This window comes from Pseudomonas cichorii, from assembly GCF_003700275.1.
Classification (GTDB): domain Bacteria; phylum Pseudomonadota; class Gammaproteobacteria; order Pseudomonadales; family Pseudomonadaceae; genus Aquipseudomonas; species Aquipseudomonas cichorii_B.
In genome coordinates this window covers 56,270-109,277 of record NZ_RBRE01000093.1, presented here as the reverse complement: position 1 = coordinate 109,277, position 53,008 = coordinate 56,270, and the positions used below count along the sequence as shown (strand labels likewise).

The following is a 53,008-nucleotide window of genomic DNA, read 5'->3' as shown; positions in this document are numbered from 1 at the left end:
AAAAAGTTGACCACTACAGAGAATGCCGAACGCAGGCTGAATGTGATTGAGTTTATGGATGTGTGTCGGGGAATTGGGGTGGATCCGTATGAGGTACTTCGGGGGGTGAAAGCCATGCCTGCATCGGATTAGCCTGCCAGTGTCAGGCGGTCGAGAATGGATCAGTTCCCAAGCGTACCGGGCCACTGGCCCGGTATCACTCGTCGGTTTTGCACAGAGGATCGTTTCAGAGTCTCACAGCGTCTGTGAAACCTTCTTGAACACGTCTTCAGGCACCCAGCCCTTCCAGTCAGCTGTATGGTTGCGCAAGTAATAGCGAGCGGCCTGTTCGGGGGTTTCCTTGTTAGCGACCATGCGGGTTGCCAGGGCCCTGATGGTATCGGTGCCAACGAACATCGACTTCAAGAAAGGAATGATCGTCGGGTGCTCTTTGGCAAACCGGGCCGACGTATATTTATTGAGCGAAATATCGGTGTACGCGCATGCCTGCCGACTGCCAGTACCTTCCTTGAACCGGGCAAGACTTTCCTTGATCGCTTCCCAGCAGGCTTCGCTGTAAGCGGGCTCTTCAAGGCGTGTGAGAGCCAGTTCACCCATCAGAGGGCTGGGATCCCAGTAGTAGGTCATGAAGGGCTGTCCCTTCTTGTAGGCTGACGTAATGGCGGCATTGAGTTCGGACTCAGACTTGAGCTCCACTGGCGTAAAGGTGTCGTCGACTCCGTACGTGGCCATTTTAATCAGGTTGATTTCCCGGCACGCCCAACTGCTGATGCAGTTCAACCAGGTAGCCTTGCCCGACTCCGACGCACGCTTGAACACTTCCGCATACCTGGGAAGGTCTTCGACACTTTTCAGGTCAGGGGCAACAGGTTTTATTCCGCGCTTGGCATCGCCCTTGATCATATAGGTAGGCACATAAAATGCCTGAGTGAGACGTTCATAAGTGGGGCCAAAATCGAGTATGGCTTTCTTCGCCTTCTGATCCTCTACCCACTGAGGCATGAGCGAGGTAAACATTTCCATATTGATATCGATGTTGCCCGTTTCCATTGCCTTTTGCATTTGCGGGATATCAAGGCTAACCGACTCTACGTTCATGCCATACCCATGTTTGAGGATATACATGGCTATCTGATTATCGATTTGGATATTTTCCCAGCCACCATCATAGAACCGGATCGTTCGCGTATCGGGTGCCGCGAAAGCCAGGTGCGATGTCAGGCTTAGAATCAGACACAGTGCAGTACGTGCAAACATTGAAGGCATTGGAACACTCCTATTGGTAGACGGTTTCTGCTGAATGGGTAATCTCTGAGTGAGCAAGGTCGGCAAGCGTTTCCACTACGATATTGACTATCAGGTCACGCTGCCCCTCGACAAAATAATGATCTCCAGCGCAGAACACTGATTTGAATGCATCGGTCGTATGCTCACGCCAGCCAGTGATATGTACACCTGTGGCATAAGGGTCGATCCGACCACCAATAGAAGTAATAGGCACGGCAAGGCGGGGGCTTGTCTCGTACAGGTAGGTATTATTTATCTCATAGTCGGCCTTGATGATGGGAAGCATCAAGTCGCGCATTTCAGCGTCATCGAACAAAGCCTGATTATTGGCGAAGTTCATTTCCTTGAGCATGGCGATAAGGTCTTCGTCATCATCTTTTGCCGCAGGTTCGCTATCCGACTCATAATTGAACTGCTGCACATCGGAAGCAAATTGATGCTCATTGTAGAAATGGGGTGCCCGGCTCCCTGCAAAAATCAAATGGCTCGGGTGCAGGTTATGGGCACTGGCCAGACGTTGAGCGACCTCGAACGCTTGCACACCGCCCAGGCACAACCCAAAGAACGCGAATGGCCGGTCCAGATAGGGAAGCAGATCGGGTGTCAGATTGCTCACCAGCTCTTCCATACTGGTGTATGACTTTTCCCTGAGCCGGGCATTACGACCAGGTAATTGCAGCAAGCAAAGCTCGATATGATCGGGCAGCCGGTCCGCCCAGCCTTTGAATACTGCCGGCCCACCGCCTGCGTAAGGGAAGCAGAACAAGCGAAGCGTTGCCTCTGCTCTAGGCACAGGAATAACCACGCAGTCAGATGTCTGCACATCTTCTGTCGTAGGAGGACTACTTATCGTGGAGTCAGTCGAGTTGCCCTGGCGAGTCGTCTCAATATGATCAAGTACAAAGTCGCCAATATCGTTGAGCGTCGCCCCAACGATAAGCCTGTCCAGGGGAAAGTTGATACCCAGTACTTTCAGACTGTTGCGAAACTCAACGGTCATCAATGAATCAAACCCCATCATCGTGAGCGACTTGTCCACTGGAGTTGCGCTGGCGTCGAGAGTGCCCGACACACGCGCCGCAACGGACATCAGCCTGTCCCTGATGAATGCTGGCATCTGTTCGGCATCCACCGACATCACAGCTTCCAGAAAAGGGACGGAGTCGCGCTCGACCATCGTCTGGTCTGCTGAGTGCCGGGTATTAACAAGGGAGAGATATGGCCAGTCGCCCGGCTGTAAATGCGCCTTATAGGGCGCCCAGTCGATCGGTGCCAGCCCCAGGACACCTTGTGCATGAAGGTTATCCCACAACTTGCGCAAGCCGGCTTTCGCGGGAATGTAATTGACACCCAAGGTTGAAAGGCGCTTCTTGAAAACAGTATCGACCCGGCTGGCCATGCCCTCGGCCGACCAGGGGCCCCACGCAATACTCAAGCCTGGCAATCCCGAGCTGACGCGGTTTTCCATAATCGCGTCCATCGCACTGTTGGCGGCAACATAATTCGCCTGCCCCTTGAACCCCAGCGAGGCGCTGATGGACGAGAAGGCAACAAAGAAGTCGAGCGTCTGACCACGCGTAACATGATCCAGCACACGGGTGCCTTGCAGTTTTGGCAGCAAGACACTCTTGATAGACGAAGTACTCAATTTGGACAGAACAGCGTCTTCCACTGTTCCCGCCAGTTGGAGTACACCTCGTAATGGCCATTTCAGAGCGTCAATGTACGACGTAAGGGATTCAATCGCTTCACCGGATGAAATATCCACCGGCAGATAGTCGACATCCACTCCCTGATGTTTGAATGCATCCAGCACGGTCGAACCCGTGGCTTTCAGTGGCGTGCGCCCGACAACCGCCAAGTGACGGGCGCCCTTTTCCACCAGCCATGCAAGAACCTCACGCCCAAGCCCGCCCAGCCCCCCGACGACCAGATAGGTCGCATCCGGATTTATCGACACGGACCTCGATTGCGCGGGCGAAACCTCCATGAGCCTGGGCACATGGATGCCGGAATGACGGATCGCGAATTGATCTTCCTGTCCCTTCGCAAGAATCAATTGCGGTACCAGAAGCAAGTCGGCATCGGCATTGCTGGAGACCTGCGGCAGGTCTATGAATCCGCCCCAGACAGCCGGCTCTTCCTGCGCGATCACTTTGGCCAATCCCCAGAGCGTGGCCTGTGAAACCTGAATGGCCGAAGAGGCGGAACGCACGTTGACAGCACCGCGAGTCACGATCCAGAACCTGGCGGCATCGAGTCGGGAAGTGGCAGTCATCGCCTGCAGGGCAGCCACTACGCTATAGAGCCCGGTATTCAGGTTGCCTGAATCATTGTTGTCTATCGGGTGATCGTATGCCGGTGACTGCCCGCTCGCACCAAGGTGAACCACGCCCCGAAGTGGCTGCTTTCCAGACGCTGGCAGAGATTGAAATACCTCGTGGATATCCGAGGACGAATCGGGCCTGATGTGCCAGACATGCGAAGAAACCCGCCGACAATCGGTCGCGAACATGGCATGAACCAAATGCTCGTCACTGTCTGACAGTCCTTGGTGAATGCTCTTGACGAGCTCTCGCGTCCCGCCAATGAACAACCAGACGCCAGGCAGTTGTTGATCGTTATGGGCTTCCGGTGCCTTGAATGGGTATTCCACCCAATCCACGGCTGTCGTCCACTGTGGCTTTGCCAAAACGCGAGGACCGACCCAATGCTGTGCCCGCTGGAACGGGTAACCGGGGGTATTTACACGTGTCGACGTCGCGCCCTCGAGAAGAGTGTGCCAATCCAGTTCGATCCCTGCCTCGAACAAGAGCCCGGCACTGGCGAGTATTTGCTCGCGATCAGCCACCTTGCTGCTCAGACTCGTTATCCAGGAGGTCTGGTCGGCGTCATCAGAATTCAGACAGGCCGCTCCAATTGTCGAAAGCACAGCTTTTGGCCCGATTTCCAGAAAAGTCCTGCCGCCTTTCCTGAATGCGCTCTGGATACACGCCATGAAGCGTACAGGCTGACGGACATGATCAAGCCAGTACTCTGGCGTTACCAGACGCTCTGTCGCTATCTCCCCGCTGACATTGCTGACCAGTGGATAGCGAGGCGCCGACATGCTGATACCTTCCAGTACGGAGGCAAAGGCTGCCAGCATGGGCTCCATGAGTTCAGAATGAAACGCATGGGAAACATTCAGCCGCGTGTACTTGACTCCCATGCCATCGAGCACGGGATAGAGTTTGTCCAACTCACTCAGAGCACCGGAAACCACCAGATTGTTCGGAGCGTTTATGGCGGCAATGCTCAAATCAATCACATGCCGGGCCAACAATGTCTTTACCTCGTCATGCGTCAGTGTGATGGCAGACATTCCGCCATCCCGAGGAAGAGCCTGCATGAGACGCCCCCGCTCGGCGACCAGCCTCATACCATCTTCCAGGCTGAACACACCTGCTACGCAGGCCGCTGCAAATTCCCCAAGGCTGTGCCCGAGCAGAATATCGGGCACGACACCAAAGCTCTGCCATACCTGAGCAAGGGAATACTCCAATGCAAACAATGCAGGCTGCGCGTAACGTGTCTGATCGATGAGCCTGGCATCGTCACCCTCTGCAGGAAAAAGTATCGACAGCAGTGACCGCCCCATGCAGGTTTGTGCGATAGCGTCACAGCGATCAATGGATGCCCGGAATACTTCGTTGTGCTCGTACAGGTTTTTTCCCATGTCAGGAAATTGCGCACCCTGACCGGTGAATACGAATACCAGATCAGACTCCCTGGCTGGGTCGACCCAGTGAATATCCTTTTCTTCCTGACGGAGTCTGGCGAGAAGGTTTTCTGGCTGGCTGGCCGATGCGGCATATCGATAAGGGAATTCTGCCCGCCCGACACGAGCGCTGTAGCACATATCGCGCAACGACAACGCCGAGGGACGTTCGAGCATTTCCCGGTACTGATTGATGAGCTCTGTCAGAGCCTTTCGATCTTTTGCACAAAGAGCCAGAAGACCGGGACCGTCGGCCTTACCCGACGAATCAATCGGTGTCCGGGGAGCCTCTTCAAGAATTACATGAGCGTTCGTCCCACCCACCCCAAAGGAACTGACGCCTGCACGACGAGGCGAATCAGTGGATTGCCACGGGAGCGTTTGCGCGCTGATAAAGAACGGACTGTCATCCAGATGGATGTTTTTATTGGCGTTGGTGAAGTGCAGGGTCGCGGGAATAGTCCGGTGCTTGAGCGCCAGTACAGCCTTGATAAAGCCCGCGACGCCAGCCGCGGCGATAAGATGGCCGATATTGGTTTTTACCGAACCCAATGCACACTTGTTGGCACCGGCACCGTGCTGGGTAAACACATCCGTCAGAGCCTTGAACTCAATCGGGTCGCCCAAAGGCGTGCCTGTTCCATGGGCCTCGACGAAATCGACAGTCGCCGCGCTCACCTCAGCATTCGCCAGAGCCCACTCGATGACCTGAGCTTGTCCCTGGGAGCTGGGAGCAGCAAAGCTGACTTTCCTCGAACCATCGTTATTGATGGCCGAGCCCTTGATCACCGCCTGAATGGGATCGCCAGCTTCAAGCGCATCGCAAAGCCTTTTGAGAGTGACCAGACCTGCACCGCTGCCAAAGATCGTGCCCTGTGCGGATGAGTCGAAAGCCCGGCAATGCCCATCCGGCGACTGGATCATTCCTTCCTGATGGACATAACCCACGCCATGGGGAACCAGAACCGTCACGCCACCTGCCAGTGCAACGTCACACTCGCCCAGAAGCAGGCTTTGGCAAGCCATATGAATCGATACCAGCGAAGTCGAGCACGCCGTCTGGATGTTTAGACTGGGACCACGCAGCCCCAACTTGTAAGCAATTCGCGTCGACAGATAATCCTTGTCGTTACCCAGCAAGTTCATGAAACCGGCACTACTGTCCAGAAACCCGGTTTCGCTGGCATCCTCATCGCCCATCACGTTGTCATGAAGATACCCGTTGCTGCCTCCACCAGCGAAAACACCAATATTCAATGCCTCGCGATCCTTGCTTAACCCGGCAGCATCCAATGCTTCCCAGGCACACTCGAGCAGCAATCGATGCTGAGGGTCGGTAATCGCCGCCTCGCGCGCCGACATCTCGAAAAAATCGGCGTCGAACCGATCAACATTGTTCAAACGAGCCGCTGCGGCAACGTAGTCTTCTCGGTTGGCACGTTCAGCCGGAACGCCAGCTTCCAGCAAGGCTCCCAGCGAAACGGATTCGATGGATTCTTCCCCTGATGTCAGGTTTTCCCAGAATTGTTCAATGGAGTCGGCTCCCGGGAATCGGCAGGACATCGAAATGACCGCAATTTCATTTCCGTGGTATTTGACTTCGCTCATCCTGTTCTCTCCAAAACTGATAGTGACTTGGATACACGCCGCCTAAAGCTGCTTGAGGCGTTTACGAGCCGCTGATTGAATGGCTGCGTTCCTGCGGTTCACACTGGATGGAGGGAGCGAATTCGATGACGATGAGTCGTCCAATCCCCGTTTTTTGTTTATCAGACGTACCTGAGCATCGACGCTGCTTTCCTCGAACAAATCAGAAACCTGAAGACTCAGGTCAAAGACGTCGTTCAGTTTTCTGGTCAGATTGACGATCAGCAGAGAAGAGCCTCCCTGCGCAAAGAAGCTTTTCTCTGGGTGCACTGAAGTGGTCATCAGAATGTCGGACCATATCCGCGTTATCCGCTGTTTTACCGACAACTGCGGATCGTCGGCCTGCGATGCCGGGGATTGAGCCTGAGGCGCCAAGCGCTCAAGCGCTGCCACATCCAGCTTGCCGTTGAAGGTGAGCGGAAAACGCTCCAGGAAAACAAAATGAGCGGGAATCATGTAAGAAGGCACATGAACGCGCAGGGACTCCTTGAGTCTCTCGATGACCTCCTGCTGAACGGCAATATCCTCGACTTCCCGAATGGGTGATTGCTCTACAGGAACACTACTGCTGGCAGGTCGAGGCTCAAACGTGGGATCCAGGCTGTCGGGCGGCCCCACGAAGATGTCCATCATTCCGACACTATCGCTCCAGCGTATCCTGGCCTGTCGGTGATGCCTGGAAGCCCACTGACGGATGTATTCAGGATCACAAGCATCGTCTGATATGACGGAAGAAGAACTTTCAGAAAATTGCAGGTCCAGACTGATTCTGGCGTTTGGAACGCCTGAGAGCACAAACTCCGAAGGAGCCGATGCCAGCCATTGGCCCAAATCCGGCTCGCGGAGACGCTCATGCCGATACGAAAAACGTGGCGCGGGCTTCAACGTCACTCGCGTGTCCGTGTCCAGCCGTATGATCACGTCGTAACGATAGCGAGTCATTTCATCGCTACCTTGTCCTGCCCGCAACTCGGTTTCTACGTTGACGACTCGCTCAAGCGTGTATGCCACTTGCCGGACGTGCAAAGGGTCCAGCCACAACTCCCCTTCTCCAATCACAGGAAGTGCACGCTTCAACTTTTTCCGGGTCTGGATCGCAGCGGCGCTCAGGATATGTTTCAACGACGCACAAGGTACATCGCCGATAACAATAACGCCGCCCTCTCTACAGAGACCGGACGCTTTCTGAAGCACATCGACAAGGTAGTCGATGTCCGGGAAGTACTGAATGACCGAGTTCAGAAGCACTACATCGAAAGGCCCTTGCTCCAAAGCATCAAGTTCATGAGCCGCCATTTTCAGCACAGCAAATGATGAACGAGCGCCGCCGACCGGATCCAGACGTGAACGCGCAGACTCTATCGCCGCCTCGGAAGCATCGCAGCCCACATAATGACGAACACCTCTTTCCAGCAGCGCGGCTCCCGTCATCCCGATGCCACAACCTACATCCAGTATCGAGCGATCCGAAAATGCCATGACTCGAGACGCCGTCGCCTGCACCCACTCTCGCAAGTCGCTATCCGGGATCAATTCGCCAGTAAAGCTTGAGGTGTAACCACTTTCAGCACTGGCGACTTCATTTTTTCTTGCCGATAAATAAGCGGCTTCCCATACGTCGAGCCAGACCCCGCTATCGGCAATACCCTGTCTGGGCACTTTACTGTCCAGGACGATGTAAGCGGTTAATCTGCGATCATCGGGAGTATGCTCCACCAGGGTGACGACCGACTGGCTGACGAGGCCGGACTTATGCAGGGCAGACTCAACTTCTCCTGGCTCGATACGGTAACCGTTCAGTTTCAGCTGCCGGTCTTTTCTGCCGATGAAAACCAGAGAGCTATCGGACTGGCGTCGTACCCGATCACCGGTAGAGTAGGCGGCTAAAATGCCGCCGCTTGCTTCGGCTGCTTGAAATTTTTCCGCTGTCAGATCGTCCCGATTGAAATAGCCCGCACTGACCCCCGGCCCCTCGATAACAAGTTCGGGCGCTAAAGGGTCATCTGACGGATGCAATCGATAGTGAGTACCCGGCAATGGCTGGCCTATGGGTACACTTGTCGCAGTTCCTGCAAAGTCGCTGGCTTGCAACCTGTGAAAGAAGGACCAGATCGTTGTTTCTGTCGGCCCATATAGATTCCAGGCCGCATGTGACAACTGGAAGATTTTTTCGCCGAGCTCAGTGGGCAATGTTTCACCACCACACAAGGCTCCAACGGCGCAGGTACGCGGCCAACCGGCCTCGATCAAGAGCCGCCAGGTGGCCGGGGTGGCCTGAAACAAAGCGCTGTCACATTGATCGAGCAGGTTGGCGATAGCTTGTCCGTCTCTGGCTTGTTGCTCACTGGCCAGGTACAGGGTTCCACCCTGGGCAAGAGGCAGAAAAAACTCCAGGATAGAAATATCAAAGCCATAGGTCGTCGTGGATACAAGCGCGCCCCATGCGGAGAAACTGACCACCTCATTGATTGCAGACAAGAAATACGCGAGGTTTTGCCTGCGGACCATTACGCCCTTGGGGACTCCCGTCGAACCTGAAGTGAACAGAATGTAGGCAAGGGAAAGGTCGTCGATCACCGGCTCAAAGGGCAGCTTGGTATCACTCCAGTCGACACTCTCCATATCCAGGAAAGCGCCTACAGGCCATCGGGAAAGATCGGCAGATTGGGATTTAATCACGGCATCCAGGCTGGCCAGCCTGGAGATCAGCTCATTACGCTGTAATGGTGAGTCTGGAGGGAGAGGAACAAAAATGGCCCCTATCGACAGAACTGCCGTCAAGGCCACAATCAGGTCAGGCTCTCTGGGCAAGTAGATCCCCAGCTTGCTCCCAACACCAAACCCCTCCTGGATGAGCCGCCTGGCGAGGGCTTTTCTTCGGTTTGAAAGCTGCGCGTAAGTAACCGGCTGCCCTTGAGACATTATCGCTATCTTTTCAGGGCACTGAGCCGCCCATGCATCGATCCGGGCGACAAGATCCAGTGAAGCGGACGAACAATCAACATGGCGCTTTTTCGACTGCATCATTCCAAGAACTCCTTCTACCGTGATCGGTACATAGAATTAAAATGGTCATGCATGCAGTGCTGAATGACGAGTTGAAACATTCAGCACAAGAACAATTAGCCATCACTGAGTAAGTGACGTTGACTGGCTAGTTTTCGCTTATTTGTAACTGAGCAGGAAGACGCCAACAAGAACTGCGCCTATCCCGACCTTCTGGCCGACGGTTGTTATTTCTCGATAGATCGCGATGGCCAGCAGTACAGTGACACCGGAATATACAGAGCTGATAGGTGTAACCAGCGAAAGGTCGCCCACTTTGGAGGCAAAGATATAAAACACCCAACCGGCATTTACCAGCAGGGAATGAGCAAGAAAAATCAAGAAGCGGTGCTGTGTGAGATCCCCCTTTTGCAACTTCCCATTTCTGGCCAGCGCCAGTGAAGAGAAAAGAACAGCCTGTGTTAATGCTGAATAAAAGAACGCATTTGTCACATCGAGGGTTTTAGAGGAAAAACCAAGAATAAAAAAGGCTACCCCAAAACCAACCATTGCGAGGACAGCCTGAAGAAAGCCTTGCGAACCGCCGCGTAGCGATCGGAAAATATTGCCGGAGGTCATGACTATGCCGACAAAAATAATCGAGACGGCAAACCAGGCGGCGGGAACCAAATGTTCCTGCAGAAAAATGATGGAAAAAAGAATAGTGACCAGGCTGTAGGTCGAAGCAATGGGGGACACCAGGGTCAAATTCCCGATTTCACAACCACGCATGTAGCAATAGTAACCCAGTACGTAGGCAGCCGAGCTACAGGTAATGATGAAAACGGCACTGCTGTCGAACCTTAACTGCTGAGTGAAAATCAGGTAAGCCCCCAGAAAGGAGGCGACCGCAAAAGTGAATATATTGCGAACCAGCATTGTTTTTGCAGTGCCCAACTGGCGGATCATCAAACTTTGAATAAAGTCTGACACCCCCCAGCACAACATAACCATCAACCCGCCAAAAACACCGCCATCCATGCCGATTAAACTCCAATATCTTTTATACCTGCTCTATCAGCCAAGCCTTGTATTCATCGATTGCAGTTTCATCTCTTGAATAAAACGCCCACTTGCCAATTTTTTTCACACGCAGAAAACCTGCCTGCTTCAGTAAATCCAAGTGCCTGCTCACCGTCGGCTGACTCATGCCCAGCTTTTCAGTAATCAATGTTACGCACACGCCTATCAAGGCGGGATCACCCGTAATTTGATGACTGAAGTGCTCACGGGAATGCTTGAGCCATTGAAGAATCAGAATTCTAGGCTCTCCCGCCAGCGCCTTGGACTGATCTATAAATTTATCGTGTGGCCTCATCATATCCTCATATAGCTAAATGTCAATGTATGCAAATCAATGCAAGCGAACCCTTGGCTATAAGCTTATGCCTTTTACTCCAAATCTTGCGTACCCACGCCCGATACTTACCGAGTAAAAATCGTTCGTGATCTGCTGTAACGCAGCCAGCAATTACCCCATTCATGGAACCGATCAATGCAGCTCCGGGGGCTTGCACTCACTGAATCAAGTGATACCCAAGGATCGTAAAATCGGCATCCCGGGCCCGCCATGCAACAGGCTCAAGCTTACATCCGCGCAACCAAAAACCACATAGCCAAAAGCCACTTCATGAGCCGTTGATCAGGGCATACAGGTGTGAGGGAGTTCAAATGCGAGGGCGACCGTTTTACCGCTGACGTGAACGTCTAGAATTATTATTCAGACACTCCGGAACGCTGCTCGGCAAGGATATCCTCAACCGTGGGTTCATGACCGGCCTTCACCAGCGTTAAGTCATACCCGGCCGCTTCCAATAGCCGGACAAGGGCCGAGACGCTCATATCACCTTTAGCCATCGTTTCCATGCGTGCCACCGTCGAACGTGATACGCCGGCACGACTGGCCAGGGCATCCTGACTCAAGCGAGCATCATCTCGATGCCTGTTTCAGCATTTCGGCCACATCAAACAGGGTGCTCATTTGCAGCCCTCAAGCATCAATCCGTGCACAGCAAACGTCATTAGCCATCGGCAGCACTTACAACTTTTTCCCTAAAGCCGGTAGCAAAACCCCATCAATCATGGTGGTCAAAAACTGCAAATCGAAGGGCCGACGCTGAATCAAGGCCCGATATGCAGCCATTGACGGAAGCACTTGGCACGCGGCATCGATATCGGCGCTTGCCGAGATTTCTCCCCGCTCAAGTGACCGCACCATCAACAAGCGGTTTACAACAGCCCAAGGTTCGACAATCGCAGCATTACCCGCCTCTGCCAACTGGGGATTATGTAACAACACGGAGGCCAGCCCAGCCATGACACGCATTTTGCGTTCCGCTTCATCAGCCGAGTCAGGCTTGAACAGGGCGAGCAAGTCACCTCTTAACGTCCCGGTATCCGGCAGGCTTTGCAGATTAATCTGACCACGTTTCAGGTGGGACACAGCATCGAGAATCAGCTCCGCCTTGGAGCTCCAGCGGCGGTAAACCGTGGCCTTGCCCGCTTTGGCACGCGACGCAACCATATCCATGGTCATGCCGTCATAGCCGGACTCGGCCAGGACGTCTATCGCAGCATTGAGGATAGCCGCGTCACGCTCAGGATCGCGCTTGCGACCTCGAAGCACAGTCGTTTCCTCCTGGGCTCGTTGAGCGGTGTTTTCGTTTTTGCTAGTCAACCCATCCGTCCTTTTTACACGATGAAGTACTGTGCCAAATATTTTCGGAACTTGCCAGTCTCGTATTTATATGGCCTGATGATCGTATCTGCAAATCATGAAAGGCACCGCTAATGCGCTACAACAGGCTCGGAACTACAGGCTTATTCGTTTCCGAATTCTGCCTAGGCACAATGACCTTTGGTAACCCTGCTCCTCAGTACGCGACAGTTGGTGGCGTTCAGCAACATGAGGTTGACCGGATAGCCGGGCGTGCATTCGATGCAGGCATCAACTTCATCGACACAGCGAACGTCTACTCGGGCGGACAGGCACAGGTCGAGTTACCTCAAACCCTCCCAGGCGAGGAATAAGCAGATGTTTCACGCTATGTTCAGCATGCCTTGCCTGTACGTCATCGTCCGGTTTATTTGGCCAATGCCGTGGGCGCTATCGGCCAGAATTGCGGTTGCATTGTTGCTCATCATCGCCTCGCAATATCACCTGTACTGTCGCTTCTCTTCCGGCAGCGTCTTTTCGCCGGAGTTTCCGCGTAGCGTAGTCATACTCTTTAACTGGGCTTTCGGTGCAATTCTGCTCATTGCCGTGCTCCAGATTATCGTCGATCTGGTTACGTTGCTGGCCATGATCATTCAACAGCGATGGCTGACCATTCCAACAGGTCTTCGTTATGGCCTTGGCACTGCTGCGCTGTTGTTGGCAGCACTGGGGGTTCAACAGGCGGTGCGCGTCCCGCCCGTCAAGGATGTCGAATTTGCGATCAAGAATCTGCCTGCGCAATTTGACGGTTACAGAGTCCTGCAACTGACTGACTTGCACATCAGCCGCCTTTTCAACGAGCCGTGGACGCGAGCGGTGGTGAACGATTCCAACACTCTGGGCGTGGACCTGATCGTGGTAACAGGCGATTTGATAGACGGCTCCATTGCCGACAGGACTCAGGATATTGCGGCCCTGCGCGATCTGCATGCACCGGACGGCGTGTATGTGATTCCCGGCAATCACGAATATTTTTTCGACAACGAGGCCTGGATGCAGCACTTCAAGTCGCTCGGAATGATTCCCCTCGCCAACAGCCACACACTGATCGAACGCAATGGAGCGCAGATCGTGCTAGCTGGCGTTACAGATGTAACTGCACCTGAAACCGGCTTCCCGCCGCCAGACCTGAAACAAGCGTTGGCAGGAGCGCCGAAAGACACGCCGGTCATCCTGCTTGACCATCAGCCAAGAAATGCTCGGGACGCCGCCAGCCAAGGCGTGGCACTCCAGCTCTCCGGCCACACTCACGGCGGCATGATCGTCGGGCTCGACAGACTCCTGGCTTTGGCTAACGCGGGTTTTGTTTCCGGACTCTATGAAATCAGCGGCATGCAGCTGTACGTCAACAACGGCACTGCACTGTGGCCCGGATTTGCCATAAGGCTGGGCAGACCCTCAGAGCTTACACGCATCACGCTGCGACGAGCCTCAAGCGCCAACTAGCCGAGGCGGGATAGGCAGTGCGCCAATCTGCTCAAAAAATATCGAGTGAAAAATGAAAAAAGCAAGAATTTACCTTTTGCTGTTGTCTGGCTTTCTAATGAGTGCATGCTCCACAACTACAACGCTCTACAACAATGTGGACTGGCTTGTTTATATTTATATTGATGATTACGTTGACCTGGACAGTAACCAAAAAATGCTGCTGGATGCACGAATCAAAAAATGGCATGCATGGCACCGTTCTACAGAACTCAACAAATATAAAAGTGATCTTGTATCGTTGAAAGAAAAGCTGCAAGTCGCCCCACTCAGTCGAGAACAATGGAGCGACGAGTTCTCGAAAGCCCGGCAGCACGTGCACCGCTTGCGTGATGAAATCAGCCCTGACGCGATAGAGGTCGTTCAACAGCTATCTGATCAACAAATTGATGGACTGCTAAAATTGTGGTCTGAAAATGATCGCAAGGAGATTGATGCATTTACAGAGCAAGGTACCGCGTTAGAACTCCAAGCCCATCAGGAAAAGGTAGAGGACCTGATTGAAAAATATACTGGCCGGCTATCAGCTCACCAGAAAGGCATCGTGCAACGTCACTTGACTCAGATTGAATCAACTTTTATTGAGGACATGGCGTACAGTAAAAGACTAAGAACTGCGGTGGCACAGGCGTTTTCAGACAGCAATAATCCAGCACTGCCCATCGAGTTGAACGCTATAGTCAACAACCTGGATAACTTTAAGTCGCAAACGCTTCTGACTACCAAACAGCGCAATGAATACCGATACACCGAGCTGTTATCAGAATTAAACTCAAGCCTGGATAAAGAGCAAAGAAAGAGGCTTTCAGGAAAAATCGACGCTCATATCGAAACCCTTCAGACCTTAATAAATTAGCCGCCATTAGTACGTCAGCCGAACTGACATCGGCCACAAACCTGCTTTTAATGCCTCATTCCCCCCACATACTGACTCCGCTTCACCCTCACAGGACAAAGCTCAAGACCAAACGGCTTGAATACCGCGTTCATCGACTTGATGGTCTGATTACCTTCTTCATGCTCAATGTGCGCCAAAGTACGAATCGAGATTTTGCACATTTTTGCAAAGGTACGCTGATCCAGCCTGGCGACCATTGTTCGCAGCATCTCCACAGCCTTGCCCATCGAAATTTCGCCATGCCCCAGCATGTTCTCGATGGTGCGAATGAGCTCTTCCCTGGTCATTGCGCTGAAGTCCCGATCACTCATGGCGGCATTTGAATTCATAGAACACCCCAGGCTTGCATCCGGGCTTTAAGGTTGGCCAGCGGGATGCTGGGGTGGCTCCAGATTGCCTCCGGGAGATCTGGCTGAAGGATTTCAGGGAGATGAAGAAACAACGTCGCGTCTTCCCTCAAGCGTTCATACAAGCGAGCGGGATGCACATAGGTGCCCAGGCTCATACAGGCAGCCTCCCAATTGATGTGGTTGGCCAGCTCGATCTGTTTTGGCCATCGTGTCGTTCTGATAATCCCTTCACGGTCTACGGACATCGGAGCCAGGTCATAAATGGGTGCCAGCTTGAAACGGCCCTTCTCACGAATTATTGAGGTGTTCCGACCGTGATTGTCGGTGTTGCCCAATACCTGATTGAGCAAATCGCGGCGCAGGTATTCAGAAACCAGATCCGGGATCTCATCTTCCTGGCCCGCATATCTCCAGATGCTTACCAGCATATCGATGACCTGAAGATGATTCATTTGAACCCCAGGCTCTGAAACACCGGCCAATGAGTAAATGGACTCCACCGCAGAACGCTTAACGCCTTCAGGTGATATTTCACGATCAAAACGCTTCATCCACAGACTCGGCTTGCGGCCTTCGTGAATTGCCAGCCCATCTTGCGAAACCGTATTCAACCCGAGTTGGTAAATCGCCTTGTAGTACAGGTACTCCGCCCGAAGGATCGCGACGTCTTCCCTGAGTGCCTGCCCTCTTGGAAACTTGATAAACCAGTGCTCAGCCGCCTCTGAATCGGGGAGCGATGCATCCGGGTAAAGCAGACCGGTTTTGTCTGCGGTCATCAGAATCTTTGGTGCAGCCCCACCAGCGCCACTGGCACCGCCAATTGCGGCACCTTGATCGTATGCGTAGTCGATGAACTCAGTGCTCAGAGCAATCACCTCATCACGAGGAAATCCAAGACGAGCTGACTGGTCAATCAGGTCGGCTGACTCTTTGATTCGCATGTTGCCGATTGGCGCTGGCGTACAGCGACCGAGCAGAAAGAGATCAGTGGCCAAACCCTCGGGCTTTTCCCCGCCTATTCGCCGCATCAGAGAACTCTTTGCGGCACCCGCAGGCGAGATATCGTGAAGAAATGCTGGCGCGACCTTGAGTGTGTTGTCGTCAAAACCTACCGGGAAGTTGTAGCTGACTGCCGACTCATCCTGTGCCAGAACGTCGGTGATGTGGCGAACGATATAGTCACGGTCATATGTATAAGAACACGGCCCAAGAAAACCTTCCGCCGGCTCTCGAAAGGTGAGATGAAAAGCATCACGCCAGTGGCCTTCATCGTGGATCTGGATTGTGAGCTGCATAGTGCACACCTGCAATATAGTGCAGATGATGATAGGTCAGAGGCTAAAAATGTGCAATTTATTGCAGAAATACGAGTCTTCACGAGCGCTAAGCTGCACTATATTGCAGATGAAGCGATAGATACCCCTTAGCTAATCAGATCAGCCAAGGGACCTATTCATTTTGGGGAAAAGACCCAAGAGGCTGCGCTGGCTGCTTTTTTAGCCCGAGCCTCAGCAGCGGACGACAACTTTACCTGTGTCGAGCGCGCGGCCTTACCAGCTTTCATTTGGCGTACTGAAACCAGCAGGTCTTTCTGAAACTGTTCCATCTCATGATCCATGACTGATCTCCTCTTTCAATTGATTCAGGAAGGCGATCGGCAGCCAGCAGGTTCGTGGCCAACCATAACGATTGCGTATTGCATGCATCCATGAAGAGATGGCCCGAAGACTCTGGCAGACAAGTTTTCATTTGCTTATGAAAAATCCACTCGCTCCACATCATCAACCCCAAGCCTTCTGCGCCGCGCAACCAACGCCCGGCGAAACGAAATTTCCGCATACTCCATAAACAACCGCGCCAGATGATTCAGCCCCTCCTCCTCGCCTTCGCTGCCCACAACAAAATCAAACCCCAGCGCACGCTTGTTCTGCTCGGGCAGTTCTTCCCAACTGTTCATCAGATAGGCGTACATGGCGCTGACGATCTGCTGCTTGCTTAGCGATTGATTTGATCGGCGAGTGGCGCTGACACGCATCTGACGTCGCCTGAGGAAGCCACATCTTTTGCAGGTGGTTTGCGGGGATGAAGGGCGATGTTTCGGGTAGCGGATAGTTGCGTTTTTGCTGTTCATGAAAGCGTCCGTTCTTGATGATCGATACGAGAGATCCATCATTTTTGGGCGCAAACCTTTCAATGAACACACGCTATAGCGTGTGTTCAGCGGTTTTTTACTTCGTTTAAAAATCTGCCGCGCCAAAAGGCGCGGCAGACCACAACCTTACTGCCAGTTCGCAGCAATCACCGCATTCAACGAGGCCTGATAGTTTTCCGACAGTTTCACTTCTCCCGGCGCAGGAGGCGCGAAAGCCGCCATGGCTTCTACCAGTTGATCAACCTGGCCAGCCATCAGGGTCTTGCCATCGGCGGTGCGGAATTGTTCGATCTGTTGGGAATGCTCCCAAGAGCCTTCGCCCCAGAACGACCATTTGGATACCGTCACCTTGTCAGTCGTGCCGATAACGCCGACTTCCAGATCCCAGCCATTCTTGCTGAACCACAGTTGGTCGACAGAAATACCGTCACCGAATTGCAGCACGTCGGTGTTGGCATCCGGGTCGAAATCGTCGATGACGTCCTGGCCGCCGCCGCGCTCGAACTGGTAAAGGTCGTTGCCGCGATCGCCATACAGCCGGTCATTGCCAGCGCCACCGTTCAAGGTGTCCGCCCCGTATCCACCGTACACGACATCATTTCCGGCACCGGCCAACAGAATGTCGTTGCCTGCGTCACCGTTCAGTTCATCGTCGCCAGCACCACCCAACAGGGTGTCGTTGCCGCCCAGACCATACAGTTTGTCGTTGCCGCCAAAGCCGTTTATCACGTCATCAAGAACATCGTCGCCGTACACTGCATCGTTGCCTTGAGAGGCCGTGCCGTTGCTCATTGTCTTGATGGTGCTGGCATTCCAGGTAGTTCCGTCGGCGAACTGGATCTGTTCGATCAGGTTCGCGGTATTGGAGAACCATCCGGAAACCGTCAGCCTGTCATTGGTTCCGGCGATACCGATGTACAGATCGTTCAGACTACGGCTGAGCTGGATGTCGGCTGGCTTGAGGCCTTCGGCAAGTTTGATCACGTCCAGGTTGCCGGCCGAGTTGTCGTAGTCGCTTATCCAGTCCTGCCCGGCGCCGCGATAGAACAGGTAGGTGTCGTTGCCTGCATCGCCATACAGGCTGTCATCACCGGCACCGCCATCGAGAATGTCTGCTCCGGCTCCGCCATAGAGTTTGTCGTTGCCAGCGCCGCCATTGAGGGTGTCGTTGCCCGAAACCCCGTAGAGCGTGTCGTCACCGCCCAACCCGTCGAGGACGTCGGCGATGGACTCTTCACCTTGCAGGACATCGTTGCCCTCGCTCGCCACACCTTTGACCATGGCCTTGAGGGCGGTCACATCCCAGACTGTGCCGTCCGCGAATTGCACCTGCTCGATCTGCGAATCGGTGGAGTAGAACCAGTCGCGAACGGTGATTCTGTCCGATGTACCGATGATCGCCAGTTCGAGGTTGTCGCCCACGCGCGAAGCCTTGATGTCGCTCGGACTGATGCCTTGCGCCAGCCTGATCACATCGAGGTTGCCGGACGTCCAGTCGCGATCATTGATCTGGTCCTGGCCACCCCCACGCTGGAACAGATAGATATCGTTGCCCGAGCCACCATACAGGGTGTCGTTGCCCGCCCCACCATCCAGCGTATCAATGCCCATGCCGCCATCGAGCATGTCATTGCCAGCGCCACCGATGAGCACATCGTTGCCGGCCTGACCGTACAACTGGTCATTGCCGCCAAGCCCGTCGAGGCGTTCGCCCGTCTCGTCGCCGTAGATTGTGTCAGCGGCTTCGCTGGCCACGACCAGCGACAGGCGCTTGAGGTCAGCCACGGACCAGACGGTTCCATCGGCGAACTCGACGCGCTCCACCTGATAACTGGAACTGGTGTAGTCGTAGATCTTCATCCAGTCACTGGTGCCGTTGATGGAAAGGATGATATCGGTCCTGTCACGCTTGACGCTGACATCGCCGGGAGCGATGCCTGCTGCAACCTTGATGGTGTCGACATTACCTGTGGTCGAGTCGAACTCGTTGATCGTGTCCTGCCCCATGCCGCGGTAGAAGCGATACGTGTCATTGCCCGCATCACCCGACAATCTGTCATTGCCCGCGCCACCATCGAGAATGTCATTGCCATCACCGCCGTACAGCCAGTCGGCGCCATCGCCGCCGTTCAATACGTCGTTGCCAGCCCGGCCATAAAGGGTGTCGTCACCGCCCAGCCCATTGATGGTGTTGGCCAGCGCATCGCCATTGAGGTAATCGCCGCTTTGGGTGCCAGTGAACAATCCGGTTTGTGCGTCTACTACGATATCGAACACATCGTTGACCACTGCGCCAGCAAGATCCGTGGCCGAAACCTTGACCGAAACGGTTCCCAGGCTTGCGGGCGTACCGCTGAAAGTCCGGGTGGCCGCATCGAATTTCAGCCACGCCGGAAGCGCCTGACCATCGGCCAATTGAGCGGTAATGCTCAAGGTATCCGCAACGTCCACGTCGGTGAAAGTGCTTGCCGGTAGCGCGAAGCTCAGGAGAGTGCCTGCCGTTGCGGCCTGATCGACAACGGCCCTGGTCAGGGTCGGCGCGTCGTTGGTATTGCTGATCTTGACCTCAAAGCTGTCGCTGATGGACAGACCGGCCTTGTCGGTTGCCGTGACGCGAATCGACAGGTTACCCACCGCGCTGTTATCGGGCGTGCCACGGAAGGTACGGCTGCTGGCATCAAAACTCAGCCACGCGGGCAGAGGTTTGCCATCGGCCAGGGTTGCGTTCAGTTTCAGGGAGTCGCCGCTGTCCGCATCGACAAAGGCGTTGGCTGCCAGGGTCAGGACGAAGCCGCTGTCTTCTGCCACGTTCTGGTCGGCAATCTCCTGCGTCAGGGTCGGTGCGCGGTTGGCCTGGGTCGCCATTGTTGCGGTGTTCCAGACGGTGCCGTTGGCAAACTCGATGCGCTCGATGCTATGCCCGCGGTCAGCGGTCCAGCCTGAGATGATCTGCTGGCCATCGTTCAGGCGCAGCACCATGCCTTGCGCCGAGTGATCGACTGCAACGTCGCGTTCATTGATGCCCGCTTCAAACACGATGCTGTCCACGCCACCGCTGGCATCCAGGCTTTCATTGATCGAGTCCTGGCCATGGCCGACGCCGAACACGTAGCGGTCATTGCCTTTGCCGCCTTGCAGGAAGTCATCGCCAGCACTGCCGTACAGGCGGTTGTTGTGTTCGTTGCCGAACAGTTCGTTGGCCTGCGCGTTACCCGTGGCATTCAAGGCCGAACCGGACAGACTCAGGATCTCGACATTCGCCGCCAGGCTGTAGTCGATCGTGGAAATGACCTTGTCGCTGCCTGCATCGGCATCTTCGATGACGACATCGCCGAGGTTGTCGACGAAGTAGGTGTCATTGCCCAGCCCGCCGATCATCAGGTCGGCGCCTTGCGCTCCGTCGAGGCGGTTATCGGCGATATTGCCGCGCAGGATATTGTCGACGCTGTTGCCCGTGGCATTGATGTTGGCAGTGCCGGTCAGGTTCAGGTTTTCCAGGTTACTGGCTAACGTGAAGGAAACCGAGGCGTTGACCGTATCGGTGCCTTCGCCTTGCGATTCGACGATGCGGTCGGAGCCATCATCAACCACATAGGTATCGTTGCCCAGGCCGCCGATCAATACATCGGAGCCACCGGCACCGTCCAGCACGTTGTCGGCGCTGTTACCCACCAAGCGGTTGGCCAAACCATTGCCGGTGCCGTTGATCGCCGCATTGCCCAGCAGTTGCAGGGATTCGACTTCATTGGCCAGGGTATGGCTGACGCTGGACTTGACCAGATCATAGCCACCGCCCACCACTTCCTTGATCACATCACCGGCGTTGTCGACGATGTAGGTGTCATCACCTGTACGACCTTCCAGAGTATCCGCACCGGCACCGCCATCGAGGGTATTGCCACCCGCATCGCCGATCAGCAGATCGTTGGCAGCAGTACCGCTGAGCAGCACTTTGGGTTGCGCAGCGCCCTGACCAAAAATGAAATTGGCGGCGGACAATTGATTGGCAGTGACGCCTTTGAGGGTCAGGTACTGGCTGCCGCTGGCCATCGCACCCAGCCAGACTCGCAGGTATTGCTCGCCATCCACCGTCACGGAACTGAAGTTCAATTCGGCAAAGCTGCTCACCGCACGAATTTGGGAAAGGTCAATTTTCTCGGCCGGATTGGCCACCTCGAAATCGTCGATCAGGTTGGCCATGATGCCCTGCGAAGCGCTCGCCCGCAGGTCTTCGACCACGACAAAACGATCATTCCCGGCACCGCCTGCCACCGAGGCACCCGTGTGCGTAGCTGCACCGCCCAGGTTGATGTTCGGAGCCAGCAACGTGGTGCTCGCGTGGTCAGCAATGCCGTGATCGCCCTCAAGGTAGATCACATCGTTACCGGCATCGCCTCCGAGGTAATCCAGCCCGGCACCGCCGTACAGCACGTCATCGCCAGCACCACCGCGCACCACATCGTTGCCTTCGCCACCGTTCAAGGTGTCGTTGCCGCCGACAGTGGAAGCCGTAGAGCTTTCGCCAACCAGCACATCGTCACCCATACCGCCGGAGATCACGTCGGCTCCCGTTCCACCGAAGACGCGTTCGCCGCCATCGTTGGTCCAGTAGAGGAAGCCATTGCTGGTGTCCGGCAGGATTCGTTCGGTCACCGTGCCGTCGAGCCCGAAACCGAAGCCGGAATAACGCTCCAGCTGGCTCAGGCTCACGCCATCCGGCACGTGCACGAAACTGCTCAGCGTCAGGCCCTGAGACTGAACGTTTTTCAGCAACAGGGCTTGCCCGTCACCCAGCGTCAAGCGGGTGTCCGCGCCTTGCTGGATGATGCCCATCGTGGAATACACATCCGGACCGAAGCCGGACAGGACGATGCGGTCGGTGCCGATGACAAAGTCGGTCAGGGTATCAACGTCGCCCGCGTTCTTGTCGATCACAAAGTAGTCGGTATCGGCGCCGCCGCTCAGGGTGTCATTGCCCTGCCCGGCGATCAGCGTATCGACACCGGCACCGCCCGACAGCAGATCATCGCCGCGCCCACCCGAGAGATGGTTATCCGCCGCGTTGCCGGTCAGCGTGTCGCCAAACTCACCGCCGATCAGATTTTCGATCTGGCCTGGATTGCTAATGGTCAACCGGGCTCCGGCCAGGGTCGCCTGGCCTTTGGAAAGGTCGATAACGCTGGCGCTGGCAATCGCCGCGGCGTTGATCGTGTCTACGCCGCCATCGGTGTCATTGAGCACATTGCGTCCACCTGCAGCGGCCAACTGCGCGTATTCATTGGTGTAGATGTACTGGTCGTCGGACGTGCTGCCCTGACCGTACACGTTCATGCTCCAGCTATTGAGCGTGCCGGTGTCGCCGGTCACCGTATCGATGACTTGCAGCGTCCAGTTGCCCTGAGCCTTCTCGCCGCGCAGCAGTGCGGTGTCGAAAACGTAGTTCAGGGTTGATGCGCCAGCAAAGTCGGCATTGCCACGATCACTCGCCGCGCTGCCAGGCGCCTTGCCCGGGCGGTTCATCAGGATGGATTCAGTACCGGACGGCGAGATCAGTTTGAGGATCAGATCACCCGGCCTGGAATGCGTCAGGCTGACTTTGACTTCAACATGCTCGATAGCGATATCGACATTACCCAGGGCCAGCGAATGGCTGATCCCTGCACCTTGTCCATCGGTGATGGCGCGGTTCAGCGTGCCCGAGTCCAAAGGCTGGGTCAGGCTGAATTCATTGCCGAAGGTTTGCTGGGTATTCCAGGTTTCGGCCAGACGCACCGCCGCGCGGGCATCGACTTCGCCATAACCATAGTCGTGGCTGACGTGCATGCCGCCGCCGTTCCAGTTCTGGCTGCCGTTGTCCTGCCAGGACGTTGCAGGGTCGGCTACCTTGCGTGCTGAAAGCGCCAGGATCTGCTGGACGTCGCGATAGCCCAGCTCAGGGTTGGCTTCGAGCATCAGCGCGACGATGCCGGAGACAATCGGCGCAGCAAAGCTGGTGCCCTGCGAAACACTGGTATCGGCACCAAACGTGGAGCCATTGTCGTTCTGCACCAGACGCGAAGTGGAGGTCACGTTCGAGCCAGGCGCACTGACCAGAATGCTCGCACCCGGGCTGGAGAACGGCTGCCCACCGAACTGCAATGCGCCCAGGTCAGTGCTGGCATTGATTGCGCCAACCACGATGCTGCTGCGGCTGTTGGAAACGTTCGAGTAGTTGGCATTGCCGCCTTGCTGCCGGTCGTTGCCGCCAGCCGTGACAATCACGGTCCCCAGGCCATCGCGGCCCTCTTGCAAGGCCTTGAAATGCGGCGTCGGCATCAATCCCAGTTGAGCCGGGGAAAACTTCAGGTCGAAAGGAATGCTACTTCCCCAACTGTTGTTCACCACGTCATATTCATGCATGCGGGACATGGTGCTGAAGTCGTCTTTATTGACCCAGTAACCGGCAATCGTGGCGTCATAAGCCACACCCACACTGCCTTCGCCATTGCGGGAGGCGACCATCACCCCGGCCACCAGCGTGGCGTGATCGCTGAACACCCCGCCGCTGCCTTCGCCCGCCATCTGCCCCGGCGTGGCATTGGCCAGCCAGTTCTTGTCGATGTTGTCTTTCAGGTCGGCATGACGGTAATCGAGAATTTCCTTGGTCGTACCGAAAGGGCTGGTGGTTTCGATCTGGGCAATCCTGACGCCTTTACCGGTGTAATCCTTCCAGACCGGAAGAATATTGGCCTGGGACAGATACCACTGATCGGTCACCAGCGGGTCGTCAGGCAGATCGGTAGTCTTGAGATAAACCGCGGCGCGCATCGTCGCGCTTTCGCCGGTGCCCATGTTGACGACCGTACCGGCTTCATTGCCCTTGGCATCGGCGACGGTGTATTTGAAGCCCATGATGCCGGTAAAGGTTGCATCCGGCGTAAACAGCACATCGCCCGCCTGAGTCACACTTGCCGTGCCGCCCACGACATCGAACAGGCCGGTGATGTGCAGCGCATCATGTTGCCAGTCGATGTCGTTCTGCAGCAGTTGCTCCTTGCCGATCAGATGCGCACTGCTGCGCTCAAAAGCGGCACCGGCCTTGTCGTTGCTCAGGACATCCTTGACCAGCAGCGGGTTCTCGATGCCTTCGCTGGTAGCGCTCGGAATCTCTACCAGCTTGAGGTTTCTGAAGTTGACCTTTTCGACGTTCTGCAGGAAATCGGTACCATCGCGACCGGCCACGGTGTCGCTGATCCAGACGCCTTCTGCCGTTCGTGTCAGACGGTAGTCGGCAAAGTCGCCAGACAGCTCGACGACGTCCAGGCCGTCTCCGCCATCGATCACGTCATCACCCGCACCGCCGATCAGCACATCGTCACCGGCGCCGCCTTTGAGGTTGTCGTCATCCTGACCGCCGTCGATGAGGTCGTTGCCCTGGCCGCCTTGAATTCGGTCGTTGCCACGATGCCCGCGCAATACATCGTTGCCGGCTCCACCCAGAATGACGTCGTTACCATCCTCACCCGACAACGCATCATTGGCGTACCCACCGATGAGTACATCATCGCCGTCGCCGCCGCGCATATAAACCGTGCTGGACCCGCCGCCGATGAAGGTGTCATTGCCACGACCGCCCTGGGCAATCTCCACACCGGCATCTGCCAGATTCAGATAAACACCTTTATCGCCCAGAACCTGAACGATATCGGTGCCATCTCCTCCATGGATATTCTCGGACAGGTCGTCGCCATCGATCAGTAGAACATCGTCTCCGGCCCCACCATAGAACGTATCGCTACCTTGGCCACCGGCCAGCCAGTTGGTCTGGGCATCGCCTTGCAACACATCATTGCCCGAGCCGCCAGTCGCATTGGTTACGCCCTTCGATGCCACATCGATGTGTTCACCCGTTGTGGAAGAAGAGGCATAACCACTCACAGGAGAGACGTTACCTCCACCCTGCGTAGAGATCACAGTGCCTGTGCCGTTTGCGGTAAAGACATGACCATTGGGGTTGGCCAGAAAGTTGGCGGCAATGGCTTCCTTGCTCACGCCGTTCTGAACAAAGGTTCCTCGTGCGAGAACTTCGTTACCGTCACGCACTTCGCCGCTTTGAGCCACACTGTTCAAGTTGATCCGGGTAATACCCAGCTCTGCAAATGACTTCAGTTCGCTCTTTTCATTGGCGTCCACTGAGCCATTACCATTGGCATCATCCCAGCTCTTTCCATCGTGGTTGGCGTCGACCCAGACTTTGACACTCGACCAGGCATCATCACGGTTATCGAAAACACCGTCAGCGTTACTGTCCAGGCTCGCCAAGGCAGTAAATCCGTTCGAGAAACGTTTTTCTCCGGCATTGCCGTCTTTGCCCGCTACCCCACCGAAATACTCGGAAAGTGTTTCGCTGATATTGTCGATCTTGCCATTGGCGTTGGCGTCTACAACAACGATGCCGTCTTCAGGGCTTACCCAACCCGTTTCTTCCAGGCTGCCGCCATCGTTGTCGGCATCAAACAGTACCGGTGCACCGAGGTAATCCGTCAACCTTACGCCATCACCATTCAGGTCCAACACCAGCGGATCCGTCGGTAACGTCACGCGGGCACTTGCATCGCCCGAGTTCAAAAGTGCGGCCAAAGTACTGCCATAGGTCATACCTTGGGTTGAGTTACGCAGACTGAAATCAAATACGTCCTTGACGGTGTTGACATTACCCGGGCGATAACCGTCCGCCAGAATCTGCGTTGCTGCGTTGGTAAACGTATTGTTGATCCAGTTGCCTTGATACTGATTCAGATTGAGCTTGTTGGCGTCGTAACTCAGGTTCCAGCCGCCACCACTGTTGATCAGGCCCTGAGCAACTTCAGCGGCTGCGGCATCGTGATCAACGGATTCCTTGTATTTGATCCCAGATGCAAGATCGGTATTCAATGAGAAATCATTGTTTGCCATACCGCCGCTTAGGTCACTGGAATTCAGCCACAAGCTGCTCTGACTGCCGTCATATACAACTCCGCCTCGCGCCATGTCTCCACGGATTATTTCTGCGCCAAAACCATTTAAAAGCGCTTCGATATTGTCCAGATTGTTACCTGGAAAAAGGTCACCCTGTTCATCGTTCGGGTTGTAGCCAAGGACTTTCAACGAGGCGTATACGAAATCAACACAGCTGTTAGTCAACAGATTGTATGTCGCTGAATCGAAACCACCTGCTGGCGGATTACTGGAAAAATTCATCAGGGCCGTGTACTGCGACTCTGTCAGCTTGACGGTAACCTCATAAAGAGTTTCCTGGTACGCGCTGTCATCATCCATGACGACTTGACCAGGCCCGAACATTTCATCAAGCCTCGAGGCGAACCCGAAGCTCTTGCTGGCTACGCCATCGCTTACGCTGTACCACATGTGCCCACCGGGCGAATCATGAAGATCGCCCGCTTTATGGTCGCTTTTATCCTGTTGGTAAACATAGTCGGCACCAACACCAGCAACCTTGTAAGTAACACTGTAGCTCTTTTCCACCGTCTTAGAGTCCTTTCGCTATTTTAAAAATCTAAATCTTGGGGCTGTAGTAAGAAAACTCTACGTACCCTTCCGTACCACGGAATGCGTCAACTTTATCCACCGTCGAAACTTCGACCGTGTAATCCCCAGGGAGAAGAGCAAAATGCTTTATATCTCTGACCTGCGTAGACTTGTATTTACCCTCGTACTCAAATGCCTGCCCCGAGTCAATGCCCGTGGTGACTAAAACCTCATCAAAAAACAACTGACCATCTTTCAGAACACGCAAATGGACAGGAATGGGAACACCGCCCTCGTTATAAAGCCCGCCGCCCCATACTGCTTTCTGATGATCGATATCGGAGGCTTTTTCACTCCACACAAATAACAGAGCAACTCTATAGCCACCACGCTCAGCCACGCGAAACTGCGCAGAGACTTTCTGATTGGCCAAAGAAAGATTGACAGGCTTGACTATCAACACCGGACTTGAGCAACCCACAAGGAAACCCGACAAAAAGAGAGCGAAAAAATTTTTAATGAAAGACACACTTGACTCCTTCTTCCCATTGGTGAGCAAACCCGGTCCATAACAACGATAAATTGCTCATGAAAAATCGCGCTCAAAAACAAAAATCACCATCAAAAACAAACCATGCGAAACAACCGACACTCTGGCTATCCACAGCCCGATTTTTTTCAAATAACGTGCGCTGACCAGCCACCCGAAAAAAGCCAAAGCGCCTCCAAGCCACCCGGCCTGTGAAAACGCAAAGTTTTCTATAAGGAACGTCACGAAGTTCCAGCTACCACCGATGCCATAAACCCAGACCAGATAGCAAAAAGCAGAAAGCGGAACACTGCAGCCCCAGATAAACAGAGAGGCCGCATGTTGTGGCTTATATTTGATAGCCATAAAAGTTGAAAGCAACAACCCTAGATAAATATAGATATCCAGGCCTGCGAGAAAAATTCTGAACTCATCCATTAGTAACCCGCTCCCTGCGCTTACAACCGCAGCCCTTCAGTTGGGCTCCAAAAAGCGACCGACGTACGTCTGCGCCATCGTCGATCAAGCGTCGCTACTTGGGTTTCCTGCACCGAAAAGGCACATAGCCAGCAAATGTAACGATGGCGATACAATCCTGCAAGTTAAGTTTTTTGTTCGTAAAACAGGCAAATAACCCATTTTTCAGGCATAAACCTTTCTGGCCACAAGAAACCGGACAGGTTCGTGTGCTTCAACCTGCGGTTCTAGATAACTCGCACGCCACACCCGACCAGGAAGTCTCCTTCAATGAAACTCCGCCACCTGTTCCTCGCGATCCTGATTACCGCTATCTGGGGCCTCAATTTTTCGGTCATCAAGCTTGGCCTGACCTCAGTTGATCCGTTCATCCTTGCAGGTCTGCGCTTTACGCTCTGTGCGCTGCCTGCGATCTTTTTCATTCCCAAACCTGATGTCGCGTGGCGTTACATCATCGGTTACGGGTTGATTTTCGGCATAGGTCTTTGGGGTGTCGTCAATCTGGGGATCAAGTCCGGGCTGTCGGCGGGGATTGCTTCGCTGGTGTTGCAGTTCAGTGCGTTTTTCACGATGTTGCTGGGGGCCTGGGTGTTCAAGGAAACCATCACGCGCTACCAGCTTGCAGGGATTGGCGTTGCGCTGTGCGGGCTGTTGAGCATCATCTTTATTGCGGATGGCTCGGTCACTGCGGCCGGGTTGATGCTGGTACTGCTGGGCGCGGCGGCCTGGAGTGTCACGAACATCATCACTAAAAAGGCCAATACCCCGCAGGTATTTGCCTTTGTGGTCTGGTCCAGCGCGTTTTCGCCGATCCCGCTTTTCCTGCTCGACTATATCGTCAACGGCACCAGCGGCTACTCTGCGCTGTTCAACCAGATCGACCACCGTGCCGTTCTATCGATCCTGTTTCAGGTTTACCCCAACACCTTGTTCGGCTATTGGGTCTGGAACTCGCTGCTCAAGCAATACCCGGTATCCACCGTTGCGCCGCTGTCACTGTTGGTGCCTATATTCGGGATTCTGGGCTCAGTGATGATTTTCGATGAAAGCCTGTCGCCGATGAAAATCGTTGCCGTGGGCCTTATCGTGTCGGGCCTGGCCGTCGGTCTTTACGGGCAACGCATCCGCAACGCCTTGTTCACTGGCCGCAGCCGTCCTCTGGCTTGACCGATGATTCATGAACAACGGGCAGCGTCACCGGTCGAAACGATCGTCCTCAAACATTCCGAGGTTCCCGCATGAGCAATACTTCTTATACGCCTCCAAAAGTCTGGCAGCCTGCGTCATCCGGCGGCACCTTCGCCAATATCAACCGCCCGGTTGCCGGTCCCACCCACGACAAGGAATTGCCGGTCGGCAAGCATCCGCTGCAGTTGTATTCGCTGGCCACGCCCAACGGGGTGAAGGTCACCATTCTGCTGGAAGAGTTGCTGGCACTTGGGCACAGCGGTGCCGAGTATGACGCCTGGCTGATCAAGATTTCGGAAGGCGATCAGTTCTCCAGCGGCTTTGTCGGGGTCAATCCCAACTCCAAGATCCCTGCGCTGCTGGATCGCAGCCAGGAGACGCCGGTGCGGGTGTTCGAGTCCGGGTCGATCCTGCTGTATCTGGCGGAGAAGTTTTCCAGCTTCCTGCCCAGCGATCACGCAGGCCGGACGGAAACCCTGAACTGGCTGTTCTGGCAGATGGGCGCAGCGCCGTATCTGGGCGGCGGGTTCGGGCATTTCTATGCCTATGCACCGGAAAAGATCGAGTACGCCATCAACCGTTTCGCGATGGAGGCCAAACGTCAGCTCGATGTGCTGGACCGTCGCCTTGGAGAAAGCCGCTATCTGGCCGGCGATACCTACACCATTGCCGATATCGCAGTCTGGCCATGGTACGGCGCGCTGGTGCAGAACCAGGTGTATTCGGCTGCGCAGTTCCTGTCCGTGCATGAATACCCGAACCTGCTGCGCTGGACCGAAGAGATCGCTGCACGCCCAGCCGTGATACGCGGCAAGAAGGTCAATCGCACATGGGGCGATGAAGCGGATCAGGTTCCAGAGCGGCATCAGGCGTCTGATTTGTAGGAGAGAATTTATTCGCGAGAGTCCCGTGAGAGCGATAGATTTTCTTTGGATCTACAGGCGTATCGCGGATAAATCCGCCCCTACATTTTTAATGCTGATCAGTTTTGTTTGTGCCTCAACTGATCGGCATTATCACTTCAGGGTGTCCAGCTCATCCGACAAGGCTGCTTCGATCTGGGCAATACTTGGCAGACTTTGTGTCAGTGTCTCCGGCAAGTCTCGCAGTAACTGATATTCCGCGACGCCCATGGGTTTACCGAAGCCGGATAAAGCGTAATCCGCGACCAGACGGTTGTGCTGTCGGCACAGCAACAGACCGATGGTGGGCTTGTCATCCTCAGCCTTGATCTGCGCATCGACCGCGGCCAGATAAAAGCTCAGTTGCCCTGCGTGCTCGGGCTTGAATGATTTGGCCTTGAGTTCTACCACCACATAGCACTTGAGCCGGGTGTGGTAGAACAGCAAGTCGATGAAGAACTCGTCACCCGCCACTTCCAGCCGAAACTGACGCCCTACAAATGCAAAACCTGCCCCCAACTCCATCAGGAAACGGGTGATGTGCTGAATCAGTCCATTCTCGATCTCTCGCTCCCGAGCGTCATTACCCAGGCCAAGAAAATCAAACAGATACGGATCTTTCAATACTTGCCGGGCAAGAGCCGAGTCATCGGAGGACAAGTGCATATCGAAGTTGGAGACGGCCCCGCCCTGACGCAGGTGCAAGCAGCTCTTGATATTGGCTTCCAGCGTGCTGCGCGACCAGCCATGCTCCACGGCCTGCACCGCATACCATTCTCGATCCGGGGTGTTATTCAGCTTGGTCAGCAGGGTTACGATGTGGAACCAGGGTAATTGGTCAGCAGGCTGCTGACCAAATTGACCATCAGGGCAATGCTGTGCAAAAAAACGCATGTATTTAAGGTTGCTGGCAGACCAGCCTTGCATATCAGGGAAGGCATCTTTCAAATCATCAGCCAATTGCTGGATAACTTTTGCTCCCCAACCCTGATTCTGTTGCCGTTTCTGGATATCCAGCCCAATCCGGTGATACAACATGACCAGCTCACTATTCACCGCCAGAGCCGCACGCTGCCGCGCCCTTTTGATATCGCCCTTGAGCGACATTAACCAATCGCTATACCCCTCGGGCTGAACAGACGTCGTACTATTGCTCACAAGCCACCTCTTATATCGTTCAAATACAAGAGGCAGCGCATGATAATCACCCGTGACGGCAGGCTGTATGCAGGATGCTTCTGAATCTTGTGCCTCCGCTGTCCGGCAAGCTGAAATCCCTTTTTCCAGGTAGTTCGGAGCCCCGCAATGCCCCAAGACAAAGACCCGCTCGCCCAGACTGCGCTGTCCCAATCTGGCCGGAGCGCCAGCAGCGGGCCGGGCATTGCGGTCAATCCGCCAGTAGTGCGTATGAGCACCGTGCTGTTCGACAGCCTGCAGAGCCTGCGCGAGGCTGAAGCACGGACCGCCGGGCCGGATCGTTCGCTGACCTATGCCGCCAATGGCAATCCGACAGCCTTTGCCTTGCAGGATCTGGTATCCGAACTTGAAGGCGCCCACGGCACTTGCCTGTACTCAACCGGTCTGGCGGCAGCGGCGCAGATGTTTCAGGCCTTTGTGCAGCCGGGCCAGCATGTGCTGATCACCGAGGCGGTATACGGTCCGGTCCGGCGACTGGTCAGGACCTGGATGACTGCATTCAATATCGAGTTCGATTTCTACGCCGCCGATGGCAGTAATGTCGAATCACTGATCAAACCCAATACGCGAATGATCTACGCCGAAGTCCCCGGTTCGCTGACCTTTGACATGTGCGACCTGCCCGCTCTGTCGCGGCTGTGCAAGGCACATGATCTGCTGCTGGCTGTGGATAACTCCTGGGGTTCGGGAGTGCTGTTCAAGCCGCTGGAACTGGGCGCGGACATTTCCTTGATGGCGCTGACCAAATACATCGCCGGGCACTCGGATGTAATGATGGGCAGCGTCAGCACCACCGAAGCGCACTGGAAAACCCTCAAGACCATGAACACCGCCGTGGGCAATACCGTCAGCCCCGACGATGCCTATCTGGTTCTGCGTGGCGCCCGCAGTCTCGCGGCGCGCATGCAGATGCACGAACGCCATGCCCTGCAAATCGCGCAATGGCTGCAGAGCCATGAGCAAGTGGCTCGCGTGCTGTATCTCGCTCTGCCGGAAGATCCCGGACATGCCATCTGGAAGCGGGACTTCCATGGCTGTAACGGCTTGCTGAGTTTTGAGTTCAAGACTGCCGATCGTCAGGTGCTGGACCGTTTTGTCGGAGCCTTGAAGCTGTTCGGGGTCGGTTACTCATGGGGCGGCTTTGAAAGCCTGGTGTCCGAGGTCGATCACTATGGCGCGCGGGAACAAGGCCTGCCGATGCTGCGCCTGCAGATCGGCCTGGAAAACCCGGATGACCTGATCGAAGACCTCAAGGCCGGATTTGCCGCCGCGCTGAACTGATGTTTTCAGCGAGTCACCTATAAACAGAAGCGCATGGCCAGCCACTCAGCTCGCTCAAGCGTTTGCCCCACGGCTGCGGCTCTGCTAGTGTCGCGCCGGTTTAACCTGCACCGGGAATGCCGCCATGGCCCGCAAGAAAGCTGCACTGGATTTCGAACAATCCCTTACCGATCTGCAAACGCTGGTTGAGCGTCTGGAGAACGGCGAGCTGTCGTTGGAAGACTCATTGACCGCTTTCGAGCAAGGCGTGCGCCTGACACGTGACTGTCAGAATGCCCTCGCTCAGGCCGAGCAGAAGGTCCAGGTGTTGCTGGAGCGCGACGGCGAACTGGCCGAAGAGCACTTCGATGCGGAACAACCCGAATGATCGCGAGCTATCAGGCCATAAGCCAGGTTCGCGTCAACGCGGCACTCGATGGCCTGTTCACTGCCCCGAGCCCGGAGCTGACCCGCCTTTATGAGGCCATGCGTTATAGCGTGATGAATGGTGGCAAACGTGTCCGTCCACTGCTGGCTTACGCAGCCTGCGAAGCGCTGGGCGGCGTTGCCGAGGATGCCAATGGCGCGGCCTGTGCGGTCGAGCTGATTCATGCCTATTCACTGGTGCATGACGATCTGCCAGCCATGGACGACGACGATCTGCGTCGCGGCCAGCCTACGACCCACAAAGCCTTCGATGAAGCCTGCGCGATTCTGGCCGGTGACGGCCTGCAAAGCCTGGCGTTCAGCGCCCTGCTCGATCCGCGCCTGAGTTCACGGGATGCCGAAACCCGCTTGCAGATGGTCAGCACTCTGGCGCAGGCCGCAGGCCCTGCCGGAATGGTCGGCGGACAAGCCATCGATCTGGGTTCGGTCGGCTTGAAGCTCGATCAGGCAGCGCTGGCGTTCATGCACCGGCACAAGACCGGCGCGCTGATCGAAGCCAGCGTCCGCCTCGGCGCACTGGCCAGCGGCCACGCCGATGCTTCGCGACTCGATGCCCTGCAGGTCTATGCCCGCGCCATTGGTCTGGCCTTTCAGGTGCAGGACGATATTCTCGACGTGGAAAGCGACACCGCAACCCTGGGCAAACGCCAGGGTGCTGATATTGCCCGCGACAAACCGACTTACCCCGCACTGCTGGGCCTGGAAGCGGCCAAGGCCTATGCGCTGGAGCTGCGCGACCAGGCACTGAATGCCTTGCGACCTTTCGACGCAGCCGCAGAGCCGCTGCGCGAACTGGCGCGTTACATCGTCGAGCGCCGCAACTGACAGCGACAACCGAACGTCAGGCGTGCTGAATCAACCCTGCAAAATCCGGTCTGATTTATCACACCTGCGTATCTGCAGATGCACTTCATGGGCAGCTTGCGATGCATAAGGTAAACTGCCGCCTCTTTTACTAATAACGATTCGCCTGATGCCCACGACGTTCAAAGAGATTCCCCGCGAGCGCCCGGTTACGCCGTTGCTCGACCGTGCAGATACACCGGACGGCCTGCGCCGTCTGGGTGAAGCCGAGCTGGAAACCCTGGCCGATGAACTGCGCCTGGAGCTGCTCTACTCCGTAGGGCAGACCGGCGGGCATTTCGGTGCCGGCCTTGGCGTCATCGAGCTGACCATCGCCCTGCATTATGTGTTCGATACCCCGGATGACCGCCTGGTCTGGGACGTCGGTCATCAGGCCTATCCGCACAAGATCCTCACCGGTCGCCGCCAGCGCATGTCCACCCTGCGCCAGAAGGACGGCGTTGCCGCATTCCCGCGCCGCAGCGAGAGCGAGTACGACACCTTTGGCGTCGGCCATTCCAGCACCTCCATCAGTGCCGCGCTGGGCATGGCGATTGCCGCCCGACTGCAAGGCGTCGACCGCAAGTCCATCGCGGTGATCGGCGATGGCGCCCTGACCGCCGGCATGGCTTTCGAGGCGCTGAACCATGCGCCGGAAGTCGCCGCGGACATGCTGGTGATCCTCAACGACAACGATATGTCGATCTCACGCAATGTCGGCGGGCTGTCGAACTATCTGGCCAAGATCCTTTCCAGTCGTACTTACACCAGCATGCGCGAAGGCAGCAAGAAAGTGCTGTCGCGCCTGCCCGGTGCCTGGGAAATCGCACGGCGCACCGAAGAGTACGCCAAGGGCATGCTGGTCCCCGGCACCCTGTTCGAGGAGCTGGGCTGGAACTACATCGGCCCGATCGATGGCCACGACCTGCCGACCCTGATCGCCACCCTGCGCAACATGCGCGACCTCAAGGGCCCGCAGTTCCTGCATGTGGTGACCAAGAAAGGCAAAGGCTTCGCGCCGGCCGAGGTCGATCCGATCGGCTACCACGCCATCACCAAGCTCGACCCGCTGAATGCGCCCGCCGCACCGAAAAAGGCCAGCGGGCCGAAGTATTCCGGCGTATTCGGTCAGTGGCTCTGCGACATGGCCAAGGCCGACTCGCGGCTGGTGGGCATTACCCCGGCCATGAAAGAAGGTTCGGATCTGGTCGAGTTCAGCGAACGCTTCCCGAGTCGCTACTTCGACGTCGCGATTGCCGAGCAGCATGCGGTCACCCTCGCCGCTGGCATGGCCTGTGAAGGCAGCAAGCCGGTAGTGGCGATCTACTCCACATTCCTGCAGCGCGGCTATGACCAACTGGTCCACGATGTCGCAGTACAGAACCTCGACGTGCTGTTCGCCATCGACCGCGCTGGCCTGGTGGGTGAAGACGGCCCGACCCACGCGGGCAGTTTCGATCTGTCTTACCTGCGTTGCATTCCCGGCATGCTGGTGATGACGCCGAGCGACGAAAACGAACTGCGCCAGATGCTCAATACCGGTTACCTGTACGAAGGTCCGGCAGCAGTGCGTTACCCGCGCGGCACCGGCCCGAATGCCGTGATCGACAATGGCCTGGAGCCTGTCGAGATCGGCAAGGGCGTGCTCCGTCGTCAGGGCCAGGGCGTTGCCATGCTGGTATTTGGCGTGCAACTGAGCGATGCGCTGGAAGTCGCGGAAAAAATCGATGCCACCGTGATCGACATGCGTTTCGTCAAACCTCTGGACGAAGCCCTGATCCGCGAAGCGGCAGCCAGTCATGAGTTGCTGGTGACCATCGAAGAAAACGCCATCATGGGTGGCGCAGGCGCGGCGGTCAGCGAGTTTCTGGCGCGGGAGAACATCCTGAAATCCGTATTGCATCTTGGCTTGCCGGACATTTATGTCGAGCACGCCAAGCCGGCGCAGATGCTTGCCGAATGCGGTCTGGATGCCGAAGGGATCGAAGCGGCCATCAATGCGCGACTGGCGTTGATCGGCGGCTGATACGGTACCCAACAAAAAGGCGCTCGATGAGCGCCTTTTTTGTGCCTGAACGGTTTATCCCAACTGCGGAGGAATCCGGTACAGGTAGAACAGGGCCACGGTAGAGAGCGCGAGCAGGAACACCGGTACCGGCTCAAGCCCGATGAACAAGGCGCCTGCGGCAACCCAGGCGGGAATACCGGCGAACAGAAAGGCAATCCGCCGAGTGGCCGCCAGCCTGAGCCAGGCGGCGGTTTCCTCGGGCGTGTCCAGCGCGGCCTGGGTAGCAATCAAGGCACGCTTGAAGGCACCGAATGGCTTGAGACTCAGGAACATCGAGGCGACGCCAGCGATGAACAACGGCATCGCCAACATGTGAATCAACGCTTCGCGAGTATCCAGAAAGAGACACACCACCAACAATGGCGCAAGACTCAGGCCCAGTTGCTGCCACCAGGCCAGCGCCATGCGTCTGCGCACATTGTTGCGGTTCACGCCGGATCGACCTCACTCTGGTGCTCATTGCCCATCATGTGTCCCAGCTTGCCGGCCTTGGTGGCCAGATACAGTTTGTTGTGCGGGTTGTGGCCGGTGTGCAGCGGCACACGCTCGGCCACCTTGATGCCCATCTCGGTCAATGCCTTGACCTTGCGCGGGTTGTTGGTCATCAGTCGCAGGGAATCGACCTTCAGATGTTGCAGCATCGGCAGGCAGATCGCGTAATCGCGCTGATCGGCTGCAAAACCCAGCCGCTCATTGGCTTCGACGGTATCGGCGCCGCCGTCCTGCAACTCGTAGGCCCGGATCTTGTTCATCAGGCCTATGCCGCGACCTTCCTGACGCAGATACAACAGCACACCGCGGCCTTCGGTCGCGATGGCGCGCAGGGCTGCTTCCAGTTGAGAGCCGCAATCGCAACGCTGGCTGAACAAGGCATCGCCCGTCAGGCATTCGGAATGCACCCGGCCCAGAACAGGAGCACCATCGGCAATATCACCCAGGCTCAGAACCACGTGCTCGCGCCCGGTTTCCGACTCGAAAAAGCCATTCATGGTGAATTGTGCAAAAGGGGTGGGCAGCTTGGAAGCGGCGACAAATACGACGGGCACCGTGTGCTCCTAGTAGTAGAAGACTGGAAATTCGCAAGGGCTGATTGTAACAGCACGTTCCTGGAGACGCTTAGGCTGAATTCTCACCCATTCATATCAAAAAGCTAGATCAATCCCCACGCCCAGACCAGTCCCTGCATGGAAAACCAGGCAAAAACGCCGGCCAGGACGTCATCGATCATGATTCCGACGCCACCATGGACATGCCGGTCCAGCCAGCGAATCGGCCATGGCTTGAGGATGTCGAAAAAGCGAAACACCACAAAGCCCACCAGCAACCAGACCCAGCCTTCAGGGACCAGCCAGAGGGTTATCCACATCCCGACCATTTCGTCCCAGACGATACCTTCATGGTCGTGTACCCCAAGATCGTCCGCGACCTTGCCGCACAGCCAGAAGCCGAACAGCATGGTAATGCCGAGCATCAGCCAGTAACCCCAGCCCGGCAGCATCTGCCACAAGGGGATGAACGGCAGGGCGACTATCGAGCCCCAGGTTCCAGGGGCCTTGGGCAAGGTGCCCGAGCCGAAACCAAAGGCCAGAAAATGCCAGGGATTGGTCCACACCGACGGTGGTACAAACTCGGCCGAAACCTGTTCGGGCTTGTCTTTCACGGTTCACTCCGAAAATGCTGATAGCCCTGAGCGACAGGCGTTATTTCCTGCCCATCGGCATCCATCAGCGCAACACCCTGCCCATGGACAACCCGACCGATCACCTGCACCGGCCAGCCTGCATCGAGCAGGCCCGACAGATGCTCAGGCGGCAGCGTGAAGGCCAGCACATAGTCATCGCCACCACTGAGCGCAACCTGTTGAGCCGTGGGCAGATCAAACAACTCTAGCAAGGGCCTGGACATTGGCAGCCGGTCGCGCTCGACCAACAGGCGAACGCCCGACGACCGGGCGATATGGCCACAATCGGCGAGCAGGCCATCGGAGATGTCCAGTGCCGCAGTCGCCTTGCCGCGCAACGCCTGTCCCAGCGCCAATTGCGGTTGTGGCGACCAGTAACGCGCCAGCAGAGGCTCGGCAATCGACGGCGCGGCCCGGCGCTGATCGAGGACCAGGGGCAAGGCCCCGGCGCCATCGCCCAGAGCACCGCCGACACACAGCAGATCGCCTTCACGGGCCCCGCTGCGAGTCAGCGCCTGCCCGCCGGGCACGGCGCCGAATACCGTCAGCGTCAGGCTCAATGGCCCGCGTGTGGTATCGCCACCAACCAACCCCAGTGAGCAGTTCTGTGCCATCACGTTCAGGCCCTGGGCAAAGGCCTGCAACCACGCGGCATCGACCTGAGGCAGGGTAAGGGCAAGGGTGAAGGCCACAGGACGAGCGCCCATGGCCGCCAGATCGCTGGCAGATACCGCCAGGGCGCGCTGGCCAAGCAGAAAGGGATCGCAGGCGTCGGGGAAATGCACCCCGGCCACCAGCGTATCGGTGGAAATCGCCAACTGCTCGCCGGGCGCCAACGCCAGCAGCGCGCAGTCGTCGCCGATCCCCAGGGCAATCCCTTCGCCGCCCTGCGCACAGGGCGCGGCAGCGAAGTAATTGCGGATCAGCTCGAATTCACCCATGTGAGGTACAGGCGCCGATCAGCGCTTGTTGGCCTTCACTTCAGCTTCACGCAGACGAGGCGCCAGCTTGTCCAGTACACCGTTGACGAACTTGTGGCCGTCGGTGGAACCGTAGACTTTTGCCAGCTCGATGCCTTCGTTGATCACAACGCGGTAAGGCACGTCGATGCGCTTGAGCAGCTCGAAGGTGGACAGACGCAGCACCGCCAGCTCGACCGGATCGAGTTCTTCGATGGTCAGGTCAAGGCAAGGCTTGAGGGCGACATCGATTTCGGTCTTGTGGGTGGCAACCCCGTGCAGCAGCTCACGGAAATAAGCACCATCAACGTTGCTGAAATCGTTATCGACGCGGAACTGCGCCTCGATTTCGTTCAACGAGTGACCTGCCATGTGCCATTGGTACAACGCCTGGGTCGCGAGCTGACGCGCTTCGCGACGCTTGGCGCTCTTGCCCTTGGCGGCCTCGGGAGACTTGGCGTCGCGCGGGTTGAACTGATCGCTATCGTCGGAAATCACTTGGCCTCCAACTGCGACAGCAGACTGACCATTTCAATGGCAGACAGTGCAGCTTCAGCGCCCTTGTTACCGGCCTTGGTGCCGGAGCGCTCGATGGCTTGCTCGATGGAGTCGACAGTCAGTACGCCGAAAGCGACCGGCACGCCAGCGTCCATGGAAACCTGAGCCAGGCCTTTGACGCACTCGCCCGCCACGTATTCAAAGTGTGGAGTACCGCCACGGATCACCGCGCCCAGGGCGACGATGGCCGAGAATTCCTTGCGCTGGGCAACTTTCTGCACAACCAGCGGAATCTCGAAAGCACCCGGTGCACGGATGATGGTGATGTCGCTTTCGCTCACGCCATGGCGAACCAGGGCATCGACGGCGCCGCTCACCAGGCTTTCCACGACGAAGCTGTTGAAACGGCCAACTACCAAGGCATAGCGGCCTTGTGGGGCGATGAAGGTACCTTCGATGGTCTTCAAGGTCATTCGGGTGAGTCTCGTATTAAAGAGCAAGCCCGCCTTGGGGCGGACTGTCAGGGATTGTAGGCCACGAATCGGAACTGCCAGGCCGGAACATGCAAAACGTGAGCGTCAGCACAGACCAACCTGCCGGTATTTATTCGGAGGGCACGTATTCTACAACTTCCAGATCGAAACCGGATATCGCATTGAACTTCATTGGTGAACTCATCAGGCGCATTTTACGCACACCGAGGTCACGCAGGATCTGGGAACCGGCGCCGACAGTGCTGTAAGTGGTCGGCGTCTTGATGACCTGTTGTCCGGCGGTTTCGCGGATATGGGCCAGCAGTACATCGCCATCCAGCGGGTGACCGAGCAGCAACACCACGCCGCTGCCAGCCTCGGAAACCGCAGTCATCGCGGCCCGCAGGCTCCAGCGCCCCGGCTGCTTGACCATCAGCAGGTCGCGCAGCGGGTCCATGTTGTGGACACGCACCAGGGTCGGTTCTTCAGCGCAGATATTGCCTAGCGTCAACGCCAGGTGAACGTCGCCTTCGACGGAATCGCGATAGGTCACCAGGTTGAAATGTCCCAGTTCGCTGTCCATTGGCTGCTCGGCAATCCGCTGAACGGTACGTTCGTGGATCATCCGATAGTGGATCAGATCGGCAATAGTGCCGATCTTGATGTCGTGTTCGAGGGCAAAGGCTTCGAGTTCGGCGCGACGGGACATGGTGCCGTCGTCGTTCATCACTTCGCAGATCACTCCGCTCGGCTCGAAACCGGCCATGCGCGCCAGGTCGCAGGCCGCTTCGGTATGACCGGCACGCGACAGGGTTCCGCCAGCCTGGGCCATCAGCGGAAAGATGTGGCCAGGGCTGACGATGTCTTCGGCCCTGGCGTCCCTGGCGGCAGCCGCCTGTACCGTGCGGGCGCGGTCAGCCGCGGAAATGCCGGTGGTCACGCCTTCGGCGGCTTCAATCGATACAGTGAACTTGGTGCCGAAACCCGAGCCGTTGCGCGGTGCCATCAGCGGCAGCTTGAGGGTTTCGCAGCGCTCGCGGCTCATGGGCATGCAGATCAGGCCACGGGCGTACTTGGCCATGAAGTTGATGTGTTCAGCCTTGACGCATTCGGCGGCCATGATCAGGTCGCCTTCGTTCTCGCGGTCTTCATCATCCATCAGGATGACCATCTTGCCCTGGCGGATGTCTTCAACCAGTTCTTCGATCGTGTTGAGCGCCACTCGGCACCCCCTTCAATTCAGGATTTGAGGTAGCCGTTCTCGGCCAGAAAGCTTTCGGTGATGCCGCCGTGACTCGGCTCGGCGGCCTTGTCGCCCAGCAACAGGCGCTCCAGATAGCGCGCCAGCAGGTCCACTTCCAGATTGACCTTAAGGCCCGGGCGGTAGTCGGCCATGATGGTTTCGGCCAGGGTGTGCGGCACGATGGTCAGCTCGAACTCGGCGCCATTGACCGAGTTGACGGTCAGGCTGGTGCCGTCGACGGTGATCGAGCCCTTGTGGGCAATGTACTTGGCCAGCTCGCGGGGAGCGCGCACCCGAAACTGGATAGCGCGGGCGTTATCTTCACGGGAAACGATTTCCCCTACGCCATCGACGTGGCCGCTGACCAGATGGCCGCCCAGTCGCGTGGTAGGCGTCAGGGCCTTCTCCAGGTTGACCCGGCTGCCGGCCTTGAGGTCGACGAAAGCGGTGACGGTCAGGGTTTCGCGACTGACGTCGGCCCAGAAACCGTCGCCAGGCAATTCAACGGCGGTCAGGCACACGCCATTGACCGCGATGCTGTCGCCCAGTTTGACGTCACTCAGATCGAGCTTGCCGGTTTCCACGTAAACGCGGACATCGCCGCCTTTTGGGGTCAGGGCGCGGATGCTGCCGATGGATTCGATAATGCCGGTAAACATGGGTCCTCCGGGAGAACAAGGCCTGCGCGCTAAGCGAAAGCCGGGAATTATACGCCGCTGGCCGGAACAGGGAGAGCAATGACTCGCCAGTCATTACCGACTGCGCGCATTTCTACGATCTTCAGTTCCAGGGCTTCACTCATTTGCGCCAACGGCAGGTCGAGCAGCGGCCGGGCCGTGGAGCCCATGAACTTGCCCGCGATAAAAATCTGATACTCATCGACCAGCCCGAGCCGGGTGAACGCACCGGCCAGACGTGGCCCTGCCTCGACCAGCACGTCATTGACGCCACGGGCCGCCAGTTCGACCAGCAACTTGCGCAGGTCCACATGGCCTGAGCTGTCAGCCAGGGCGAGCATTTCGTGACCTTCATCGTGGTAGCGAACCCGCGCCGACGCCGCTGCACGGGTGGCGACCAGCGCACTGCCCGCCTGAAAGAAAGGCGCATCCAGCGGCACTCGCAAGCGGCTGTCGATCAGTACCCGCAACGGCGGGCGCGTGGCGGCCAGGGCGGTCAATTCGGCATTCAGCCCAAGCTCGTCGGGACGTACGGTCAAACGGGCCTTGTCGGCCAGCACCGTGTCGGCACCGGTCAGGACAACGCTCGATTGCGCCCGCAGCCGCTGCACCGCCGAACGGGCCTCGGGGCCGGTGATCCACTGGCTTTCGCCGCTGGCCATTGCCGTGCGGCCATCGAGACTCATGGCCAGTTTGACCCGCACATACGGCAGGCCTTTTTCCATCCGTTTGAGAAAACCTTTGTTCAGCGCCCGCGCTTCGGCTTCCAGCACACCGCACTGAACCGCGATGCCGGCATTCATCAGGCGCAGCAATCCGCGGCCGGAGACTTCAGGATTGGGATCCTGCATCGCTGCAACTACGCGGGCGACACCGATATTGATCAGAGCATCGGCGCAGGGCGGCGTGCGCCCATGATGGCTGCAGGGTTCGAGAGTGACGTAAGCCGTTGCACCACGGGCCTTGTCGCCCGCATGGCGCAAGGCATGCACTTCGGCATGCGGCTCGCCGGCCCGTGCATGCCAGCCTTCGCCCACGATCTGGCCATCGCGCACAATCACGCAACCGACGCGGGGGTTGGGATGTGCCGAATAAATGCCCTTGCGCGCCAGTTCCAGCGCACGGGCCATGTAATGGGCATCCAGAGCGCCTTGCTCAGTCAACGCTGCACTCATTCTTTACCCGGCTCACGAGCAAGACGCTCGATTTCCTCACGAAACTCATTGAGATCCTGAAAGCGGCGGTAGACCGAAGCGAAGCGGATATACGCCACTTCATCGAGCTTTTGCAGTTCGGTCATGACCAGTTCGCCAACCACCAGGGATTTGACCTCGCGCTCGCCGGTTGCGCGCAGCTTGTGCTTGATGTGCACCAGGGCCGCTTCCAGGCGCTCGACGCTCACCGGACGCTTTTCGAGAGCCCGCTGCATGCCGGCACGCAGCTTTTCTTCGTCGAAAGGCTGACGACTGCCGTCCTGCTTGATCAGGCGCGGCAAGACCAGCTCGGCGGTTTCAAAGGTAGTGAAACGCTCACCGCAAGCCAGGCACTCGCGACGGCGACGTACCTGTTCGCCTTCGGCGACAAGGCGTGAGTCGATGACTTTGGTGTCATTGGCACCGCAGAAGGGACAGTGCATGGTGGCAGGCAACAATAAAGAGGGAGCGCCATGGTAGCGCATCCCGCAGGCAAGACAAGACTCCGGCTGCTCTCGGAGGCTGGCTGCGCCTCGATCATGCTGTATAAAGATGCATCAGAACGATGTGAAACTGCCTGCATTCGGTAATACTGCATCACGGCCTCTATGAGCCTTTTTATTTTGTTTTTGTTGGAGCCGTTCATGACGCTACGCCCCTTTTTCCTGCTCGGGCTCATCGGCCTGCTGAGCGCCTGCAGCAGCACCGAAGCTCCACCACCGGCTCCCGCCAAACCAGTCGCAGCCGCCAAGCTGCCTGCCGGCCCTGGCCCGCTGCTGCCGCATCAGCGGGAACTGAGCGGCCAGTTGCTGGGCGTACCTGCCGGCGCAGAAGTCGAGCTGGCGGTGCTGGTGATCGACGAACGTGGCCGCCCGCAAAAACTGCTGACCAGCACCAAGCTGCAAGGCAACGGCCAGTCGCTGCCCTTCCAGTTGCGCTTCAATCCGGAAGCCTTTCCCATTGGCGAGCGGGTTGAACTGCGCGGACGCGCCAGCAAGTCCGGGCAACTGATTCTGCATCTGCCTTCGCTGCGGATCGAGCAGCCCACCACTCAGGCCCTGGGACAGTTGCAACTCGTCAGCGCGCCATGATTGCACCGGCACAACTTCAGCAGGAGCTAAGCCAACTGCTGGGCGACGCACGACTGGTCGCCACCGAGTTGCCGGGCACCGATCTGAAGCTGTGGCTGATCGACGCCGACAATATGGATCGCGCCTTCAGCCCTGACGAAACCCGCCGCATTCTGGAAGAACCGCCCTACTGGAGTTTCTGCTGGGCCAGCGGTCTGGCGTTGGCGCGCTTTCTGGCCAAACAGCCGCAGTGGGTCGCAGGCAAGCGCGTACTGGATTTCGGTGCCGGCTCCGGTGTTGCGGGCATTGCCGCAGCCAGAGCCGGAGCTGCCGAAGTGGTCGCCTGTGACCTGGACCCGCTGGCGCTGGCCGCCTGCCAGGCCAATGCCGAACTCAATGCCGTACAACTGAACTATTCGGCAGACTTTTTTGCCGAGGCCGATCGGTTCGATCTGATTCTGGTCGCCGATGTGCTGTATGACCGCGCCAACCTGCCGTTGCTGGATCAGTTTCTCAGCTGTGGCCAACAGGCCCTGGTCGCGGACTCCCGCGTGCGCGACTTCAGGCATGCAGCTTACCGGCGCCTGGCAATGCTGCATGCCCATACCCTCCCGGACCTGGCCGAGCCGCATGAGTTTCGGGATGTCAGCCTGTATCACGCGCAGCGCTGAACGAGTGCCGCAGGTCCTGGCCTGATACTCGCCGCTTTCAGCAAACCCCTGAGGCCTTTATAGTTGGCGGCATTCAGATTTCGCGAGGCAAGCAATGAGCCAGGACACTTCTTACATCTTCGAGGCAACCGCCGCGAACTTCGACCAGTTGGTGATCGACAAGTCATTCGATCAGCCTGTGCTGGTGGATTTCTGGGCCGAGTGGTGTGCGCCGTGCAAAGTGCTGATGCCGCTGCTGGAGCAGATCACCGAGAGCTATCAGGGCGAGTTGCTGCTGGCCAAGGTCAACTGCGATATCGAACAGGAAATCGTTGCCCGCTTTGGTATCCGCAGCCTGCCGACGGTAGTGCTGTTCAAGGATGGTCAGCCGGTGGACGGTTTTGCCGGTGCTCAGCCCGAGTCGGAGATTCGCAAGCTGCTCGAACAACACGTCGTCATGCCGCCACCTGCCGCCGCCGACCCGCTGCAACAGGCCCGGACACTGTTCGCCGAAAGCCGTTTTGCCGATGCCGAAGCGGTGCTCAAAGTGATGCTGGGCGAAGACAATACCCATGCAGCAGCGCTGATCCTGTATGCGCGTTGCCTCGCCGAGCGTGGCGAACTGGGTGAAGCCCGTACCGTGCTGGATGCGGTCAAGAGCGACGATGCCAACAAGGCCGAACTGGCCGGCGCCAAGGCGCAACTGACCTTCCTCGCCGAAGCCGCCACGCTGCCGGACAGCGCCGAACTGAAAACCCGTCTGGCGCAAAACCCGCAGGATGACGAAGCCTCGTATCAACTGGCCGTCCAGCAATTGTCCCGCCAGCAATACGAAACGGCGCTGGAAGGCTTGCTCAAGCTGTTCATCCGCAACCGCAACTACGCCGAAGGCCTGCCGCACAAGACCTTGCTGCAAGTGTTCGACCTGCTGGGCAATGACCATCCGCTGGTGACGACATACCGTCGCAAGTTGTTTGCCGCGCTGTATTGAGTGAGCGTTTTTCGCGAATGAATTGGCTCCCACTTCACTTGTGGGGAAGCCCATTCATTCGCGAATATCCACCCAACTGTAAATGGGTGCATCCGCGCCGCTTGCGACCTTCACATTGGCGCTATGGCGCAGACGTACCAGCAGGCGCTTGCCGGCGGCGGTGCTGCCGGTCAGGCCTTCGAGTTTACCCAGCAGATCCGGCCCGCTGAGTTGCCCGGCCTTTTGCAGCAGGTCCCTGGCGATCTGCCAGATCCTGTCGTCCTGATTGACCGGCCTGCTTTCCACAACAGCCGGCGCTTCAGGAGCGGCCGCCTTGAGTTGGGCACCCAGTTGCGCCCAGTCACCGTCGTCCATTTCCAGGGTCAAATCCACCGGCCATTGGCCAATGGTTCCACGGATACGCAGCATGCTCTGTTCCTCGCTTTGACAGATGCACATGCTCCCACACGTGGCTCAACACAGCCAGCGAGCGGCCTGTGCATCGTCACCGCGCAGAAAACCGGCAAACGCCGCAACGTCGTAGGCGTTTTCCCAGTGTTCGATGACCTTTCCCTCGCGAAAGCGCCATAAACCGCAGAACGGCATGCAGATGCCCTGCTCATCCGGTCTGGCGCGCAGGTTGCCGAGGACCGCGCCGAAACAATCGTTGGCGATGATATCCTGCACCTCCATGAACAACGAATAGTGCGTCAGGGCGATAAGCTCTACTTCATGACCGCGCACCGCCTGCTTGCCGATGACCGTGGCCGGGCACGCGGTCTGGTCGGCCTTGTGCAGGACGATGTCATCGTCTGCAAACTCGGCAATGCGCGTCAGATCCTCGTAGATCGCCCGCAGGGTTGCGACATTGCGCTGGCAGGTATTCATGGCCTGTCCTCCTCAACGTTCGGGACGCCAGGTCGGCAGCGCGAGGTGATCGACTTCGCGAACAATCGCTGCCAGCTGGCTTTCATCCAGTTGCACGCTCGCCGCCCTGACATTTTCCTGCAGATGGGCGATGGCAGTGGTGCCGGGAATCAAGACCGTGTGCGCGGCATGATTGAGCAACCAGGCCAACGCCAGTTGCGAAGGGGTCAACGCATATTGTCCGGCGAGCGGCAGCAATGCGCTGTCCGACCCGACAAGGGCACCGTGGCCGAGCGGGAACCATGGAATGAAGGCGATATTCAGCGCCTGGGCGCGCTGCAATACCGGCTCATCGCTGCGATCGGCAATGTTGTAAAGACTCTCGATGGCCGCAATGCCCGCCACGCGATGCGCCTCTTCCAGTTGCTCAAGCGTAACGCCGGGCTGGTTGGATAAACCGATGTGGCGGATCTTGCCCTGCTCACGCAAACGCACCAGTTCGCCGAGGGATTCGGCCAGCGGCACTTGCGGATCGACACTGTGCAACTGATACAGATCGATACGCTCGACCTGCAGGCGACGCCGGCTCATTTCCACCTGCTGGCGCAGGTACTCTGGACGTCCCAGAGGCACGATATACGGAGCACCCGGCGCGCCATGAATCCAGTCATTCGGACCGGAGCGCAACATCCCGCCCTTGGTGGAAATGACCAGTTCTTCAGGGTACGGATGAAGTGCGGCACGAATGAGCTCTTCGTTATCTCCCGGACCATAGGCGTCTGCTGTATCGATGAACGTAACGCCCTGCTCATGAACGGCATGCCGCAGCAGCGCTTTGGCCTGCTGCGGATCCGCCGCAGGCCCCCACATGCCGTACCCGGTCAGGTGCATGGCGCCGTAGCCCATACGCTTGACCGGCATGTCTCCCCCGAGAAGAAAAGTATCCGCGACTGTCATGGTGAAACCTCCCTGTTGTTCCATGTACCCAAGGTTATTTCCGCAGTGATGCCGGGACCGAAACCGGCAATGAGCCCGCGGGCGCCCTGCCCGGCGCCGCCCGCCTCGAACAGACGGCGCAATGCATCCAGCACCACAACCGAGGCAATGTTGCCGTACTCGGTCAATGTGGCGCGGCTGTGGGCGAACAGCGCGCTGTCTACGCCCAGATAGAGCGAGAGATCATCGAGAATGCGCGGACCTCCGGCGTGGATGATGTAGAAATCCAGTTGCTCGGCCTGCCAGCCATGCTCTGCCGCCACCGAACGGATCTCCGGCGCCAGTTGCGCCATGGTGCCGGGCACTCGTCGATCAAGACAGAAGTGAAAGCCGCTGGCTTTGACGGCATAGCTGATCCAGTCTTCGGTGCCAGGCACCAGACGCGAGCCATTACCCTGTAACCGGACGCCTTCCCCACCCTGGCCGCACACCACCGCAGCCGCCAGGGCATCGCCAAACAACCCGTTGGAGAGCAGATTGCCTACCGTCACATCAGTTGGCTGATAACACAGCGAACAGAACTCGCAGGCCACGATCAGTACATTGGCCTGCGGATAGGCCAGACAGAAATCATGGGCCCGGTTGATGGCCGAGCCACCGGCCGCACAGCCCAGTTGGGCAATGGGTATCTGTCGTGTATCGCTGCGAAATCCCAGTTCATTGATCATCCAGGCGGTCAGCGAAGGCATCATGAAACCGGTGCAGGACACAAAAACGATGGCGTCGATCTGCCGGGCAAGCAGACGGGCATTGCCCAGCGCACGGCTCACCACATCGGGAAGCAGCGCCCTGGCTTCGCGGGCATAGATCAGATTGCGCACCTCGAAGCCCGGATGCTCCAGAGTCTGCTCTATGGACTGCACCAAGTGACGTTTGCGCACCCGGGTATTGCGGATCAGGCGGCGCACCAGCGGCAATTGCGGGTGTTGCGAATGCAGATTGGAAACCAGCGCCAGCGTCTGCTCAAGACTGATGGTGAACTCCGGCACTGCGACCGCAGGACAGCAAAGCGTTGGCATGGCTCTCTCCCTGAGATTTCGATCCCTGCGCCCTCTTCATTTGACGGTAGGAGGAATTTCAGGCGCCATGAGATTGCTTCGGCATAACCTGCTGGTACGGTATGCCAAATCACCGGCGCGGATAAAAAACGGATCATCGCGCCGCCAACTGTTATAAGATCACATAACAGATTCTTCCCAATCATCTTCGGAGTCCGTCATGCGCCGTCTGCTTCTCGCCCTACCCTTCGCCCTGCTGCCACTGGCTGTCGTCAACGCTGCCGAAACACACGATCATGACCACGAACACGAGCACGGCAGCCTGGGCGCACATGAGCATGGCGTAGGTCGTCTGGATGTGGTGCTTTCCGGCAAGAATCTGGAGCTGGAATTCGAGAGCCCGGCGATGAACATTGTCGGCTTCGAGCATGAAGCGACTTCCGCCGAAGACAAGGCAAAACTGGCCAAGGCTCGCGAGCAACTGCTCAAGCCCAATGCGCTGTTCAGCATCTCGGATGCCGCCAACTGCTCGGCCACCTCGGTGAAGCTCGAAAGCCCGCTGTTCGGTGACAAGGATGACGATCATGACGAACACGCCAAGGCTGGCGAAGAGCATCACGAACACAGCGAAATCAAGGGCCATTACAAATTCATCTGTGATGCACCGGCGATTCTGAAAAAGCTCGACCTGTCGCAGATCTTCCTGACCTTCCCCGACACCAAAAAGCTTCAGGTACAAATGATCTCGCCAAGCGGCCAGTCAGGCGCAGAAGTGCTTGCGACGAATCCATCGCTCAAGTTCTGATGAGTTCCTGCAATACAACGACCGGGCCTGGCCCGGTCTTTTACTTTCAAGCACGAGCGTGGCCATGACCCAAGCACTTATCGAGCTGTCGGACCTGAGCTTCAACTGGCCGGGTCATCCGCAATTGCTGGATATCCCGGCGTTTCGCCTGGAACCGGGCGAGACACTTTTCCTCAAAGGCCCGAGCGGCAGTGGCAAGACCACCTTGCTGGGCCTGCTGGGCGGCGTCCAGAAACCGGTGCGCGGCAGCATTCGGCTGCTGGGCCAGGAGTTGTCGCAATTGTCGGCGGGCGCACGGGATCGCTTTCGGGTCGATCACACCGGCTATATCTTCCAGCAGTTCAACCTGTTGCCGTTTCTCTCGGTACGGGAAAACGTCGAGCTGCCCTGCCACTTTTCCAGGGTTCGTGCCGAGCGGGCGAAACAGCGCCATGGCAGCGTTGAACAAGCCACCAGCACGCTGCTCGCGCATCTGGGCCTGAAAGATCCGGCCTTGCTGAGCCGCCGCGCCGGTTCATTGTCCATCGGCCAGCAACAACGGGTTGCTGCAGCACGCGCGCTGATCGGCCAGCCGGAACTGGTGATCGCCGACGAGCCCACTTCGGCACTGGATGCCGACACCCGGGAATCGTTTATCCAGCTGTTGTTCGCCGAATGCCGCGAAGCCGGTTCCAGTCTGCTGTTCGTCAGCCACGACCAGAGTCTGGCGCCGCTGTTCGACCGCAACCTGTCGCTGTCCGAACTCAATCGAGCTGCCGTCAACGTGGAGGTTTGAGATGTATCTGTTTCGCCTGGCAATGGCCAGTCTGGCCAACCGCCGCTTCACCGCATTCCTCACCGTTTTCGCCATCGCCCTGTCGGTCTGCCTGCTGTTGGCCGTCGAGCGCGTACGCACCGAAGCCCGCGCCAGTTTCGCCAGCACCATCAGTGGCACGGACCTGATCGTCGGCGCCCGCTCCGGCTCGATCAACCTGCTGCTCTACTCGGTGTTCCGTATCGGCAATGCGACCAACAACATTCGCTGGGACAGCTTCGAGCAACTGGCCAATAACAAGCAGGTCAAATGGGCGATCCCGATTTCCCTGGGCGACTCCCATCGCGGCTACCGGGTGATGGGCACCAACGAATCCTATTTCGAGAATTACCAATACGGCCGTCAGCAGCATCTGGCACTGGCCGTTGGTCGCGCCTTCCAGACCGATCCATTTGAAGTGGTACTCGGCGCTGAAGTCGCCAGGGCGCTGCAGTACAAGCTGGGCGACAAACTGGTCCTGGCCCATGGCGTGGCCGCGATCAGTCTGGTCAAGCACGACGACAAGCCCTTCACGGTAGTCGGCATCCTCAAACCGACCGGAACGCCGGTCGACCGCACCCTGCATATCAGCCTGGGCGGCATGGAGGCCATTCATATCGACTGGCACAACGGTGCGCCAGCACGGGGCAACCAACGTATCTCAGCCGATCAGGCGCGCAACATGGACCTCACGCCCACGGCGATCACGGCGGTCATGCTCGGTTTGAACAGCAAGATCGCAACCTTCAGCCTGCAACGCGAGATCAATGAATTCCGCGGCGAGCCGCTGCTGGCGATTCTGCCGGGCGTGGCCTTGCAGGAATTGTGGAGCCTGATGGGCACCGCCGAGAAAGCCCTGTTCGTGATTTCCCTGTTTGTTGTGCTGACCGGTCTGATTGGTATGCTGACGGCGATTCTTACCAGCCTGAACGAGCGCCGTCGGGAAATGGCCATCTTGAGATCGGTCGGCGCACGTCCCTGGCATATCGCAAGCCTGCTGATTCTCGAAGCCTTTGCCCTGGCGCTGGCGGGAGTCATCAGCGGCCTTGCACTGCTCTATCTCGGCATTGCGCTGGCGCAGGACTTTGTACAAAACAGTTACGGTTTGTACCTCTCGTCTATGCCACCTGGCCAATATGAATGGAAATTGCTCGGTGGCATTCTGGCCGCTGCGCTGTTGATGGGAACCGTGCCAGCATGGCGAGCCTACAGGCAATCGCTGGCCGATGGACTGTCGATTCGCTTATGAGGAGCTTCACCATGCGGCGCTTGCTGATATCCCTGCTGCTTTCGGCCAGCACTTCGGTGTGGGCCGCCGAGCCGCGCGAGCTGACCTGGAATGACATGATTCCGCCTGATGCACCTGTCGTGGAGCCCGTTACCGCACCGCTGCACGACATGTCGAAGCTGTCCGATGCGCTGACTATGGAGTCGGCGCCGGCAGCCAGACAACTTGCTCCCCATGCGCCGGTCGTCAAGGCACTGGATGGCAAGCTGGTACGTCTGCCGGGCTATATCGTGCCACTTGAGGTCAGCGAGGAAGGACGAGTGACGGAGTTTTTGCTGGTGCCGTATTTCGGTGCCTGCATCCATGTTCCGCCGCCGCCCGCCAACCAGATCGTGCACGTCACCAGTGAACTGGGTGTGAAGGTCGATGAGCTGTACCAGCCGTATTGGGTCGAAGGGCCGATGCAGGCAAAGTCATCGACCAGCGAGCTGGCAGAAGCGGGTTATCAGATGCAGGCAGACAAGATATTTGTCTACGAGTTGCCGGATTCATGAGCCCTTGCAAGGGTCCTCAGCGATTTCATTGAGCTGTATCAAAGTCGCCTCAAAACAGCGCTTTAACATTAGCCCATATAACTTACTGACCCCTTGGAGCCACCCATGAACAAGAATTTGCTTCGCGCCTCACTCATAGCGCTCGCAATCGCCGCACCTATCGCCGCCCAGGCTCACGAGGCCGGCGACTTCATCGTCCGTGCTGGCGCTGCGCATGTCGACCCTCGCGAAGACAGTGGCGAGCTGAGGCTCGATGGCACCAAAGCTTCCGGAACCAAGGCAAGCGTCGATGGCAATACCCAGCTCGGCCTGACCTTTGCCTACATGCTGACCTCGCATGTCGGTATCGAACTGCTGGCAGCGACGCCTTTCAACCACACCGTGTCGGTCAGCGGCCTGGGTGGCGGACTCGATGGCAAACTCGCCGATATCAAACACCTGCCACCGACCCTGTCCCTGCAGTACTACCCGATGGAGCCTTCCTCGAAGTTTCAGCCTTATGCAGGCATCGGTATCAACTACACCACGTTCTTTGACACCGACCTGACCGGCGCTCGCGAGGCTCAGGGCTTCAGCAACCTCAAGCTCAAGGACTCGGTCGGTCTGGCTGGCCAGGTGGGCATGGACTATATGCTCACCGACAACATCATGCTCAACGCTTCGGTCTGGTATGTCGATATCGACACCGAAGCCTCCATGGACGGTCCAGCCGGCCTCGGCGTCGGCAAGACCAAGGTCGATGTGGACATCGATCCATGGGTCTACATGGTCGGCGTGGGTTACAAGTTCTGATACCCGCAGCACAAGCCACTAACATTCAAAGGCACCCTGTTCGGGTGCCTTTGTCGTTGTGGACTAATCACGAGTTATTTGAAACAGCGCACCGTCTACATGCACGATAGAGATGCCTGCCAGTTCTTCCAGCTCATCAGGCAATATCACGAAAGTACTTGGGTTTGACGTAACCGTTGGCCCCGATTGCCAGCGGTCACCTTTTTTGTAATGCATTCACAAACGCAGTTGGCTCAGGAACTCAACGCTCCAGCAATCGAGCCAAGCCGACACCCAGAGGGGTCGACTCTGCCAGCGTAAAACGCTCCAGCAGCCGCTGGTTATCCGCCCGTGAATGACGAATGTCGCCGGAACGCGGTGCCTGATAGCTGACTGGCGGCAATTGGCCGATCACTTGCGAGAGCGCCGCCAACAGCTCGTTGAGCGAGGTGGCCTTGTTCAAGCCGACGTTGATCGCGCCTTCGGCTGGAGCCGGTTGCTCCAGCGCCTGGATCAACAGTCGGGTCAGATCACCGATGTAGAAGAAATCCCGGGTCTGCTCGCCATCGCCAAACACCGTGATCGGCAGGCCCTTTTCTGCGCGCTCGGCAAAGATGCTGATCACCCCGGAATACGGTGACGATGGATCCTGGCGCGGGCCGAAGATGTTGAAGAAGCGAAACACTACCGGCTCAAAGCCATGCTGACGGCGATAGAAGTCCAGGTACTGCTCGCTGGCCAGCTTGTCCGAGGCATACGGCGTCAGCGGTGCCTTGAGCGTATCTTCGGTGATCGACTCGCCTTCGCCATTGTTGCCGTACACC

At 57.3% G+C, this 53,008-nt stretch carries 46 protein-coding genes and 2 pseudogenes (1 of these 48 only partly in view); 18 read left to right on the top strand and 30 right to left on the bottom strand.

The features are described from left to right. Positions 1–132, top strand: a pseudogene (locus tag ALQ04_RS27425) (XRE family transcriptional regulator); the annotation flags it as partial. Positions 133–234: 102 nt separating this feature from the next. Here ALQ04_RS27425 and ALQ04_RS25405 read toward each other — a convergent pair. From ALQ04_RS25405 to ALQ04_RS25375, 7 genes are all read right to left on the bottom strand, one after another. Beyond that, positions 235–1,266: a glycine betaine ABC transporter substrate-binding protein gene (locus tag ALQ04_RS25405; protein ID WP_122318561.1), complete on the bottom strand. Its 1,032-nt coding sequence runs from the start codon at positions 1,264–1,266 to the stop codon at positions 235–237. 10 nt (positions 1,267–1,276) lie between these two features. Next, on the bottom strand, positions 1,277–6,655 hold the full coding sequence (locus tag ALQ04_RS25400; RefSeq protein WP_122318560.1) for a type I polyketide synthase: 5,379 nt from the start codon (positions 6,653–6,655) through the stop codon (positions 1,277–1,279). Between the two features lie 42 nt (positions 6,656–6,697). Next, positions 6,698–9,721: an AMP-binding protein gene (locus tag ALQ04_RS25395; RefSeq protein WP_122318559.1), complete on the bottom strand. Its 3,024-nt coding sequence runs from the start codon at positions 9,719–9,721 to the stop codon at positions 6,698–6,700. Positions 9,722–9,859: 138 nt separating this feature from the next. Further along, a complete protein-coding gene (locus ALQ04_RS25390) occupies positions 9,860–10,720 on the bottom strand; it encodes a DMT family transporter (RefSeq protein ID WP_122318558.1) in 861 nt (286 codons plus the stop codon). A gap of 22 nt (positions 10,721–10,742) precedes the next feature. Continuing rightward, complete coding sequence (locus ALQ04_RS25385; RefSeq protein ID WP_122318557.1) at positions 10,743–11,057, bottom strand: helix-turn-helix transcriptional regulator; 315 nt, start codon at positions 11,055–11,057, stop codon at positions 10,743–10,745. 398 nt (positions 11,058–11,455) lie between these two features. Then, positions 11,456–11,662 (bottom strand): helix-turn-helix transcriptional regulator, encoded by a 207-nt coding sequence (locus ALQ04_RS25380; protein WP_259645089.1) that lies wholly within the window; start codon positions 11,660–11,662, stop codon positions 11,456–11,458. A 115-nt stretch (positions 11,663–11,777) separates the two neighbouring features. Continuing rightward, positions 11,778–12,416, bottom strand: coding sequence for a TetR/AcrR family transcriptional regulator (locus tag ALQ04_RS25375; protein WP_221033422.1), 639 nt, complete (start codon positions 12,414–12,416; stop codon positions 11,778–11,780). A gap of 113 nt (positions 12,417–12,529) precedes the next feature. Here ALQ04_RS25375 and ALQ04_RS27765 point away from each other — a divergent pair, with 113 nt between their 5' ends. The 3 genes from ALQ04_RS27765 to ALQ04_RS25360 are packed head-to-tail and all read left to right on the top strand — an operon-like array spanning position 12,530 to position 14,796. Beyond that, positions 12,530–12,769 carry an aldo/keto reductase gene (locus tag ALQ04_RS27765; RefSeq protein ID WP_122318556.1) on the top strand — a complete coding sequence of 80 codons (240 nt, stop codon included), beginning with the start codon at positions 12,530–12,532 and terminating at the stop codon, positions 12,767–12,769. A 4-nt stretch (positions 12,770–12,773) separates the two neighbouring features. Then, positions 12,774–13,901, top strand: coding sequence for a metallophosphoesterase (locus ALQ04_RS25365; protein ID WP_122318555.1), 1,128 nt, complete (start codon positions 12,774–12,776; stop codon positions 13,899–13,901). A 52-nt stretch (positions 13,902–13,953) separates the two neighbouring features. Next, on the top strand, positions 13,954–14,796 hold the full coding sequence (locus ALQ04_RS25360) for a DUF6279 family lipoprotein (RefSeq protein ID WP_122318554.1): 843 nt from the start codon (positions 13,954–13,956) through the stop codon (positions 14,794–14,796). Positions 14,797–14,843: 47 nt separating this feature from the next. Here ALQ04_RS25360 and ALQ04_RS25355 read toward each other — a convergent pair whose 3' ends face one another. From ALQ04_RS25355 to ALQ04_RS25325, 7 genes and pseudogenes are all read right to left on the bottom strand, one after another. Further along, positions 14,844–15,167, bottom strand: coding sequence for a transcriptional regulator (locus ALQ04_RS25355; RefSeq protein WP_259645088.1), 324 nt, complete (start codon positions 15,165–15,167; stop codon positions 14,844–14,846). Next, entirely contained in the window at positions 15,164–16,483 is a 1,320-nt protein-coding gene (locus ALQ04_RS25350) for a HipA domain-containing protein (RefSeq protein WP_122318553.1), read from the bottom strand. Before ALQ04_RS25350 ends, ALQ04_RS25355 begins: the two co-directional genes overlap by 4 nt. 176 nt (positions 16,484–16,659) lie before the next feature. After that, positions 16,660–16,806 (bottom strand): annotated as a pseudogene (locus ALQ04_RS25345) (transcriptional regulator); the annotation flags it as partial. Between the two features lie 135 nt (positions 16,807–16,941). Further along, on the bottom strand, positions 16,942–17,319 hold the full coding sequence (locus ALQ04_RS27420; RefSeq protein WP_259645087.1) for a hypothetical protein: 378 nt from the start codon (positions 17,317–17,319) through the stop codon (positions 16,942–16,944). A gap of 147 nt (positions 17,320–17,466) precedes the next feature. Further along, positions 17,467–26,253: a calcium-binding protein gene (locus ALQ04_RS25335; RefSeq protein ID WP_183142275.1), complete on the bottom strand. Its 8,787-nt coding sequence runs from the start codon at positions 26,251–26,253 to the stop codon at positions 17,467–17,469. A 622-nt stretch (positions 26,254–26,875) separates the two neighbouring features. Further along, on the bottom strand, positions 26,876–27,376 hold the full coding sequence (locus ALQ04_RS25330) for a DUF5625 family protein (protein ID WP_122318551.1): 501 nt from the start codon (positions 27,374–27,376) through the stop codon (positions 26,876–26,878). Positions 27,377–27,433: 57 nt separating this feature from the next. Next, positions 27,434–27,814 carry a hypothetical protein gene (locus ALQ04_RS25325; RefSeq protein ID WP_122318550.1) on the bottom strand — a complete coding sequence of 127 codons (381 nt, stop codon included), beginning with the start codon at positions 27,812–27,814 and terminating at the stop codon, positions 27,434–27,436. Positions 27,815–28,123: 309 nt separating this feature from the next. Between ALQ04_RS25325 and ALQ04_RS25320 the strand changes: the two genes are divergently transcribed. Together ALQ04_RS25320 and yghU are read left to right on the top strand one after the other, a co-directional pair. Then, the gene (locus ALQ04_RS25320) at positions 28,124–29,020 is read left to right on the top strand and encodes an EamA family transporter (RefSeq protein WP_122318549.1); all 897 of its coding nucleotides are present in this window, start codon (positions 28,124–28,126) and stop codon (positions 29,018–29,020) included. A gap of 71 nt (positions 29,021–29,091) precedes the next feature. Further along, the gene (gene yghU / locus ALQ04_RS25315) at positions 29,092–29,925 is read left to right on the top strand and encodes a glutathione-dependent disulfide-bond oxidoreductase (protein ID WP_122318548.1); all 834 of its coding nucleotides are present in this window, start codon (positions 29,092–29,094) and stop codon (positions 29,923–29,925) included. A gap of 132 nt (positions 29,926–30,057) precedes the next feature. Here yghU and ALQ04_RS25310 read toward each other — a convergent pair whose 3' ends face one another. Continuing rightward, positions 30,058–31,050: a YhcG family protein gene (locus ALQ04_RS25310; protein WP_122318547.1), complete on the bottom strand. Its 993-nt coding sequence runs from the start codon at positions 31,048–31,050 to the stop codon at positions 30,058–30,060. A gap of 198 nt (positions 31,051–31,248) precedes the next feature. On the opposite strand from ALQ04_RS25310, the gene metC reads away from it, so the two are divergent. The 4 genes from metC to dxs all read left to right on the top strand — a co-directional run bounded on the left by metC (position 31,249) and on the right by dxs (position 35,716). Continuing rightward, the gene (gene metC / locus ALQ04_RS25305; RefSeq protein ID WP_122318546.1) at positions 31,249–32,421 is read left to right on the top strand and encodes a cystathionine beta-lyase; all 1,173 of its coding nucleotides are present in this window, start codon (positions 31,249–31,251) and stop codon (positions 32,419–32,421) included. A gap of 124 nt (positions 32,422–32,545) precedes the next feature. Further along, positions 32,546–32,788, top strand: a complete 243-nt coding sequence (locus tag ALQ04_RS25300) for an exodeoxyribonuclease VII small subunit (RefSeq protein WP_122318545.1) — start codon at positions 32,546–32,548, stop codon at positions 32,786–32,788. Further along, on the top strand, positions 32,785–33,672 hold the full coding sequence (ispA, locus tag ALQ04_RS25295; protein ID WP_122318544.1) for a (2E,6E)-farnesyl diphosphate synthase: 888 nt from the start codon (positions 32,785–32,787) through the stop codon (positions 33,670–33,672). The genes ALQ04_RS25300 and ispA overlap by 4 nt, the downstream gene beginning before the upstream one ends. A gap of 148 nt (positions 33,673–33,820) precedes the next feature. Then, positions 33,821–35,716 carry a 1-deoxy-D-xylulose-5-phosphate synthase gene (gene dxs / locus ALQ04_RS25290; protein WP_122318543.1) on the top strand — a complete coding sequence of 632 codons (1,896 nt, stop codon included), beginning with the start codon at positions 33,821–33,823 and terminating at the stop codon, positions 35,714–35,716. 54 nt (positions 35,717–35,770) lie between these two features. On the opposite strand, the gene ALQ04_RS25285 is transcribed toward dxs, so the two are convergent. The 10 genes from ALQ04_RS25285 to nrdR all read right to left on the bottom strand — a co-directional run bounded on the left by ALQ04_RS25285 (position 35,771) and on the right by nrdR (position 42,925). Next, a complete protein-coding gene (locus ALQ04_RS25285) occupies positions 35,771–36,190 on the bottom strand; it encodes an MFS transporter (RefSeq protein ID WP_122318542.1) in 420 nt (139 codons plus the stop codon). Beyond that, a complete protein-coding gene (ribA, locus tag ALQ04_RS25280; protein WP_122318541.1) occupies positions 36,187–36,804 on the bottom strand; it encodes a GTP cyclohydrolase II in 618 nt (205 codons plus the stop codon). The genes ALQ04_RS25285 and ribA overlap by 4 nt, the downstream gene beginning before the upstream one ends. A gap of 104 nt (positions 36,805–36,908) precedes the next feature. Next, positions 36,909–37,418: a phosphatidylglycerophosphatase A gene (locus ALQ04_RS25275; protein WP_122318540.1), complete on the bottom strand. Its 510-nt coding sequence runs from the start codon at positions 37,416–37,418 to the stop codon at positions 36,909–36,911. Continuing rightward, positions 37,415–38,380 (bottom strand): thiamine-phosphate kinase, encoded by a 966-nt coding sequence (gene thiL, locus ALQ04_RS25270; protein WP_122318539.1) that lies wholly within the window; start codon positions 38,378–38,380, stop codon positions 37,415–37,417. The genes ALQ04_RS25275 and thiL overlap by 4 nt, the downstream gene beginning before the upstream one ends. A gap of 18 nt (positions 38,381–38,398) precedes the next feature. Continuing rightward, the gene (nusB, locus tag ALQ04_RS25265; RefSeq protein ID WP_122318538.1) at positions 38,399–38,896 is read right to left on the bottom strand and encodes a transcription antitermination factor NusB; all 498 of its coding nucleotides are present in this window, start codon (positions 38,894–38,896) and stop codon (positions 38,399–38,401) included. Beyond that, complete coding sequence (gene ribE / locus ALQ04_RS25260; protein ID WP_122318537.1) at positions 38,893–39,369, bottom strand: 6,7-dimethyl-8-ribityllumazine synthase; 477 nt, start codon at positions 39,367–39,369, stop codon at positions 38,893–38,895. Before ribE ends, nusB begins: the two co-directional genes overlap by 4 nt. A 130-nt stretch (positions 39,370–39,499) precedes the next feature. Continuing rightward, positions 39,500–40,591: a bifunctional 3,4-dihydroxy-2-butanone-4-phosphate synthase/GTP cyclohydrolase II gene (ribBA, locus tag ALQ04_RS25255; protein WP_122318536.1), complete on the bottom strand. Its 1,092-nt coding sequence runs from the start codon at positions 40,589–40,591 to the stop codon at positions 39,500–39,502. 17 nt (positions 40,592–40,608) lie between these two features. After that, complete coding sequence (locus tag ALQ04_RS25250; RefSeq protein ID WP_122318535.1) at positions 40,609–41,271, bottom strand: riboflavin synthase; 663 nt, start codon at positions 41,269–41,271, stop codon at positions 40,609–40,611. A 47-nt stretch (positions 41,272–41,318) separates the two neighbouring features. After that, entirely contained in the window at positions 41,319–42,464 is a 1,146-nt protein-coding gene (ribD, locus tag ALQ04_RS25245; RefSeq protein WP_122318534.1) for a bifunctional diaminohydroxyphosphoribosylaminopyrimidine deaminase/5-amino-6-(5-phosphoribosylamino)uracil reductase RibD, read from the bottom strand. Next, on the bottom strand, positions 42,461–42,925 hold the full coding sequence (gene nrdR, locus ALQ04_RS25240; protein ID WP_025262018.1) for a transcriptional regulator NrdR: 465 nt from the start codon (positions 42,923–42,925) through the stop codon (positions 42,461–42,463). The genes ribD and nrdR overlap by 4 nt, the downstream gene beginning before the upstream one ends. Before the next feature lie 201 nt (positions 42,926–43,126). Between nrdR and ALQ04_RS25235 the strand changes: the two genes are divergently transcribed. From ALQ04_RS25235 to trxA, 3 genes are all read left to right on the top strand, one after another. Beyond that, entirely contained in the window at positions 43,127–43,573 is a 447-nt protein-coding gene (locus ALQ04_RS25235) for a hypothetical protein (protein ID WP_122318563.1), read from the top strand. After that, positions 43,570–44,223, top strand: a complete 654-nt coding sequence (locus ALQ04_RS25230) for a methyltransferase (RefSeq protein WP_122318532.1) — start codon at positions 43,570–43,572, stop codon at positions 44,221–44,223. Before ALQ04_RS25235 ends, ALQ04_RS25230 begins: the two co-directional genes overlap by 4 nt. Positions 44,224–44,317: 94 nt before the next feature. Next, positions 44,318–45,193 carry a thioredoxin gene (gene trxA / locus ALQ04_RS25225; RefSeq protein WP_122318531.1) on the top strand — a complete coding sequence of 292 codons (876 nt, stop codon included), beginning with the start codon at positions 44,318–44,320 and terminating at the stop codon, positions 45,191–45,193. Between the two features lie 54 nt (positions 45,194–45,247). On the opposite strand, the gene ALQ04_RS25220 is transcribed toward trxA, so the two are convergent. From ALQ04_RS25220 to ALQ04_RS25205, 4 genes are read right to left on the bottom strand one after another with little or no spacing between them, the layout of a single operon-like run. Continuing rightward, on the bottom strand, positions 45,248–45,601 hold the full coding sequence (locus tag ALQ04_RS25220) for a hypothetical protein (RefSeq protein ID WP_122318530.1): 354 nt from the start codon (positions 45,599–45,601) through the stop codon (positions 45,248–45,250). Positions 45,602–45,646: 45 nt separating this feature from the next. Then, a complete protein-coding gene (locus ALQ04_RS25215) occupies positions 45,647–46,060 on the bottom strand; it encodes a nuclear transport factor 2 family protein (protein WP_122318529.1) in 414 nt (137 codons plus the stop codon). 12 nt (positions 46,061–46,072) lie between these two features. Continuing rightward, positions 46,073–46,996, bottom strand: a complete 924-nt coding sequence (locus ALQ04_RS25210) for an aldo/keto reductase (protein WP_122318528.1) — start codon at positions 46,994–46,996, stop codon at positions 46,073–46,075. Then, positions 46,993–48,054, bottom strand: coding sequence for a type III polyketide synthase (locus ALQ04_RS25205; protein ID WP_122318527.1), 1,062 nt, complete (start codon positions 48,052–48,054; stop codon positions 46,993–46,995). The genes ALQ04_RS25210 and ALQ04_RS25205 overlap by 4 nt, the downstream gene beginning before the upstream one ends. A 199-nt stretch (positions 48,055–48,253) precedes the next feature. On the opposite strand from ALQ04_RS25205, the gene ALQ04_RS25200 reads away from it, so the two are divergent. The 5 genes from ALQ04_RS25200 to ALQ04_RS25180 all read left to right on the top strand — a co-directional run bounded on the left by ALQ04_RS25200 (position 48,254) and on the right by ALQ04_RS25180 (position 52,205). Continuing rightward, the gene (locus tag ALQ04_RS25200) at positions 48,254–48,838 is read left to right on the top strand and encodes a DUF2796 domain-containing protein (RefSeq protein WP_122318526.1); all 585 of its coding nucleotides are present in this window, start codon (positions 48,254–48,256) and stop codon (positions 48,836–48,838) included. 64 nt (positions 48,839–48,902) lie between these two features. After that, positions 48,903–49,613: an ABC transporter ATP-binding protein gene (locus tag ALQ04_RS25195; protein ID WP_122318525.1), complete on the top strand. Its 711-nt coding sequence runs from the start codon at positions 48,903–48,905 to the stop codon at positions 49,611–49,613. Between the two features lies 1 nt (position 49,614). Continuing rightward, the gene (locus ALQ04_RS25190; protein ID WP_122318524.1) at positions 49,615–50,880 is read left to right on the top strand and encodes an ABC transporter permease; all 1,266 of its coding nucleotides are present in this window, start codon (positions 49,615–49,617) and stop codon (positions 50,878–50,880) included. An 11-nt stretch (positions 50,881–50,891) separates the two neighbouring features. Further along, positions 50,892–51,413: a DUF3299 domain-containing protein gene (locus ALQ04_RS25185; RefSeq protein ID WP_122318523.1), complete on the top strand. Its 522-nt coding sequence runs from the start codon at positions 50,892–50,894 to the stop codon at positions 51,411–51,413. A gap of 105 nt (positions 51,414–51,518) precedes the next feature. Then, positions 51,519–52,205: an OmpW family protein gene (locus tag ALQ04_RS25180; RefSeq protein WP_122318522.1), complete on the top strand. Its 687-nt coding sequence runs from the start codon at positions 51,519–51,521 to the stop codon at positions 52,203–52,205. A 241-nt stretch (positions 52,206–52,446) separates the two neighbouring features. Here the strand turns inward: ALQ04_RS25180 and ALQ04_RS25175 are convergent, their stop codons facing one another. Continuing rightward, positions 52,447–53,008: the 3' portion of an NAD-dependent epimerase/dehydratase family protein gene (locus ALQ04_RS25175; protein WP_122318521.1), read on the bottom strand. The gene runs 368 nt beyond the window's last position; 562 of the gene's 930 nt are visible here — the last part of the coding sequence; its start codon lies beyond the right edge, outside the window; the stop codon is at positions 52,447–52,449.

What these genes read in the sequence shown, in the direction of transcription:
- ALQ04_RS25210 (WP_122318528.1), bottom strand. Translation starts at nt 46,996, where the DNA reads ATGACAGTCGCGGATACTTTTCTTCTCGGGGGAGACATGCCGGTCAAG.
- trxA (WP_122318531.1), top strand. Translation starts at nt 44,318, where the DNA reads ATGAGCCAGGACACTTCTTACATCTTCGAGGCAACCGCCGCGAACTTC.
- ALQ04_RS25215 (WP_122318529.1), bottom strand. Translation starts at nt 46,060, where the DNA reads ATGAATACCTGCCAGCGCAATGTCGCAACCCTGCGGGCGATCTACGAG.
- ALQ04_RS25190 (WP_122318524.1), top strand. Translation starts at nt 49,615, where the DNA reads ATGTATCTGTTTCGCCTGGCAATGGCCAGTCTGGCCAACCGCCGCTTC.
- ALQ04_RS25350 (WP_122318553.1), bottom strand. Translation starts at nt 16,483, where the DNA reads ATGCAGCTCACAATCCAGATCCACGATGAAGGCCACTGGCGTGATGCT.
- ALQ04_RS25405 (WP_122318561.1), bottom strand. Translation starts at nt 1,266, where the DNA reads ATGCCTTCAATGTTTGCACGTACTGCACTGTGTCTGATTCTAAGCCTG.
- ALQ04_RS25360 (WP_122318554.1), top strand. Translation starts at nt 13,954, where the DNA reads ATGAAAAAAGCAAGAATTTACCTTTTGCTGTTGTCTGGCTTTCTAATG.
- metC (WP_122318546.1), top strand. Translation starts at nt 31,249, where the DNA reads ATGCCCCAAGACAAAGACCCGCTCGCCCAGACTGCGCTGTCCCAATCT.
- ispA (WP_122318544.1), top strand. Translation starts at nt 32,785, where the DNA reads ATGATCGCGAGCTATCAGGCCATAAGCCAGGTTCGCGTCAACGCGGCA.
- ALQ04_RS25220 (WP_122318530.1), bottom strand. Translation starts at nt 45,601, where the DNA reads ATGCTGCGTATCCGTGGAACCATTGGCCAATGGCCGGTGGATTTGACC.
- yghU (WP_122318548.1), top strand. Translation starts at nt 29,092, where the DNA reads ATGAGCAATACTTCTTATACGCCTCCAAAAGTCTGGCAGCCTGCGTCA.
- ALQ04_RS25230 (WP_122318532.1), top strand. Translation starts at nt 43,570, where the DNA reads ATGATTGCACCGGCACAACTTCAGCAGGAGCTAAGCCAACTGCTGGGC.
- ALQ04_RS27765 (WP_122318556.1), top strand. Translation starts at nt 12,530, where the DNA reads ATGCGCTACAACAGGCTCGGAACTACAGGCTTATTCGTTTCCGAATTC.
- ALQ04_RS25205 (WP_122318527.1), bottom strand. Translation starts at nt 48,054, where the DNA reads ATGCCAACGCTTTGCTGTCCTGCGGTCGCAGTGCCGGAGTTCACCATC.
- ALQ04_RS25235 (WP_122318563.1), top strand. Translation starts at nt 43,127, where the DNA reads ATGACGCTACGCCCCTTTTTCCTGCTCGGGCTCATCGGCCTGCTGAGC.
- ALQ04_RS25250 (WP_122318535.1), bottom strand. Translation starts at nt 41,271, where the DNA reads ATGTTTACCGGCATTATCGAATCCATCGGCAGCATCCGCGCCCTGACC.
- dxs (WP_122318543.1), top strand. Translation starts at nt 33,821, where the DNA reads ATGCCCACGACGTTCAAAGAGATTCCCCGCGAGCGCCCGGTTACGCCG.
- ALQ04_RS25300 (WP_122318545.1), top strand. Translation starts at nt 32,546, where the DNA reads ATGGCCCGCAAGAAAGCTGCACTGGATTTCGAACAATCCCTTACCGAT.
- ALQ04_RS25385 (WP_122318557.1), bottom strand. Translation starts at nt 11,057, where the DNA reads ATGAGGCCACACGATAAATTTATAGATCAGTCCAAGGCGCTGGCGGGA.
- thiL (WP_122318539.1), bottom strand. Translation starts at nt 38,380, where the DNA reads ATGGGTGAATTCGAGCTGATCCGCAATTACTTCGCTGCCGCGCCCTGT.
- ribD (WP_122318534.1), bottom strand. Translation starts at nt 42,464, where the DNA reads ATGAGTGCAGCGTTGACTGAGCAAGGCGCTCTGGATGCCCATTACATG.
- ALQ04_RS25400 (WP_122318560.1), bottom strand. Translation starts at nt 6,655, where the DNA reads ATGAGCGAAGTCAAATACCACGGAAATGAAATTGCGGTCATTTCGATG.
- ALQ04_RS25365 (WP_122318555.1), top strand. Translation starts at nt 12,774, where the DNA reads ATGTTTCACGCTATGTTCAGCATGCCTTGCCTGTACGTCATCGTCCGG.
- ALQ04_RS27420 (WP_259645087.1), bottom strand. Translation starts at nt 17,319, where the DNA reads ATGAACAGCAAAAACGCAACTATCCGCTACCCGAAACATCGCCCTTCA.
- ALQ04_RS25185 (WP_122318523.1), top strand. Translation starts at nt 50,892, where the DNA reads ATGCGGCGCTTGCTGATATCCCTGCTGCTTTCGGCCAGCACTTCGGTG.
- ALQ04_RS25355 (WP_259645088.1), bottom strand. Translation starts at nt 15,167, where the DNA reads ATGAATTCAAATGCCGCCATGAGTGATCGGGACTTCAGCGCAATGACC.
- ribE (WP_122318537.1), bottom strand. Translation starts at nt 39,369, where the DNA reads ATGACCTTGAAGACCATCGAAGGTACCTTCATCGCCCCACAAGGCCGC.
- ALQ04_RS25310 (WP_122318547.1), bottom strand. Translation starts at nt 31,050, where the DNA reads ATGTCGCTCAAGGGCGATATCAAAAGGGCGCGGCAGCGTGCGGCTCTG.
- ALQ04_RS25200 (WP_122318526.1), top strand. Translation starts at nt 48,254, where the DNA reads ATGCGCCGTCTGCTTCTCGCCCTACCCTTCGCCCTGCTGCCACTGGCT.
- ALQ04_RS25320 (WP_122318549.1), top strand. Translation starts at nt 28,124, where the DNA reads ATGAAACTCCGCCACCTGTTCCTCGCGATCCTGATTACCGCTATCTGG.
- ALQ04_RS25180 (WP_122318522.1), top strand. Translation starts at nt 51,519, where the DNA reads ATGAACAAGAATTTGCTTCGCGCCTCACTCATAGCGCTCGCAATCGCC.
- ALQ04_RS25195 (WP_122318525.1), top strand. Translation starts at nt 48,903, where the DNA reads ATGACCCAAGCACTTATCGAGCTGTCGGACCTGAGCTTCAACTGGCCG.
- ALQ04_RS25395 (WP_122318559.1), bottom strand. Translation starts at nt 9,721, where the DNA reads ATGATGCAGTCGAAAAAGCGCCATGTTGATTGTTCGTCCGCTTCACTG.
- ALQ04_RS25390 (WP_122318558.1), bottom strand. Translation starts at nt 10,720, where the DNA reads ATGGATGGCGGTGTTTTTGGCGGGTTGATGGTTATGTTGTGCTGGGGG.
- ALQ04_RS25325 (WP_122318550.1), bottom strand. Translation starts at nt 27,814, where the DNA reads ATGGATGAGTTCAGAATTTTTCTCGCAGGCCTGGATATCTATATTTAT.
- nrdR (WP_025262018.1), bottom strand. Translation starts at nt 42,925, where the DNA reads ATGCACTGTCCCTTCTGCGGTGCCAATGACACCAAAGTCATCGACTCA.